Here is a 55,375-nt window from a genome sequence, read left to right on the forward strand (position 1 = left end):
TGGAGGCGACTGACGTCGAGCAGGTTGGTGACGAGGGACGCGAGCGTGCGCAGGCTGTCGTCCGCGGTCTCGAGGAGGTCGCGGCGGTCCGCCGTGGTGAGCTCGACGTCGGTCGCGCGCAGTCCGGTGACGGCGGCGGTCGCGGCGGCGAGGGGGCGCCGGAGGTCGTGACTGACCGCCGAGAGCAGCGCGCTCCGCACCCGGTCGGTCGCGGCCAGCGGGCCGACCTCCTGGGCGGTGGCGCGTAGATCGGTGTGCTCGAGCGAGGCGTCGAGCTGCGCTGCGATGACGGCGAGCAGGCGGCGGTCGGAGGCGGCGAGCACCCCGCCGTGCAGTTCGAGCACCGCACGGGTGCCGATCGGGATGCTCGTGAAGTCGCCTCCGCGGGTCGGTTCGCCGTCGACCGCGAGGACCTGCTCACCCGCGACGAGGCGCACCCCGGCGAGCGAGAAGGACTCACGGGTCCGGCTGACGAGTGCCTGCAGGGCACCCTCGCCGCGGAGCACGCTGCCCGCGACCGTCGCGAGCAGCTCGGACTCCGCGGCCGCGCGCCTGGCCGTGCGAGCCCGCCGGGCCGAGAGGTCGACGACCCCGCTCACGATCACCGCGATGACGACGTAGAGCACGAGCGCCACGAGGTGCGCCGGATCGTCGATGGTCACGGTGTAGAGCGGTTGGACGAAGACGAAGTCGAGCGTGACCCCGGACAGGACGGCCGCGAACACCGCCGGCCAGAACCCGCCCACGAGCGCGACGAGCACGACGAGCAGCTGGTACGACAGCACCTCGCTCGTGATCGACTCCTCGGTGCGGGCGAGGTGGAGGAGCCAGGTGACGAGCGGCCCGCCGATGAGCGCGAGCGCGAAGCCCGCGATGTGGCGCCGTGCGCTCAGGGCGCCGCCGAGCTTCGGCAGTCGGAACCGGCCGCCCGCCGCCTCGTGGTTGACGATGTGGACGTCGATGTTGCCCGACTCACGGATGACCGTGTTGCCGATGCCGGGCCCCGTGACCGCGGCGGACAGGCGACTGCGCCGGCTGACGCCGATGACGAGCTGCGTCGCGTTCGCCGCTTTCGCGAAGTCCACGAGCGCACGGGGGACGTCGTCGCCGACGACCTGGTGGAAGGTGCCGCCGAGGGTGTCGACGAGCGCTCGCTGCTGCGCGAGTGCGCCGGGGTTCGCGGTGCGGAGGCCGTCCTGCGTCGTCACATGCACGGCGATGAGCTCACCGCCGGAGGAGCGGGCTGCGATCCGGGCGCCGCGCCGGAGCAGGGTCTCGCCCTCCGGTCCGCCGGTGAGGGCCACGACGACCCGCTCACGCGCCTCCCAGGTGCTGTCGATGCCGTGTTCGGCGCGGTAGTCGCGGAGGGCGGAATCGACCTCGTCGGCCAGCCACAGCAGCGCCAGCTCGCGCAGTGCCGTGAGGTTGCCGAGACGGAAGTAGTTGGACAGGGCGGCGTCGATCCGCTCGGCCGGGTAGACCCGGCCGCCGGCGAGGCGGTCGCGGAGGGCCTGTGGAGCGAGGTCGATGAGTTCGATCTGGTCGGCCGCCCGGAGCACGGCGTCGGGGATCGTCTCCCGCTGCGGCACCCCGGTGATCTGCCGGACGACGTCGTTGAGCGACTCGATGTGCTGGATGTTCACCGTCGAGAGCACGGAGACACCGGCGGCGAGCAGGGCCTCGACGTCCTGCCAGCGCTTGTCGTTCGTGGAGCCGGGGGCGTTCGTGTGGGCCAGTTCGTCGACGAGCGCGAGTCCGGGGCGGCGCGCGAGGACGGCCTCGAGGTCCATCTCGTCGAGCGTCACGCCCCGGTGCTCGACGCCCCGACGCGGCAAGGTCTCGAGCCCCTCCGTCAGGGCGGCGGTCGCGGCCCGGCCGTGGGTCTCGACGACCGCGACGACCACGTCGACGCCCTCCGCGGCGAGACGGTGACCCTCCTCGAGCATCGCGTAGGTCTTACCGACGCCGGGGGCCGCGCCGAGGAGCACCCGGAGTCGTCCGCGCTGCATGGGTTATCCGTTCAGTCGGGCCACGGCGAGGTTGAGCTGCAGGACGTTGACCGTGGACTCCCCAAGGTAGCCGAGGTCGGGACCCTGCGTCAGGCGCTCGACGAGGGCACGGACCTCACCCTCGTCGAGGCCGCGCTCGGCGGCGACGCGGGGAACCTGCAGCAGCGCGTAGGCCGGGCTGATGTGCGGGTCGAGGCCGGACGCGGAGGCCGTCAGCGCGTCGGCGGGGATGCTCGACGGATCGACGTCCTCGAAGGCGGCGATGGCAGCGCGGCGCTCCTCGATCGATGCGACGAGGTCGGTGTTCTCCGGCCCGAGGTTGCTGCCGCTCGACGCGCCACCGTCGTAGCCGTCGCCGGCCGCCGACGGACGCGACTGGAACCACTGCGGCAGCGGTTCGCCGTCGGCGTCGGTGAACGACTGCCCGATGAGCGCCGAGCCGACCGTCTCGCCACCCTCGGTGACGGCGGATCCGTTCGCCTGCCAGGACATCGTCGCCTGCCCGATGCCGGTGACGATGAGGGGGTAGCCGACGCCGAGGACGACGGTGAGGGCGAGCATGGCCCTGATGGCGACCCAGTACTGGGCGATGCCGCTGCGGGAGGCACTCATGATGATCTGTCTGCTTTCGTGTGCTGGGTGGGGCTAGAAGCCGGGGATCAGGGTGACGACGAGGTCGATGAGCTTGATGCCGATGAACGGCGCGATCACGCCACCGAGCCCGTAGATCAACAGGTTCCGGCTGAGGACCTTCGAGGCGCTGAGCGGTCGGTACTTCACGCCGCGGAGGGCCAGCGGGATCAGGATCACGATGATGATCGCGTTGAAGATGATCGCCGAGAGGATCGCCGACGCGGGGGAGTGCAGCTGCATGATGTTGAGCAGAGCGAGCCCCGGGAACACCCCGGCGAACATGGCCGGGATGATCGCGAAGTACTTGGCGACGTCGTTCGCGATCGAGAACGTCGTGAGCGCACCTCGCGTGATGAGCAGCTGCTTGCCGATCCGGACGATGTCGATGAGCTTCGTCGGGTCGGAGTCGAGGTCGACCATGTTGCCGGCCTCCTTCGCAGCGGAGGTGCCCGTGTTCATCGCGACACCGACGTCGGCCTGCGCGAGCGCCGGAGCGTCGTTCGTCCCGTCACCGGTCATCGCGACGAGGTTGCCGCCCTCCTGCTCCTTGCGGATGAGCTCGAGCTTCTGCTCGGGCGTCGCCTCGGCCAGGAAGTCGTCGACTCCGGCCTCGGCGGCGATCGCCTTGGCGGTGAGCGGGTTGTCACCCGTGATCATGACCGTGCGGATGCCCATGGCGCGCAGCTCGGCGAACCGCTCCGCGATGCCGGCCTTCACGACGTCCTTCAGGCGGACGACGCCGAGCACCCGCGCGGTGCCGGTGGTGTCGGTCTGTGCGACGACGAGCGGGGTGCCGCCGCCGGCGGACACCGCCTCGACGTGCTCCTGGAGCTCGGCGCGGGTCGCCTCGGCGAGGGATCCGAACGACTCCACCCAGGCCAGTACGGCTGAGCCGGCACCCTTGCGGATCTGTGCGCCGTCCGGCTGGTCGAGGCCGCTCATGCGGGTCTGCGCGGTGAACGGGACGATCTCGCCAGCGCCGGACCCGTCCAGGTGGATGCCACGCTCGGCCGCGAGGTCGACGATCGACTTGCCCTCGGGCGTCGGGTCGCTGAGCGAGGACCGGGCTGCGGCCTGCGCGAGCTCTTCCGGCGTGACACCGCGGAGGGCGATGAACTCGACCGCCTGGCGGTTGCCGTAGGTGATGGTGCCGGTCTTGTCGAGCAGCAGGGTCGTGACGTCGCCGGCGGCCTCGACCGCCCGGCCGGACATCGCGAGCACGTTGCGCTGCACGAGTCGGTCCATACCGGCGATGCCGATGGCCGAGAGCAGGGCGCCGATGGTCGTCGGGATGAGGCAGACGAGCAGGGCGATGAGGACCGGGACGCTGACGGGAGCCGCCGCATAGGAGGCGATCGGGTTGAGCGTGAGCGCGACGACCACGAACACGATCGACAGGCTCGCGAGCAGGATGTTGAGCGCGATCTCGTTCGGCGTCTTCTGCCGCGCCGCGCCCTCGACGAGGCCGATCATGCGGTCGACGAAGGTCTCGCCGGGCTTCGAGGTGATGCGGACGACGATGCGGTCGGACAGCACGCGGGTGCCGCCCGTGACGGCGCTGCGGTCGCCGCCGGACTCGCGGACGACCGGGGCCGACTCGCCCGTGATCGCCGATTCGTCGACCGAGGCGATGCCCCAGACGATGTCGCCGTCGCCCGGGACGAGCTCGCCGGCGGTCACCACGACGACGTCGCCGAGGGTGAGATCCGCCGAGGAGACCTGGCCGATGGCGGCGTGCTCCGCGGACGGATCAGCCGAGGCGTCGTAGGCCGTGACCTGGTTCGCCATGGTCGAGGTGCGCGTCTTGCGGAGGCTGTCGGCCTGCGCCTTGCCGCGGCCTTCGGCCACGGACTCCGCGAGGTTGGCGAAGACGACCGTGAGCCACAGCCAGATCGCGATGCCCCAGGTGAACGACGCCGGCACGGCCGAGCCGCCGGACTCCTGCGCCCCACCGAGGAACGGTTCGGCGATCGCGAGGACGGTGGTCAGCGCCGCGCCGACCTCGACGATGAACATGACCGGGTTCTTGACCATGAGCCGCGGGTCGAGTTTGCGGAAGGCGCCCGGGGTCGCGGCGAGCAGCTGTGCCGGACCGAAGGCGGCCTTCGCGGGCTCGTGGTGGTGGTCCTGCTCCTGCTCGGGTTCCGCCGGGGCGGGAAGCGTGTGCGTGGTGGACATGGTTATGACAGCCCTTCCGCCAGGGGGCCTGGCGCGAGTACGGGGAAGGAGGTGGGTGCGGTGATGATCACGGCGTGTGCGTCGTGGACGTGGCTCATGAGAGCCCTTCCGCCAGGGGACCCAGCGCGAGTACGGGGAAGTACGTGAGTGCGGTGATGATCACGGCGACACCGGTGAGGAGGCCGACGAACTGCGGCCGGTTGGTCGGGAGCGTTCCGGCGGTCGACGGCACCCGGTCCTGTGCAGCCAGCGAACCGGCGAGCGCGAGGACGAGCACGATCGGGACGAAGCGGCCGAGCAGCATCGCGACGCCGAGCGCCGTGTTGAACCACGGGGTGTTCGCCGTGAGACCGGCGAACGCGGAACCGTTGTTGTTCGACGCGGAGGTGAAGGCGTAGAGGACCTCGGACAGGCCGTGGAGGCCCGGGTTCCAGATCGACGTCGTCTCCACATCCGAACGGACGCCGGGGATCGCGAAGCTCAGTGCGGTGCCGGCGAGCACGAGCGTCGGCGTCACGAGGATGTACAGGCTCGCGAGCTTGATCTCCCGTGGGCCGATCTTCTTGCCGAGGTACTCCGGGGTCCGGCCGACGAGCAGCCCACCGATGAACACGGCGATGACGGCGAGCACGAGCATGCCGTACAGGCCTGAGCCGACGCCGCCGGGGGCGATCTCGCCGAGCATCATGTTGATCATCGGCATCATGCCGCCGAGGGCCGTGTAGGAGTCGTGCATCGAGTTGACGGCACCCGTCGAGGTGAGCGTCGAGGTCGAGCCGAACAGCGTCGAGGCGAAGACGCCGAAACGCTGCTCCTTGCCCTCCATCGCGCCGCCGGCGGCCATCGGTGCCGCTCCGAGGCCGCGGGCTTCGAGCGCCGTGAGGATCGAGAACGAGGCGAGGAAGATGACGCCCATGACCGCGAGGATCGTGTAGCCCTGCTTGTGGTCGCCGACCATGCGGCCGAAGGTGCGCGGCAGGGAGAACGGGATCGCGAGCATGAGGATGTTCTGGACGAGGCTCGTCCACGCGGTCGGGTTCTCGAACGGGTGCGCGGAGTTCGCGTTGAAGAACCCGCCGCCGTTCGTGCCGAGGAGCTTGATGGCCTCCTGGGAGGCGACCGGTCCGCCGGGGATGGTCTGCGTCGCGCCCGTGATGGTCGTGACGTCGGTGAAGCCGTTGAGGTTCTGGATGGTCCCGCCCGCGATCAGCACGACCGCCATGACGACGGAGAGCGGCAGCAGCACGCGGAGGGTGCCACGGGTGAGGTCGACCCAGAAGTTGCCGATGGTGCCGCTGCGGCGACTCGCGAACCCGCGGACGAGGGCGATCGCGACGGCGATGCCGACGGCGGCGGAGACGAAGTTCTGCACCGCGAGGCCCGTGAGCTGCACGGTGTAGCCCATCGTGACCTCGGGGGAGTACGACTGCCAGTTGGTGTTCGTGACGAAGGACACGGCCGTGTTGAACGACAGGCCCTCGGGGACGGCCGGGAGGCCGAGCGCGAAGGGCAGGACGGCCTGGGCGCGCTGGAGGGCGTAGACGAGGAGGACGCCGACGAGCGAGAAGGCGAGCACCCCGCGGAGGTAGGCCTGCCAGGTCTGCTCGGAGCGGGCGTCGACACCGATCACGCGGTAGAAGCCGCGCTCGACGGCGAAGTCCTTGCCGGAGGTGTACACCCGGGCGAGGTACTCACCGAGTGGACGGTAGAGCAGCACGAGGACCAGGACGAGGGTCGAGACCTGCAGGATCGCGAAGAGGGTCTGCATCAGAACCTCTCGGGTTTCACGAGCGCGTACACGAGGTACACGACGGCGGCGACGGCCAGGACGGCGGCGAGGAGTTCGAAGACGATCACAGTCTCTCCACTCCCCGGGCGACGAGGCCGACCAGAGCGAACACGGCGATGACGCCGAGCACGTAGACGAGGTCGAGCAAGAGGACTCCAGTGGGTGCGTGGTGCGGGTGCGTGGTGCGGTGTCCCGTTCGGGACAGCTCAGAGCCAACACCCGTCAGTGACCTCCGACGGCGGTCCTCACGGTTTCCATACGCCTTCCGCGCGGATCCTCACGACCTCCCTACGGTGTGCTCCTCCTCCAGGCCGCCGTCCTGCCCTCCTGCTCAGCTCCCGAGGGTGTGGGCGTGATCCGGCACGTACCGGTACCGTTCGCGCGCGGGTCGGTCGTACCCGTCGGCGCCCGGCCGCGCGGGGATGTCGATCGGCTCGGGGGCGCGCTGCTCGTAGGGGATCTGAGAGAGCAGGTGCGAGATCGCGTTCAACCGGGACGCCCGCTTGTCGTCGCTCTCGATCGTCCACCAGGGTGCGTCCGCGTGGTCCGTGGCCTCGAACATCTCGTCCTTGGCGCGCGAGTAGTCCTCCCAGCGGGTGATCGACTGGAGGTCCGTGTCGGACAGCTTCCAGCGGCGCATCGGGTCGTCGAGGCGCGAGCGGAACCGTTGCTCCTGGACCTCGTCGGAGACCGAGAACCAGTACTTGACGAGGATGATGCCGTCCTCGACGAGCATCCGCTCGAACACGGGAGTCTGGCGGAGGAACCGCCGGTACTGCTCCGGAGTGCAGTAGTCCATCACCCGCTCGACGCCGGCACGGTTGTACCAGGAGCGGTCGAACAGCACGATCTCACCCGCGGTCGGCAGGTGCTGGATGTACCGCTGGAAATACCATTGGCCGCGCTCCTGCTCACCGGGGGTCGGCAGGGCGGCGACCCGCGCCGAACGCGGGTTCAGATACTGGACGATGCGCTTGATCGCGCCGCCCTTACCCGCGGCGTCGCGGCCCTCGAAGACCACGACGACTCGCGCGCCGGTCTCGATCACCCAGCGCTGCATCGCGACCAGTTCGATCTGCAGCCGTTCCAGCTCCGCTTCGTAGCGGTCCTTCCGGATGCGTTTGGGCGACTTGTTCCGGTTCGGAGCCTTCGACATGCTGTGTGTTCCCGCCCGTCCCCGCGAGGACTGGTTCGACGCCTGACCGGCGCGGTGGTGCAGTGCTCGGTGCCCGCCCCGGCGGGGCAGCACTCGCGCCCAGCCTGCGCCTGCCGACCGATTCCCGTGGGGTGTGTCATCCGGGTGCCGACAGGCGTATAGTCACGCGCGCGCTGTCCTAGGCTTGGACGTCGAGGGCGTCGAGGGGATCTGGATCAGTGGAACTGCGGTGGCTGACGGCGCCCGAACACGAGGTCGCCGCGGCGATGGCGGACGAGCGTCGCTCTGGCCGGTCCAAATGGGCGCCCACCGGGCGGAGAGTGCTCTTCCACCTCTACTTCAGCCTCGTCCTCTGGTACCTCGCGATCGCCCTCGTCTCGGTCGGGGTCAGCGTCGACGAGTACCACGACGGTCGCGTCGAGATCGATGACGTCGTCGGGTTGCTCGTCGCCGTGCTCGTCCTCGCGGGTCTCCTCGTCGGGGCCTGGTTCCTGTACCGCTGGTCGCGACGTCCGCCATCCCCGAAGGCACGCCTCGCCGAGTGGCGGACCCACCTGACCGCGGTGGCGAACGGCTTCGAGGAGGAGCCGAAAGGACGGGCGATGTTCTCCTCGCTCATCACCACGACGGGGAAGTACAACAACGCCTTCATCACCACGCCGGGGCCGCAGCTGTCGTCCCACCCGCGGTTCGTCGGCGACCGGGTCGAGTTCGGCAACCTCGTCGACGACGCGAAGCGGTCGCGGGACTGGCACTACCTGACCGTGAAGCTACCGGCCCCGCTCCCGCACCTCCTGCTCGACGCGACGACGAACGACACCGTCCGCAGCGACCTGCCGCCGGGCCTCGACCGGGGTCTGCGTATCTCCCTCGAGGGCGACTTCGACCGGTGGTTCCGCGTCTACGCACCGTCCGGCTACGGAACGGACGCGCGATACGTGCTGACCCCCGACGTGATGTCGTCGCTCGTCAGCACCGCGGCGTACTACAACGTGGAGATGGTCGATGATCGGGTCGTCTTCTTCAGTAAGCCGGCCGCCGACTTCTCGTACGCCGCCCCCTGGGTCGCCGTCGACGCGATCCTCAGCGACCTCGTCCCGCGTCTCATCACGAGGGCTGAGCGGTACCGCGACGAACGGGTGGCGGGACAGGACGCGGAGAGCGTCCTCGAGGCGGCACGGGACGCCATGGAGGCTGAGCAGGTCTGGACCCGGAAGGAGACGGTCGTCGGCGAGGAGGGCCGTCGTCTCACGGTGCGGGCGCGCTTCCATGCGATCTGGGTGGCCGTCGGCGCGGTCAGCTGGCTCGTCACCCGCACGCTGCTGTACTTCATCCCGGGCGCCTTCGCCTTCGCGGGGTTGATGTCCGTGATCGACGGGCGCTAGCCGCAACCGAGTCGCCCGAATCTGCTCGGATTCACTCCGAAACCGGACAGATCCGGGCGACTCAGCTTGCAGGTCGCGGAACATCCGGTGACGCATTCGCGTTCACGACGGTGTGACCACCACCCTGACCGCTCCCGCAGGGCCCGCGACCGACACCTTCGATCGCGCGCTCGCGAGCTTGGAGTGGACGATCCACGGCACCGACCGCGACCGCCTCGCCGCGAACGTTCCGCTGCGGCGGCCGCACGCGGCGTCCGGCTTCGTCTACCTCTCCAGCGGCCGCGTCCGCCTCACGGCCACCGACGGCACCCGCGACCTCGACGCCGGCGACCTCGTCTTCTTCCCCCGCGCCCACGCCACGACGGTGGTCGCGCTCGAGGACGCGGAGCTCCTCGACGTCGCGTTCACCCCGCCGGGTCAACGCCAGCAGGTGGCGGAGACGCTGCCCGAGCACCTGTACGTCGGAGATTTCGCCGGCCAGGAGCCCTCGATGGTGGCGCTCCTGGAAGGTATGGGCTGCCCGCAGGCGGCCGGTCGTCCGCGGCCGGGCGACAGCGTCATCTGCAGCCGCATCGCGACCACGATCGTGTCGGCCGCGCTGCGCACCTGGAACGAGGCCGGCTGCGCACCGGAGCGCTGGCTGCAGCGCATCGGCGACCCGCACATCGGTGCGGTCCTCGACGCCCTGCACGCCGAACCTGGGCGACCGTGGACCTTCGAGACGCTCGCCCGCATCGCCATGATGTCGCGGTCGGCGTTCGCAGAGCGGTTCCGCGAGGTCGTCGGGCACACACCGCGCGCCTACCTCACGACCGTGCGCATGGAGACGGCCAAGGGGCTCATCCTCACGGGCGACGCGTCCGTGGCCGAGCTCGCCGGTGCCCTCGGCTACGCGTCGGAAGACGGGTTCGCGCGCGCCTTCCAGCGGTACACGGGCCTGACGCCCGCCCGTTGGCGTGCCGAGGCGGCGCTCGCCGCGTAGGCGGTCGGCCGGGCGGCCTTCGGCGTCACCGCGCGGTGCGCGCCGACCCGAAGACGATGCCACCGATGATCGCGGAGATCGCCGCGACCGTGAGCGCCGGGACGATGCCGACCGCGTCGACGAGCAGTCCACCCGCTCCGGCACCGACGGTGATCGCGAGCTGGAACCCCGCGACGACGAGTCCGCCACCGGACTCCATGCGGTCCGGGACGAGGCGACCCATCCACGTGCTCAGGGTCGTGAGCCAGGCGCCGAAGCCCATGCCCCAGGTGGTGATCGCGATGGTCACGATCCAAGGCTGCCCCGGGAGCAGGGTCACGAGTGCGATCGAGACGCCGATGAAGGCCGGGACGACGAAGCGCAGAGCCGCGAGGTGGCGGTCGACGAGGAGTCCGATCACGAAGTTGCCGACCACGCCGCCGAGACCGAACGCCGCGAGGAGGACGGCCACACCGGCCGCGTCGAGGTCCGGCACCCGCTCGATCGCGAGCCGGATGTAGGTGAAGGCGATGAAGTGGCCGAGGACGGTCAGGATGTGCCCCGTGAGGCCGACGCGGATGCCGGGGACCCGGAGCGTGTCGACGAGCGACCGCAGACCGCCGCTGGACGGCGCCGGGGCGACGGGCGGCAGGACGAGTCGCAAGGCGACCGCCACCACCGCGGTGATGACCGCGACACCGGCGAAGATGAGGCGCCAGTCCATGACCGAACCGAGGTAGGTGCCCACCGGGACACCGGCGACCGTCGCGACGGTGGTGCCGGTGTTCACGAGCATGATCGCCCGACCGAGGTGGTGCGGAGCGGACAACCGGGCGGCGATCGCGATCGACATCGCCCAGAAGGCGCCGAGGGCTGCGCCGAGTAGGAGGCGGGCGATGAGCAGCATGACGAAGTCGCCGGAGATCGCGACGAGCGCGCTCGACACCGCGGCGGCCGCTGCGAGCAGGACGAGCAGGAGGCGGCGGTCGAGCCGCGGGACGAGGATGCCGATCGTCGGTGCGGTGAGGAAGCCGATGAACGCCGTCGCGGTGACGGCCTGGCCTGCCTGGCCCTCGGTGATCCCGAGCGAGGCTGCCATCGACGGCAGCAGGCTCGGCGGCAGGAACTCGGCGAGCACGAGCACGAAGCTCGTCGCCATCATCACGGCGACGGCGGCCCATGCGGTCCGCGTGCGAGGGGCGGCGGGCGCGGCTGTGTGCGTCGTGGGGACCGAGCCCGTTCGTGGAGCATCGAGCTTCTCGTCTGTCGTCATGCTCTCAGCTTGCCGGAGCCGTGACCTCCCCATCCGACGCCCAGTCCGCCCGACCCGACCATCTGTCCATCCCTGCACCCGTCCCGACGTCGCTGAGTCGCCCATTCCTGCACGAAAGTCGCGGATATTCGTGCAGGTTCGGGCAAATCAGCGCCTACGCCGGGCCGCGAGAGCCGACAGGGCGGCGGCGGCCACCATGGCCAGGATCCCTGCGGCGGCCCACGATCCGCTGACGGTCACTGCTTGCGTTCCGGTGGTGTCCAGGAACCCGTGGAAGGTTGCGATGAACGGGACGACGATCGTCGTCGTCTGACTGAAGGCCAGTGCCGCGAGCAACATGCCGATGATGGCAGTCACTCCAATCGAGATGCCGAGCGCGCACGCCACCATGAACGCCAGGTGAACCCAGCCCGTCGACCTCGTGGGGCGTGCATCCATGGTGGTTTTCACGGCGATCCTCCGCCCTCCTGAAATTCCAGATGTCCAGGCTAGCTCGCCTTCGGTGCATATGGCTCAGTCGCCACGATTCGTCTACGAATCGACGGTGATTCGAGCGCTTCCTGGCAGATCGGTGAACTCCGCCTCAACAAGTTGCACTCAGTGCATCGGTGCACGTAGTGTACCCACGTGTCCACCACCGCCCCCGCCGAGGATCGACGCGCCGCCCTCCGCGCGCGCCACCATCGCGCGATCCTCGACGCCGCCCGCGTCATGATCGCGGAGCAGGGCATCGCGGGGTTCAACGTCGACGTCATCGCCGAGCGCGCCGACGTCTCGCGCCGCACGGTGTTCAACCACTTCTCCTCGATCGACGACCTCGTCACCACCTCCTGCACGGAGGAGCTGGCCGTCGTGATCGAGAGCTTCCGGTCCGCCGTCAACGCACGACCGGCAGGCCCCGGGTCGCGCGTGTCGATGTTCGAGGACGTCGCCGCAGCGCTTCGCACGACCGACATCCCCCGCGTCATCGCCTTCCTCTGGAACGCGCTCGGCGGCTTCGCACACGACGACTCGCGCCCGCAGCAGCTCTTCCAGGCCACCTTCTCCCGCACCACCCAGGAGCTCGCCCACGAACTGGCCGAGCGCAACACCGACGTCGACGAACTCGAGGCCGGCTTCCTGGTGTCCTCCCTCATGCACGGTGTCGAAGTGCTCGCCCACCACTGGATCGCGAGTACCGGCGCCACCACGGACGATGAAGCCCGTGCCCTCTGGACCGACCTGCTGGAACGGCTCATCGCGAGCGTCCGCACCGGCTACGCGTCCACGCACTGACCCGCTTCCCGTTCCGTCCCCGCACACGACACCAGCACCACCTCCCGAAGAATCGAGACTCCCTTGGCTGAACTGCTGTATCGCCTCGGACGCTTCTCCGCGCGTCGCGCGTGGGCCGTCCTCATCTCCTGGATCGTGATCCTCGGCATCTCGGTCGGCGCGTTCCTCGCCTTCGGTGGCACCCTCTCGAGCGCCGTCACCATCCCGGGCACGCCGACCGCGAAGGTCACCGACCAGCTCGAGGAGTCGTTCCCGAGCGCGTCCGGCGGCACCGGGGCGATGGTGTTCCACACGAAGGACGGCGACGCCTTCACCGACAGCCAGAAGACCGCGATCGGCGAGCTGCTCGACGAGACGGCCGACCTGAAGGGCGTCGACACCACGGTCAACCCCTTCGAGACGCAGGAGACGATCGCCGACCAGGCGAAGCAGATCTCCGACGGCAAGACGCAGATCGACGACGGCCGCACCCAGCTGACCGACGGCCAGACGCAGCTCGACGCCGGACAGCAGCAGCTGACCGACGCGCAGACCCAGCTGAGCGCCGCGCTCGCGCAGGCGCAGCAGGCCGCCGGCGGCACGCTCCCGGCCGCCGCACAGGCCCAGTTCGACGCCCAGCAGACCGCCATCACGCAGCAGCAGACGGCGCTCGACGCCCAGCAGGCCACCATCACCGAGAACCTCGCGAAGCTCGACGAGCAGAGCACGAAGCTCGAGCTCTCCTCCCAGCTCCTCGACCTCTCCTCGGGCATCCGCACCGTCTCGACCGACGACACCACAGCGGTCGCGAACGTCGTCTTCGACAAGCGTCAGCAGGAGGTCACGCCGGAGACGAAGCAGTCGGTCATCGACCAGGTGAAGGAGGACGTCCCGTCGGGCGTCGAGGTCGAGTTCTCGAACGAGCTCGCGCAGAGCCTGCCGCAGCTGTTCGGCGTGGGTGAGGCGATCGGCCTCATCATCGCGGCGATCACGCTGCTCGTCATGCTCGGCACGGTCATCGCCGCATCGCTCCCGCTCGTCTCCGCGATCGTCGGCGTCGGTGTCGGCGTCACCGCGTCGCTCTCGCTCTCGGGCGTCGTCGACATGCTCTCGATCACGCCGGTGCTCGGCGTCATGCTCGGGCTCGCGGTCGGCATCGACTACTCGCTGTTCATCCTCAACCGACACCGCAAGCAGCTGCTCGCGGGCGTCGAGCTGCACGAGTCCATCGGACTCGCGAACGGCACCTCGGGCAACGCCGTCGTCTTCGCAGGATCGACCGTCCTCGTCGCGCTGCTGGCGCTCAACGTCACGGGCATCCCCTTCCTCGGCCTGATGGGCACCGTCGGCGCGATCTGCGTCGCCGTCGCGATCCTGCTCGCGGTCACCTTGACGCCCGCCCTGCTGTCGCTGCTCGGCCTCCGCATCCTCAGCCGGAAGGCACGCGGCACCATCGGCACGCCGCGTCCGGACGCCGTCCCGACCAAGCCCATGGGCACGCTGCGCGCCGTCGGCACGCTCGTCGCCGGACTCGTCGTGCTCGGCGTCGTCGCGATCCCCGCGCTCGACATGCGCCTCGGCCTGCCGGACGGCAGCTCGGAAGCCGTCGACTCGACGCAGTACCAGTCCTACACACTCATCGAGGACAAGTTCGGTGCCGGCGTCAACGGGCCGCTGCTCGTCGTCGCCACGCTGCCCGACGCCGCCACCGACGAGGAGGTCCTCGACGAGCAGGTGCGGATCGGCCAGGAGATCGCCGACCAGGACGACGTGAAGGCCGTCGCACCGGTGGGCGCATCGGACGACAACTCCGTGCTCGCCTTCCAGGTGATCCCGAAGGAGGGCCCGAACGCGGTCTCCACGGAGCAGCTCGTCCGCGACCTGCGCGACCTCTCGCCGCTGTCGGGTGACGTCGAGCTCGGCGTGGCCGGCAGTGCGAGCGGCAACATCGACGTCTCGAAGCAGCTGTCCGACGCCCTCCCGCTCTACCTGGCGCTCGTGGTCGGTCTGTCGCTGATCATCATGATCCTCGTGTTCCGCTCGATCCTCGTGCCGCTCACGGCGACGCTCGGCTTCATGCTGTCGCTCGCGGCGACCTTCGGTGGCATCACGGCGATCTTCCAGTGGGGCTGGCTCGGACCGGTGTTCGGCGTGCACGACCCGGGACCCATCCTGAGCTTCCTGCCGACGATCCTGATCGGCATCCTCTTCGGGCTCGCGATGGACTACCAGCTGTTCCTCGTGTCCGGCATGCGTGAGGCGTTCGCCCACGGTGCCCCGGCGCGCTTGGCGGTCCAGCGCGGGCTGCACGCCGGCCGCACGGTCGTCGTGGCGGCGGCGATCATCATGATCTCCGTCTTCGGCGGGTTCATCTTCTCCCACTCGGCGATGATCCGGTCGATCGGGTTCGGTCTCGCGTTCGGTGTGCTCGTCGACGCGTTCGTCGTCCGTATGCTCCTCATCCCGGCGGTCATGCATCTGCTCGGGAAGAGCGCCTGGTGGATCCCGAAGTGGCTCGACCGCATCCTCCCGAACGTCGACGTCGAGGGTGCCGCGCTCGAGCGCAGCCACCCGCATGACACGGGTTCGGTCGCGACCGCCCCGTCGAGCGGCGAGCCGCGGAACGCGGTCGACGGTGCGGAGACGGCGGCCCTCGGAGCCGGCGTGACCGCGGGGACGGCAGCGCACGTCGCCACGCCGTCGAGTGAGCTGACGCGCCGGGAGGCGGCAGCCGCCGCCGAGCGGACGCACCCGGCGCACGTGCTCACGACCGACCCCGACCCGGCCGACCGGCAGGTCTCCCGGGTGGAGCCCGGGCTCGACGTCATCGTGCACCCGGCGACCGCCGGTGTGCAGCGCGTGGCCGTCGGTGCCTACGTCATCGCGGTCGACGCCGACAACGGCACCGCGGTCGTCGAGCCGCCCGTCGGTGGCGTCGTGGTCGTCCGCGCGCCGAGGTAGTGCGGGCGGCCGGTGGTCGCCTCTCCGCTACGGCTGCAGGCGGTCCACGATCCAGCCGCCGTCGGCCGCGAGGTAGCGGAGGCGCCGGTGCATGCGGTCGCGGCTGGCGTGCCAGAACTCGACCATGTCGGGGACGAGCCGGAATCCGACCCAGGTGGCCGGGCGGGGGACGTCGTCGCCCTCGCGCTCGAGCAGCTCGTCGGCCCGCGCGATGAGGGCGTCGAGGGTCTCCTCCGGGCCGTCGCGGAACGGCGTCGACTGGTGGGCGACCGCCGTCGCCGCTCGTGACTTGGGCGAGCGGTCGGCGAACAGCGCGTCGGACTCCTCGTCGCTCAGCTGCTCGACGCGGCCCTCGAAGCGGAGCTGCTGCATCGTCTCGCGCCAGTACACCTGAAGGGCGGCGCTCGGGTTCTCGGCGAGCTGCCCGCCCTTCCGGCTCTCGGTCGAGGAGCCGAAGATCAGGCCGCGATCGTCGAGGGTCTTCACATCGACGGTGCGCGCGCTCACGACGCCCACCGAGGTGCCGGTCGCGAGGGTCATCGACCGGGGTTCGCTGACGTCCCGCTCGATCGCTGCGGCGAGCCACTGCTGAGCGAGCAGCATGGGCTCGGCGGGCGGGGTCTCGAACTCGGGCAGCTGCAGGGTGTCGTCTCCGGAGAGGGGTTCGGCGCTCATGTCGCGAGCCTACCCGCGTTGCCCTCGGTACCGACGACTGGGGCGTCGGCACAGTCTCCTCCGGAACCGTGGTGTCCGGGCACATGGTGCCCGGACAGGCCGCGGGCTAGCCTCGAACCGCCCGCCAGGGCGCACCTCCGAGAGAGTGAGTACCGCATGCCGTACACCGACACCGACGACGTCTCGATCTACTACGAGGTGGAGGGCGACCCCGCCCACCCGGTGATCGTGCTCATCGCCGGCGGTGGCGCGCAGCTGCTGACCTGGCGCGATCCGTTCCGGAGAATGCTCGTGGACGAGGGCTTCCGGGTCGTGCGGTTCGACAACCGCGACGTCGGCTTCTCGCAGCGGTTCGGCGGCGAGACCGACCTCGACGGCGGGTACTCGCTCGGCGACATGGGCGACGACGTCCTGCGGGTGCTCGACCATCTCGGGGTCGAGCAGGCGCACCTCGTCGGGCACTCGATGGGCGGCATGATGGCGCAGATGGTCGCGCTCGACCACCCGGAGCGCGTGCTGAGCCTCGGCCTGCTGTCCACGATCCCCGGCCAGGACCCGCGCTACATCCTGCACGGTGAGCGGCCCGAGCTGCTCGTCGAGCCGGTGCGGTACACCCGCGAGGAGTCCGTCGCCGCGATGGCGGAGCTCGCCGCACCCGTGCCCGGCGCGCGCTACCAGCCGGACACCGCCTGGGAGGTGTGGGCGACAGGTGAGGCCTACGATCGTGGCTACGCGCCAGAGGGCTTCAGCCGGCAGTGGGCGGCGCTCCTGCGTGCGCCGGAGCGGCTCGAACGACTGCGCGACGTGGCCGTGCCGACCCTCGTGCTCCACGGTCGCGAGGACAACGTCCTGCACTGGTCCTCCGCCGTGGACATCGCTCAGGCGATGCCGGCGGCCGAGCTCCACGTCCTCCCCGGCATGGGGCATCTCATCCCCGCCGAGCTCTGGCCGACGCTCGCCGCCGGCATCGTCCGGGTGGCGAGGAGCGCGGCGTCGCAGGGCTGAGATGAGGCGATTCGTCGCACTGGACGCCCGAGAACGACGATTCGCCTCACCTCACGGCATGCCGATGAGGCGCACCCGGCAGGCGAGTTCCGCGGCGAAGCGGACGTCGGGGTCGGCGAGGTCGAGTTCGAGCGACTGCTCGATGCGCCGGATGCGGTAGTTCACCGCGTTCGGATGCAGGTTCAGTTCCGCCCCGGCACGCGCCAGCGAGTTCCGATGGCTGAGGTACGCGAGGAGCGTCCGCACCGAGATCGTGGCCCGCTCCGGTCCGAGGGCGTCGAGTGGCGAGAGGATGTCGTCGAGGAGCGTCCGGCTGAGCGGTGAAGCGTAGAAGTCGAGGAGCACCCGCCGCAGCCCGGTGACGTCCGTCGCCTCCATGGTGCCGAAGCGACCACCCGCGATGGCGGCCTCCGCAGCGACCCGCGCCTCGGTCGCCGACTGCCGGAGCCCCGCCGCCCCGCTCTGCGGCGTCCCGAGCCCGACGGTGAACGTCCACTCCGGCCCTGCGATCGTCGCGGCGTGCGCGACGATCCGCTCCATCACGTCGCGCAGGCGCCGCTGGTGGTCGGGTGCGCCGAGCTCCTCCGATGCGATGACGACGATCTCGTCGCGCCGCATCGCGAGGTGCCACTGCTCCTCGCGCTGGTCGACGAGTTGCAGCGCGAAGAGCTCGACGGACGGTGCGAGGACGGTGGGCGCCCTGCGGTCGGGATCGCTCGCGTGCTTCGGGGTCAGCCACGCCACCGCGTGCGACAGCTGCAACGGCAGCCCGGCGCGGACCGCGTCCATCGCGAAGCCGTCGATGCGGGACGACTCGGCGAAGATCAGCTCGATGATGAGCTCCGCCCGCGAGCGCACCGAACCGAACCGGCCGTGCAGCTCCCGTTGCAGGGCGCGCGAGAGGACGGAGGCGATGACCGGGAGGGCGATCGCTGCCGCCGGGTCGTCGCGCTCGGCGTGGACCCGGCCGATCGGGATCTCACCGATGCACACCGCGTCGGGTTCGAGCCAGCTGGCACTCGCATCCTCGACGAGCGTGACCGGCACCCCGAGCGTCGTGCTGGCGACCTCGAGGATCGCCTCCCGCACGCCGACACCCGACGCCTGTTCGGCTTCGGCCGCGGACGCGCTGATCACCCGCTGGATCGCGAACTCGGCGCGCGACATCGCCTCCTCGGCCCCGCCGCGGATGGTGCGGTCCATGAGCACGGCGAGGTCGGAGGCGATGCCCTCGCTCATGATCACCGGCAGACCACCGCGGTCCGCGAGAGCCCGGGAGGTCTCGGCGACCGGGAACGCACCGACGAACACGAGGCCGGCGCAGCCCGCGGCGATGGCCCGGCGGATGGCGATGTCGACCTGGTACGGCCTCGGGACGGCACCGTCGGGGGTTGTCACGATGGCGATGGAGTGCTCGGTCGCGTCGTTCAACTCATCGAGCGCGAGGATCTCGACGCCGGTGACCGGCACGCCCGCGGGGGCACCGGCGACGCAACGGGCGCCGAGATGCTCGGCTTGGAGGATGACGTCCGCAACGGTGACTTGGGCCATGAGCACATTCTGCCCCGATTGTGTGGGCTACGGGAACATTGTCGTGATTCCCCACCCTGCCTACGCTCGGTACATGTCAACGAACCACCCCGCTGCACGCTCCGCAGCGTCGGCCACGCCGATCACCAGCATCACCTTGGCCGACGTGCCGGCGCTCGCCGCAGGATGCGCCATCTTCGGCACCGGAGGCGGCGGCGCGGTGCAGACCCCGCAGCTCGGCGTCGAGATCGCCCTGGAGCGGTTCGGTCCGGTCCCCGTCAAACAGGTCGCCGACCTCGACGCGGACGACGTGGTCGTCGCCATGTCCGGCATCGGTGCCCCTTCGGTGGGCTTCGAGATGCTCGGCGCGAGCGGCCAGGCCGAGATCATCGTCGAGGAGATCGAGCGACTCACGGGCAAGCGCATCACCACGATCATGGCGACGGAGATCGGCGGCAGCAACGGCGTCGGGCCCGTCGGCTGGGCCGCGAGCCTCGGCCTCAGCATCCTCGACGCCGACGGCATGGGGCGCGCATTCCCGGAGGCGCCGATGACCGCGATGAACGTCGCGAACCTCCCGCCCGGGTACGCGGTCCTCAGCGATGTGATCGGCAACGTCTCGATCCTGCGGCCGGTCAGCCTCGCCTGGCTCGAGCGCCACGCCCGCGCCCTCACCGTGGCCAGCGGAGCGATCTCGATCGGCGCCAACTACGTCATGGACCGCGACACCGTCCGCGGCGCGGTCATCGAGGGCAGCGTCAGTCGCGCCGTGCAGGTCGGGCGACGGCTCCTCACCGCCACCGACCCCGTCGGCGCACTCACGGACGAACTCGGCGCATCCCTCATCACCGGCGGCAAGGTCGTCGACATCGAGCGCCGCACCGAGGGCGGGTTCACCCGCGGCTCCGTCACGGTCGAGGGGATCGGCGAGCACCGCGGTCGCCTCACCCGCGTGGAGATCCAGAACGAGAACCTCGTCGTGATGGAGGACGGAGCGGTCATCGTCAGCGTCCCCGACCTCGTCACGATCGTCGACTCCGAGACGGGCGACGCGATCTCCACCGAGATGCTGCGCTTCGGACAACGGGTGAGCGTCCTCGCCTGGGCGTGCGACCCACTGTGGCGCACCGAGCGCGGCCTCGAACTCGCCGGCCCGCGCGCGTTCGGCTACGACCTCGACTACGAGCCGTTCGGCGTGAGCGCCGACGAGACCATTGGAGCGACCCGATGAGCGCCGGCACCAACACCGTCACCGACACCTCGGGTGAACTCGCGATCGGCATCGACGTCGGCGGGACCAACACCGACGCCGTCGCGCTCTCGGGCACGGGCGAGGTCGTCTCGTGGACGAAGCAGCCCACCACCCGCGACGTCACCGGCGGCATCCGGGCGGCGCTCGCCGAGGTCCTCGACCAGCTCGGTGACGAGCGCGGCCTCGTCACCCGCGTCATGCTCGGCACCACCCACGCGACGAACGCGATCGTCAACCGACGCGACCTCGGACGCGTCGTCGTCATCCGGCTCGGCTCGCCCGCCGCCACCTCGCTCCCGCCGCTCGCCGGCTGGCCGCGGGAGCTGCGCGACGTCGTCCTCGCGGGGAGCATCCTCGCCGGCGGCGGCCACCTCGTCGACGGCTACCCGATCGCCCCGCTCGACCGCGACCTCATCCGTCGGGAGCTCGACGCCCTGGCCGGCACCTTCGACGCCGTCGCCGTCTGCGGGATCTTCAGCCCCTCGTTCCCCGAACAGGAGCTCGAGGTCGAGGCGCTCGTCCAGGACCACGTCGGGGTCGACATCCCGGTGTCGCTGAGCCACGAGATCGGCGCGCTCGGCCTGTTGGAGCGCGAGAACGCGACCGTCCTGAACGCGTCCCTCTATGCCGTCGCCCGCGACGTCACGAACGCGCTCACGACCGTCGTCGCCGAGGAGCGACTCGACGCGACCACCTATTTCGCCCAGAACGACGGCACGCTCATGGCCGTCGAGTACGCGGCGCGCTACCCGGTGCTCACGATCGGCTCCGGGCCGGCGAACTCCATCCGCGGTGCCGCGTTCCTCTCCGGTGCCGACAACGCGATCATCATCGACGTCGGCGGCACGACGAGCGACCTCGGCGTACTCGTCGACCGGTTCCCCCGCGAGTCGACCCTGCCCCGCGAGGTCGGTGGCGTCCGGACGAACTTCCGCATGCCCGACATCCTGAGCGTCGGCCTCGGCGGCGGCACGATCGTCGACACCGCGACCGGTGTCCCGCGGCACGACTCGGTCGGCTACCGGCTCACCGAGGAGGCGCTGCTGTTCGGCGGCACCACCCCGACCCTCACCGACGCGGCCTCGCTCCAGTTCGGCATCGCCGACCGCGAGCTGCCGCCCCTCGACCGCGCGACCCGCCAAGCACTCGAGCACGCGCTCGGCGTCGCCCACGAACGCATCGAGTCCGCCGTCGAGCGCATGTCGCTCGGCCGCACCGGCCTCCCGCTCGTCGTCGTCGGCGGCGGAGGATTCCTCGTCCCGGACGCCGTCCTCGGCGCGAGCGAGGTCCTGCGCCCGGCGCGCGGCAACGTCGCCAACGCCGTGGGCGCGGCCATCGCGCTCGCCGGTGGGCGCTCAGATCAGCTCTGCGACTTCGCCGACCGCGCAGCCGCCATCGAGGAGGCAGGACGCTCCGCGATCGAGAAGGCGATCCAGGCCGGCGCAGACCCGCGCTCGGTCGAGATCGTCGACGTGCTCGAGACCCCCGTCTCGTACGCCACCCGTCCCACCCTGAAGGTCTCCGTGAAGGCGGCGGGTCCGCTCGCCCGCATCGGAACGGCGACCCGACAGCGCATCTGACCCACCCCAGCACCAGCACAGCTCTCCACCAGCACCAGCACGGCACCTCACCCCATCTGATCCGGCCACCCGCGCACCACGGCCACCCGAGTACGAAGGATCCAGCATGAACAGCAAGCGGAAAGCCGCGGCGGCCCTCGCCACCGCGGCCCTCACCGCGGTGGCCCTCACCGCGTGCACCTCCTCGCAATCCTCCGATCCCTCCGGCGAGTACGTCTCCGGCGGCACCTTCGTCACCGCGATGAGCGGCGACCCCGGCAGCCTCGTCCCCATGACGGGCATCAGCCTCGAGGCCCGCGAGATCATCAGCTTCCACTACGAGTCGCTCGTGTACGTCAACGCCGACGGCGAGCTCCTGCCCTGGCTGGCCGAGAGCTGGGAGGAGGACGCGAGCTCCACCTCCATCACCTACACGCTCAAGGACGGCATCACCTGCGCGGACGGCACCCCGTTCACCGCGGAGACCGCCGCGGCGAACATCACCTACAACGCCGACCCGGCCAACGCGACCTTCTACTACGGCGCGCAGGTCTCCGAGCGGATGACCGCGACCGCCGACGGCAACCAGCTCACCGTCACGAGCTCGACGCCCGACCCGTTCATCCTCGCCAACACCGGCACCGTCGAGATGGTCTGCCAGGCCGGCCTCGACGACCCCGACTCCCTCGTCGAGACGATGAACGGCACCGGCCTCTTCACCCTCGACAAGGCGACCCCGGGTTCCAGCTACACCTTCACGAAGCGCGACGACTACACCTGGGGTCCCGAGGACGTCACGAGCGACACCAAGGGCCTGCCGGACACCTTCGAGGTCCGCGTCGTCACCGACCCCGGGACCGCCGCGAACCTGCTGCTCTCCGGTGACGTGAACGCCGCGAGCATCGGCGGCGCCGACCAGGACCGCGTCGAGGCGGCCGGTCTCGGCAGCGAGGGCGTGCGAAACCCGATCGGCGAGATGCTCTTCAACGAGCGTCCCGAGCGTCCCACCTCCGACCCGCTCGTCCGTGAGGCCCTCGTCACCGCGATCGACCGCGAGCAGGTCGGCGAGGTCGTCACCGACGGCACCGCCGAGGAATCGAAGTCGCTCGTCGTGAAGAGCCCCTACCTCTGCGTCGCCGACGGCCCGCAGTGGACGCTCCCCGAGACGGACGTCGAGAAGTCCGGCGAGCTGCTCGATGAGGCGGGCTGGAAGCTCGGTTCGGATGGCAAGCGGTCGAAGGACGGTGAGCCGCTGACGATCAAGTTCATCTACGACGCGGCCACCCCGAGCCACGCGGCAGCGGCCGAGCTCGTGCAGCAGACCTGGGACGAGCTGGGCGTCACGACGGAGCTCTCGGGCAACGACGCGAACGCCTGGTCCGAGCAGCTGTTCTCGACCTTCGACTGGGACACCGGCTTCGTGCAGATCGCTCCGGGCGGACCGGTCATCGTGAACACCTTCTTCGGTGGCGAGACCCCGGACAAGGGCGGCAACAACTTCATGTTCGTCGACAACCCGGAGTACGACGCGCTCGCCGAGCAGGCCAAGACGGCCAGCCCCGAGGAGACCTGCGACCTCTGGCAGCAGGCCGAGGCGAAGCTCATCGAGCGGACGGACGTGTTCCCGATCGCCGACGCGCAGGACTTCATGTACCTGAACGGCGCCGAGGTCGAGCGGCCGAACTTCATCCGCCCGACGAGCATCCGGATGGTCGGCTGATCATGGCGATCCCCTCGACCGTGACCACCGGGCAGGCCACCGACCCGGCCACGGGCCCCGGCGGCCCGGCGGTCGCGCGTCGAGGGGGTCGTGGCGTCCTCGGCGGACTCTCCCCGCGGACGTCCTTCATCCTCCGACGACTCGGCCGGGTGCTCGTCTCCCTCGCCATCGTCATCGTCGCGACGTTCCTGATCGTGCAGCTCGTGCCGGGCGACCCGGTGCGGGCTGCGCTCGGGAACAGTGCGACGCCGGAACTCGTCGAGCGGACGCGCGCCGACCTCGGCTTGAACGTGCCGGTGCCGGAGCAGTTCGTCAACTACGTCAGCGGACTGTTCCGCGGCGACTTCGGCACGGCGATCGGGTCGCAGCGGCCGGTCGCCGACACGATCGCGCAGCGCTTCCCGGTGACGCTCACCCTCGCGGTCGCGTCCTTCCTCCTCGCGGCGATCGGCGCCTTCCCCATCGGCGTCGCGACCGCGGTGTCCTCGCGCACCGGCCGCCGCCGACTCGCCGACCTCGGCGTCTCGGGTCTGCTCGGCGTGCTGATCGCCATCCCGAGCCTCCTGCTCGCCGTCGGTCTCATCGCCGTGTTCAGCATCGGGCTCAAGGTGCTCCCGGCCGCCGGCTGGGGAGGCTTCGACCAGGCGATCCTGCCGGTGGTGGCCCTCGCGGTCGGCCCGATGGCCTACCTGGCCCGCATCGTGCACGTGGAGATGCTGGCCGTCCTCGAGATGCCGTACATGACCACGGCACGGAGCAAGCGCCTCCCGACACACCTCGTCTACCTCCGGCACGCGCTGCCGAACATGGTGACGTCCACGCTCACGATCGGCGGCATCATCCTCACGGGTATGGTCGCCGGCACCGTGCTCATCGAGACGGTCTTCGCCATCCCCGGTCTCGGGACGAGCATCGTCTCGTCGATCACCTCGAAGGACTACCCGATGATCCAAGGCATCGTGCTCGTGTACGCGATCCTCGTCCTCGGTCTCAACCTCCTCATCGACATCGCGCTCGCGACGATCGATCCGCGCTCCTCGATCACGGAGGGCTGAGCTCATGAGCATCCGTCCGACCACCTCCAGTCCCACACCCTCACGCCGATCGCCGGTGCTCGACCGCCTCCGCACCCCGCGCGGCCTCACCGGCGCGATCGGCGCGCTCCTGATCATCGTGGTCGCGGTCGTCGGCCCGACCGTCTGGGGGTCCGCCGCCGACACGACGTCCGTGGCCGACCGCCTCGCCGGTGCGAGCCTGGCCCACCCCTTCGGCACCGACGAGCTCGGCCGGGACGTCTTCGCCCGGGTCATGGTCGCTACGCGGGTGTCCGTGCTCCTGACCCTCGGCGCCACGGCGATCTCGGTCGTCGGCGGCGTCGTGCTCGGGGCCGTCGCGACGGTCCTGCCTCGACCGCTCCGCCGACTCGTCACCGCCCTCATCGACATCCTGCTGTCGTTCCCGTGGCTCCTCATGGCGCTGTTCTTCTCGGTGATCTGGGGCGCGAGCGCCACCGGCGCGATGCTCGCCGTCGGGTTCGCCGGCGTGCCGACCTTCGCCCGCCTCACCTACACGCTCGCGTCGTCGCTCATCGGTCGCGACTACGTGAAGGCCGCGCGGATCGCGGGTGTCGGGCAGGCGGAGGTGCTCGTCCGGCACGTCATGCCGAACATGCTCCCGCCGATGCTCGTGAACGCAGCGGTCTCCGCCTCCGGCACGCTGCTCGCTTTCGCCGGCCTGTCCTTCCTCGGTCTCGGGGTCCAGGCGCCCGAGTACGACTGGGGGCGTCTCCTCGGCCTCGGGATCGCCCGCATCTACGGCAACCCGATGGCGGCGATCGGTCCCGGTATCGCGCTCGTCGTGTGCGGCGTCATCTTCACGCAGCTCGGCGAGCTCTGGAACGAGTCCTCGAAGCGGCTGCTCGGCCTGCCTGCGCCGGCGCGACGTCGCACCGCGGCTCCCGCGACCGCCTCGGCTGCGGCTGCGACCCCGGCCGACCAGGAGCCCGTCGTGCAGGTGCGCGACCTCCGCGTCGCCTTCCCGGACCGTGACGGCCGACTCGTCGAGCGCGTCCACGGCATCAGCCTCACGATCATGCCCGGAGAGGTCGTCGGTGTCGTCGGCGAGTCCGGATCGGGCAAGTCGGTGAGCGCGATGGCGATCGCCGCCCTCCTCGGGCCGGACTCCTCGGTACAGGCCTCGGAGCTGAGCTTCCGCGGGATCGACATGACCGCTCCGCTCACGAAGGCCGAGCGCAGCCGCCTCGGTCTCGAGCTGGCCATGGTCTTCCAGGACCCGCTCACCTCGCTCAACCCCTCGCTCACGATCGGGAAGCAGCTCCGCGAGACCGTCGAGGTCCACGAGGGGCTGTCGACGGCCGAGTCCACGAAGCGTGCCGAGGCCGCACTCGAGTCGGTGCGGATCCCGCTTCCGGCCAAGCGCCTGAAGCAGTTCCCGCACGAGCTGTCCGGCGGCATGCGCCAGCGGGCCATGATCGGCATGGGACTCATGGGCCGCCCGAAGCTGCTCATCGCCGACGAGCCCACGACGGCGCTCGACGTGACGGTGCAGCGTCAGGTCCTCCGGGTCCTCCACGAGGCGCAGGAGCAGACGGGCGCTGCGATCCTGCTCATCTCGCACGACATCGCCCTCGTCAGCGGGTTCTGCGACCGCATCCTCGTCATGAAGGACGGCCGCATCGTCGAATCGCTCGATGCCGACCGCCTCCACGAGGCGCGGCATCCGTACACCCGTGGGCTCATCGCCTGCGTCCCCGACATGACCTCCGACCGCACCATGCCGCTCCCGGTCATCGGTGCGATCGACGAGATCGACGAGGAGGACCCCCTGGTCCCTGCCCTTCGACAAGCTCAGGATCCGGTTGTCGAAGGGCCCATCACCATCGAAGGACAGCGCGCATGACCGGTCTCGAGTTCTCCGGCCTCACGGTCCGCTACGGCCACGGCGTGTCCGCGCACACCGCGGTCGACGGCTTCGACCTCACGGTCCGACCGGGCACGTCCCACGGGCTCGTGGGGGAGTCGGGCTCGGGCAAGTCGACGGTCGCCGCGGCCGCCGTCGGCCTCGTCATCCCGAGCGCCGGCGGCATCCGACTGAACGGCGCCGACATCGTGGGGCGCTCGTCCGCTGCCCGTCGTGCGCGTCGACGCGTGCAGCTCGTCTTCCAGGACCCGTACTCCGCGCTCGACCCGCGCATGCCGATCGGACTGTCGATCGCCGAGGGGTCCCGGGCGACGGGGCGCTCCTGGAGTCGCTCGGAGCAGCGGTCCCGGGTGGGTGAGCTGCTCGAGCGCGTGCACATCGACCCGGACCGGGCGAATGACCTGCCGTCGGCGTTCTCGGGTGGTCAGCGGCAGCGCATCACGATCGCCCGGGCGCTCGCGGCCGAACCGGAGGTCCTCATCGCCGACGAGATCACCTCGGCGCTCGACGTGTCGGTGCAGGGCGTCGTCCTCAACCTGCTGCGCGAGCTGCAGCGCGAGCTCGAACTCACGGTGCTGTTCATCTCCCACAACCTCGCCGTCGTGAACTACATGTGCGACGCGGTGAGCGTCATGCAGGCCGGCCGGGTCGTCGAGGCGGGCCCCACGGCCACCGTCCTCGCTGCTCCCGAGGACGCCTACACCCGAGAACTCCTGGCCTCCGTGCCCGTGATGGGCCGTCGCATGACCTGGGACGAGGAGTAGCGGAGGGATTCCTGCTCCCGGTCACTGAGTGCACGTCTCCCGGTCACTGAGTGCACCTCTCCCGGTCACTGAGCTTGTCGAAGTGCACCCGGGTGACGTCGCCCTTCGACGGGCGGTTCCTGAGCGTGTCGAAGGGCGGGGCCGGGGCTCGCGTCAGTCCCGCTGCTTGCGCGGCAGGGTCTCCGGAAGGAACGCGATCCCGACGATGCCGATCGCGCTGAGCACCAGCAGGTACGCCGCCACCAACCACGGTGCCCCACCGCTCGCGGCGACGAGCGCGGTCGCGACGAGCGGGACCGTCCCGCCGACGAGGGCGGCCGGGATCTCGCGGGAGAGCGCGATGCCGCTCCAGCGCATCGAGGTCGGGAAGATCTCGGCGAGCAGCGCCCCCGAGGTGCCGATGGTGGCACCCTGGATGACGGCGAGGCCGAGGATCAGGCCCAGCGCGACGAGGGTCGACTGCTCCGTGTTGTAGAGCAGGAACATCGGGAACGCGTAGACCACACCGAAGATCGCGGCGCCCATGAGGACGGGCTTGCGACCGATGCGGTCGGCGAGGCGACCGAACAGCAGCGCCGTCGGGATGGTCAGGACCTCGGCGACGATGAGGCCGATGAGCGCCTCCGTCGGGTGCACACTCAGCGTGCCCGTGACGTACGACAGCGAGAACACCTGCACGACGTAGACCCATGGCAGGGCGAACGTGAACAGCGCCATGCCGCAGATGATCACGCGCCAGTGCGAGCGGATCGCGCCGGCCAGCGGAGCGGAGGTGACGGCACCGCGCTCCTCGGCGCTCTCGAACGCCTTCGTCTCCTTCACGCGCAGGCGGAAGTACAGGGCGAAGGCCACGATGACGACGCTCGCGAGGAACGGGATCCGCCAACCCCAGCTCTGGAACTGTTCGATCGGCAGCGTGCTCACCACGGCGAAGACGGTGGTCGCGAGCGCCATGCCCACGTACACGGAGGCACCGGGGAACGAGGCGGCGAACGCGCGGTGCTTCACGTCGGCGGACTCGCTCGCCATCGTGATCGCGCCCGCGAACTCGGCGCCCGAGCCCATGCCCTGGAAGATCCGCAGCACGATGAGCAGGATCGGTGCCCAGATGCCGATGGTCTCGGCGGTGGGGAGCAACCCGATGATCGTGGTCGCGACGCCCATGAAGAGGAGCGTGATGAGCAGCGTCGGTTTGCGCCCGAGCTTGTCGCCATAATGGGCGAAGATCAGGCCGCCGATCGGGCGGGCACCGAAGCCGACCGCGAAGCCGGCGAACGCGCCGAGCAGGCCGGCGAGGTCACCGGCGCCGGGGAAGAACAGCGGCGCGAACACGAGTGCGGAGGCCAGCCCGTAGAGGGTGAAGTCGTACCACTCGATGACGGTGCCGACCGAGCTGGCGAGGATGGCGCGGCGACGCTGCACCCGGGAGTCGAGGCCGTCGCGATCGATGTCGCTCTGGCCGACGGTGGTGGTGTCGGATCCGCGTGGGTCGCTCTCGCGCGCGCTCTGGATGGCCATGGCACTCCTTCGTGTTGGGCGCACCCGGACGGCCGGGACGCCTGACGAGGCTACCGGCCGTCTGGAGGCCCGGCCCATGTGCGGTCGGCACACTCCGGAGCCGATCCGGTGCGTCGGGAGCACACGGGTGGGGCGCCCGAGGGCCGCCCCACCCCGTGCTCGCTACAGCGCCTTCGACTCGCGGAGGATCCCGGCGAGCGTCTCCATCTGCTTCGCCTGAGACGTGTAGTCGAGGGCGGCGGTGTTCCAGGAGTGGATCTGGCCGGCGACGAGCGCCGGGTGCGAGGCGAAGGTCGCCTGCGCCTCGAGGTCGCTCTGCTGGAAGCCCTCGACGTTGACGAGCAGGACGTCACCGGTCATCGCCTGGCCGGCGTTCTCCCAGCTGTAGATGTCCCAGTAGTAGTAGCCGTCCGGGTTCGCGTTCGTGTACTTCACGCCGAGTTCGCTGTACAGCTCCGTCTCCGGCTCGTCCTGCGGCTTGACGACGTAGATGCCGCTCGCGTCCGCGTACATCTGCGTGACCTCGAGGTCGGTCTCCTTCGCTGCGGCGGTCAGGTCCGCTGCTGCGGCGTCGTACTTCTCCTTCGCCGCGGCGATGGTGTCCTCGTCGGCTCCGAGCGCCTCGGACAGCTTGTTGAGCGAGGCGATGACGTCGGCACCCTTGCCGCCGACCTTGATGGCGACGACCGGAGCGATCTTCTCCAGCTGCTCCTGCTGCTCGACGTCGGCGACACCGTAGTACGGGCCCTTGAGGTCGAGCGTGCCGTCGCGATCGGTCGGGTAGATCCCGGTCACGATGAGGTCGGGTGCCGCCTCGGCGAGTGCCTCGAGGTCGATCTCGCCGTAGCTGTTGCCGACGATGGTCGTGTCGCCGAGGTCGTAGTCCGTGAAGCGCTTGTCGGTGGCGACGTCGACGCGACCGAAGACCGCGACGGGGTCGATGCCGTTGCCGTGCAGGCCGAGCGCGTAGTCGGCGAAGCTCGCGATGCGCTTGGGCTGCTCGTCGAGCTTGACCGTGGTGCCGGTGTCGTCGGTGTAGCTCCAGGCGCCGCTGCTGTCGGCGTCGGAGGCGGCGGTGGGGGAGCAGCCGGCGAGGCCGACCAGGGCGAGCGCGGGCACGAGCACGAGTGCGGCGCGGCGGAGGCGTGAAGAGATCGTCATGATACTTAGGGTAGCCGAACCTAAGTCACGAAACGATATCGGAATGCCCGATCGCCCGGATCACTCCGCGTCGAGGGCGATCGCGTCGTCGGGGTCGACCGGCACGATGAGTGGCGAACCGCTGCTCGGGTCGGGGATGACGATCGCGTCGAGGTCGAACGCCTCCCGGAGCACGGCCGGGGTGAGGACCTCCCAGGGGGTGCCGTCGGCGATGACCCGGCCGCCGCCGACGACGACGAGGCGGTCGGAGTAGCGACCGGCGAGCGTGAGGTCGTGCAGGACCATGACGACCGTCGCGCCACGTTCGCGGTTGATCGACCGCACGAGTCGGAGGACGTCGAGTTGGTGGCTGAGGTCGAGGAAGGTCGTCGGCTCGTCGAGCAGGATCGTGGGGGCCCGCTGCGCGAGGACCAGGGCGATCCAGGCGCGCTGCAGCTGCCCGCCCGACAGGGAGGCCGTGTCGCGGTCGGCGAGGGTCTCGAGACCGGTGGCGGCGAGCGCCTCGTCGACGGCGATCGTGTCGGCGGGCGTCCACGGCTTGAGGAGGCTCTGGTGCGGGTGGCGCCCTCGCGAGACGAGGTCGCGGACGCTCGTCGCCGACGGCGTCAGGGGCTTCTGCGGCAGGATCGCCAGGCGGCGCGCGACCTCGCGGGTCGGGATCGACCGCACGCCGCGACCGTCGAGCTCGACCGTGCCGGCGGTCGGGGTGAGCAGGCGACCGAACGCCTTGAGCAGTGTCGACTTGCCGCAGCCGTTGGCGCCGATGAGGGTCGTGACCTCGCCCGTCTCGATGCGGAGGTCGAGCCCCTCGAACACCACCGTCTGGTCGTAGGCCAGGGAGACGCCCCGAGCCTCGAGGGCGGGCGTCGGGCGCCCTTGCACGGGCGATGCGGTCGTGGCGGGGTCGGTCATGCGGAGGTCTCCCGTTCCTTGCGGCGCGTCAGCAACCAGATGAGATAGGGCGCGCCGACGATCGCGGTGATGATGCCCACCGGGATCTCGCCCGGCAGGACACCACGGACGAGTGCGTCGCCGCCCGTGACGATGACGGCGCCGAGCAGCGCGGAGGCGAGCAGCGGCGGGCGACCGGTGCGGGCCAGGCGGCGGGCGATCTGCGGCGCGACGAAGGCGACGAACTCGATCGGCCCCGCCGCGGACACGGCCGCTGCGACGAGCAGGACCGCGCACGCGATGACGACGATCCGATGCCGCTGGACCGCGACGCCGAGGCCGGTCGACAACTCGTCGCCGAGCTGGCTGATGTCGAGGCTGCTCGTCTGCAGGACCGCGATCGGCGTCAGGATCACCAGCGCGACGAGCACCGGCCACACGCTCGACCAGGAGATGCCCGAGAGGCTGCCGACGAGCCACTGTGCCGCCGCTGCCGCCTCGGTGATCTGCGCCCGGGCGATGAGGTAGCTCGTGATGCCACCGAGGGTCGCGGTGGCACCGATGCCGATGAGGATGAGTCGGAAGCTGTCGACGCCGCCGCGCCAGGACAGCGCGTAGACGGCGGCGGAGGTGACGAGGGCGCCGATCGCGGCCATGGCGGGCAAGCCCAGGCTGAGGGCGCCGGCCCCGACCGAGTAGCTGCCGCCGACCAGGACGATCGCGGCCACGGCCCCGAGCGCGGCACCCGAGGTGACACCGAGGATGTCCGGAGTGGCGAGCGGGTTGCGTGCGAAGGTCTGGGTCAGTGCCCCGGCGAGTCCGAGGGATGCACCGACGAGGAGGCCGCCGACGACCCGGGGGAGGCGGAGCTCGAACACGATGAGTTCCTGGCCGCCGGTCCCACCACCGAGCAGGGTGGTGATCACGTCGGGGATCGTCAGGGACGACGAACCGGCGATGATCCCGAGCAGGGCGAACGCCAGCGCGACGACGAGACAGGCGATCGTGACGCCGACGACCCGCCCTCGCCACAGGCGGCCGAAGAGGCGGCTGCCCTCCCGCACGGCGCTCACAGCTCCGCCATCCGTCCGCGGCGCACGATGGCGATGAACGCGACGCCGCCCACGACGGTGAGGACGACGCCCACGGGCACCTCGGCGGTGCCACCGATGAGTCGACCGATCACGTCGCACGCGAGCAGCACGCTCCCACCGACGAGTCCCGAGGCGGGGAGGAGCCAGCCGTGATGCCCGCCCACGAGGGTGCGCGCGATGTGCGGGGCGGTGAGTCCGACGAAGGCGATCGGGCCGGTCAGGGCCACGGCGGCGGCCGTGAGCAGGGTGATCGCGGCGAGCCCCACGAGTCGTGCGCGGATGAGGTTCTCGCCGAGGCCGTTCGCCAGCTCGGTCCCGAGCGCCAGGGCGTTCAGCGAGCGGATGTTGGCGACCGCGAACACGAGGCCGAGCCCGGCGAAGACCAGGGCCGCGTCGACGCCCGTGAGCGATCGGCCGGACAGTGAACCGACCACCCAGATGCGATAGGCGGCGAGCGTCGTCTCGTCGGACAGGACGAGGTACGAGGTCAGGGCGACGAGCAGGGCCGAGACGGCGGTGCCGGCGATCGCGAGCGGGACAGGACTCGACAGTCCGCGGCCGAGCGCGGCGACGGAGAACACGATGACGCTGGCGACGGTGGCGCCGAGCAGGGCGAGCCAGAGGGTCGTGATCACCGAGCTCGTGCCGAGCACGTAGACCCCGACGACGACCGCGAGGCTCGCGCCGGCGGAGACACCGAACAGGCCGGGGTCGGCGAGCGGGTTGCGGGTCTGCCCCTGCATGACGGCACCGGCGATGCCGAGACAGACGCCGACGAGGACGCCGAGCACCGTGCGCGGCACCCGCGACCCCCAGACGACGGCGCCGGTGTCCTGGGCGGGGTCGAACAGGGCGGTGAGGACGGCCACGGGACTGATGAGGTTGCTGCCGAGCATCAGGCTCGCGAGGGCGATGACGAGGAGCGCCACGGCCAGCGTGCCGACGGCGAGCGCGCGTCTCGATCGGAGGAGGGTCGCGCTGCGCATGGAGTTAGCCTAGCCTCACCTATCCCGGTCGCGATGCACGTCCGTCATCCGGGGCGAAGGAGGGGTGATCCATGGAACGGCGCGGGAGGTGTGCGGTTCACCCATGGGTGAGGCCTCCACCGCCCGATACCGTTGACCGGTACGGAGTACAGCGATCAGGAGGACACGAATGACCGAGCAGCCGTCGACCGGAGCCGACACCGAAGCGGTCCTCGCCGCCACGGAACGACTCGCCGTCCCGCCCGGCTCGCTCGAGGGCGTCGTGGTCCTCGACCTCTCCCGTGTCCTCGCCGGCCCCTACGCGGCGTCGATGCTCGCCGACCTCGGCGCGACCGTCATCAAGATCGAGAACCCGAACGACCCCGACGTCTCCCGGGGCTTCCCGCCCTACCTGCGCGATGGCGACGAGGAGTTCAGCGGCTACTACGGCCAGTACAACCGCGGCAAGTTCGGTCTGGCGCTCGACCTCGCGAGCGACGCCGGCAAGGAGGTGCTGCGCGACCTCGTCGCGAGCGCCGACATCCTCGTCGAGAACTTCCGCCCAGGGACCATGGCCAAGCTCGGCCTGCCCTACGAGGCGCTCGCCGCCATCAACCCGAAGCTCGTGTACACCGCGATCTCCGGCTACGGACAGACGGGTTCGCGCAGCCGCCGCCCGGCGTTCGACAACACGGCGCAGGCCGCCGGCGGACTCTGGTCCATGAACGGCTACGCGGACCAGCCGCCCGTGCGCGTCGGCGTCACCATCGGCGACCTCTCCGCGACGATGTTCGGCGTCATCGGCACCCTCGCCGCGCTGCGGCACGCCGAGCGCACCGGCGTGGGCCAGCTCGTCGACGTCGCCCAGGTCGACAGCATCATCGCGATGACCGAGACCGCCGTCGTCGACTACACCGTCGACGGGACCGTCGCCTCGCCGTCCGGCAACGAACACGCCTGGGTGCGGCCCTACGAGCTGTTCCCCTGCGCCGACGGTCAGGTGTTCTTCGGCGCGTACACCGACAAGCTCTGGAAGGCGAGCTGCGAGCTGTTCGGCACGCCCGAGGCGATCGCCGACCCCGAGATCGACACCATGCGCAAACGCTTCGACGAGGAGGTCTACGCCCGTCGCGTCAAGCCGCTCGTCGTCTCCTGGTTCGCGGACCGCACCCGCGCCGAGCTCGAGGAACTGGCCGGCGACGTCGTCCCGCTCACCGCCGTGAAGACCATCGGCGAGGTCGTCGACGACCCCGGGACGGCCGAACGCGACATGGTCGTCGAGACCGACTACGGCTCCTTCGGCACCCTCCGCTCCTTCGGCCAGCCGATCAAACTGAGCGCGACGCCCGCGACCACCGACCGCCCCGCGAACCACATGGGCGAGCACGCGGACGACGTGCTGACGGCGCTCGCCGGGTACGACGCCGACCGTATCGCCGCGCTGCGGTCCGACGGGGTGATCTGAGTGGGACTCGTGGACCGGACGGAGCAGCCTGCCGAGCGCTTCGCCGCGCTGCGCTCCGACGGGGTGATCTGAGTGGGAGTCGTGGACCGGACGGAGCACCTCGATCTCCGTCCCGCCTCCTGGTACCGCAGCACCTTCGCGACCGCGGCACCGGAACCGGTCCTCGGCGAGGAGCTCCCCGCCGGCTGGGAGGGCGTCCACTTCCCGTTCGAGACGCCGTTCGCGCAGCTCCGCGAGGACGGCTCACCCGCGGAGGACGGTGTGCTGCCGGTCATCGACCTGCCGCGTCGCATGTACGCGGGGGAGGACACCGAGTTCTTGGCGCCGCTCCGCTACGGCGACGTGGTGACGCAGCGCACGAGCCTCGGCTCGCTCGTCGAGAAGCAGGGGCGGGCCGGCCGCCTGGTCTTCGCCGACCTCGTGCGGGAGTACCTCGTCGACGGCGAGGTCGCCGTCCGCAGCACCTGGCACGACGTGTTCCTCGAGGCGCAGCCCGCGGTGCCCTCCCCGCGGACGGCGGCGCCCGAGGTGGCCGCCGAGGACGTCGATCCCGATGTCGGAGCCGACTGGACCGTGACCCGGTCGCTCGACTCCCGCCAGCTGTTCCGTTTCTCGGCCGTGACGGGCAACACGCACCGCATCCATTACGACCGACAGTGGGCGCGTGAGGTCGAGGGGCTCGACGACCTCCTCGTGCACGGTCCGCTCACCCGCATCCTGGTGCTCGACGCCCTCACGGCGAACGCCGGTGGTCGTCGGCTCGCGTCGGTCCGCTTCCGCGCGGAGGCACCGGTGCTCGTCGACACGGCGTTCCGCATCGCGGGGACGGACGGCCCGGAGGGCACCTCGGTCGTCGTGCGTGCCGCCGACGGCACGGTCCTGGCCTCCACCGACGCCGCCTGGCGCCCCTGAGTCGCCCGGCACCGAGCCTGTCGCAGTGTCGCCCCGGCTACGCGTCGATCACGAGCGTCGGCGTCAGCGACCTCGACACACACGGGTACATGATCATCGACGCGTCGTCGGTCGTCAGGGAGTCGCGATGCTCCGGCGTCCCGTCCACCACCTGCACGGCGCAGGAGCCGCAGACGCCCCGCATGCACGACCCGGCGACACCGACCCGCGCGGCCTGCATCGCCTGCAGCATCGTCTGCCCGGCGGGAACCTCGACGGTCCGCTCCGACCTCGCGCACTCGACGGTGAACGCCGTGTTCGGCAGGTAGGAGCGGGGCTTGGGCTCGAACCGCTCGAGGTGCAACCGGCAGTCCGCGGGCAACGTCTCGGCCAGGTTCGTGAGGGTGTCCGTGAACCCGCGCGGCCCGCAGGCGGACACGTCGGTGCCCGGCTCGAGGCCCGCGAGGAGGCCGGCCAGGTCGAGTCGACCGCTCTGTGCGCTGACATGGATCCGCACGTGGTCGCCCAGGGCTTCGAGCTCCGGCGCGAACGCGACGTCCTCCCGGGTGCGCACCGCGTAGACGAGGGTCCAGTCGGCGTCGCCCGCGGCCAACCGCCGCGCCATCGAGAGCAGCGGTGTGATCCCGATGCCGGCTGCGAGCAGCAGGTGCCGCTTCGCGTCCGAGAGCGGGAACAGGTTCCGTGGCGGCCGGATGAACACCTTCCGACCGACCTTCAGGAAGTTGTGGATGTAGTGCGACGCACCCCGCGAGTGCTCCTCTCGCAGGACGGCTATCCGATACCGGAACTCGTCCGCCGGATCACCGCAGAGGGAGTACTGCCGTTCGTGGCGGGTGATGAGCTGCAGGTCGATGTGCGCTCCGGGGTCCCAGGGCGGGAGGCGGCGGCCCTCCGGATCGGCGAGCACGACGCTCACGATCGTCGGCGTCTCGCGCACGATCTCCTGGACGATGAGTGGGGTCATGCCCGCGCGGTTGCGCATCAGAAATCCCTCGTGTCGATGGCATCGCCGATCTGGAGAGCCGGACCGGTCATGCCCGCGCGATTGCGCATCAGGAAACCCTGCTGCTTCCAGCCATCAGTGCAGGCCCGTTGCTTCCGGCCATCAGTACAGGCTCTGGTTCCCGACGGCGACCGCCTCGTCGATGGCGTCGCCGACCTCGGTGCTCAGCCCGGACATGCTCGCCCAGATCCGGCCCGCGCTCGGCACCTCGGCCGCGAGCTCCTGCATCTCGGCGTCCCACAGCCCGCCGCGGAGGAGTGCCCGCCCGCAGTGCAGGTAGACCTCCTCGGTACGCACGACGATCGCGAGCTGTGGCGTCACGTGGTCCTGCTCGAGCATCGCCATGAGCGCCGGGTCGTCGGTGACGGTGGCCGTGCCGTTGATCCGGAGGGTCTCGCTCATGCCGGGGACGAAGCACAGCATGCCGATGTGGCCGTTCTGGACGATGTTCTGCAGTGAGTCGGCCAGGCGGTTGCCGAGGCGCTCCGGGATCACCAGGGTGCGGGTGTCGAGCGCCCGGACGAACCCCGGGTAGTCCCCGCGCGGCGAATTGTCGCACCGGCCGTCGGCGTCGGACGTCGCGATGGTGCAGAACGGCGAGTGGGCGAGGAAGGCGAGGCAGTTCTCGTCGAGCTCGTCCATGATCTTGGCCGTCGCCGCGGGATCCGGTTCGCCGAGGGAGCGACGGATGGTGTCGACGTCGATCGACGCGAACGCGCTGGCCTGCATGGCGGACCCCTTCTCTGTCCCTCTGACCCTACGGTCGTCCCATGCACGCCTCAATGGGCTGTCGGCACACGGTTCGCGGGTGTCCTGTGCCACCGACCCAGCCGCAGCCATCATCCCGCCCCGGCTCATCGGCCGAAGGAGCGGCGGAACATCGCCTTCGCGCGCGCCGCGGTGTCGGCTCGATGTGAATCGGGGATGCGGGTGAGGGTCGCTCCCACCATCGAGATCGCCATGAGGATGTCGTCGGGCTCGACGTGGTCGGCGATGCGGTGTGCAGCCAGTTCCTTCGCATGCAGGGCGTGCGCGAGGCGGTCGAGGCGCGTGCCGAGCGCGATCACGCGGGGGTCGTCGCCCTCGCCGAGGATCGCCTCGACGAAGGGCGAGGTGACGAGGGCCTGGTCGATCACGACGTCGAGCAGGCTGTCGAGGGTCGCATCGGATCGCCCGGTGTGCTCCTCCAGCTCGCCGACGTTCTCGTCGAGCACCGCGAGGGCGAGGGAGAGTCGGTCGGGGAAGTGCCGGTACAGGCTGCCCTGTCCGACACCCGCCCGCTTCGCGACCGCGCTGAGGGGAGCGCTGAAGCCGTCAGCGGCGAACACCTGACGCGCCGCGGCGACGAGCGCTCGGCGGTTCTCGGGTCCCGCGCTCGGGCCTCGGTTCGGCTTCGGGGGCGTGGACGACATCCCGGTAGCGTAACGCCGCACGGTCGCTCCGGAGCACCCGACTGGGAGCCCGCCGTGAGGGCTGGTGGCCATGACCTGGACGGCGTAACGTATACCGGACAATGATGTCCGGTATGGATCGAGGCCCATACGGTCCCGCCGCTCATCGCCCTCCCGAGAACGAAGGAACCCCCATGAGCGCCCTCACCGCCAACACCCCGATCGCCGCGTGGCTCGCCGACCCCACCGGTGGACCGCTCATCCGCGGCCTCCTCACGCAGCTGGGCACCGAGGAATCGCAGCTCGCCCCGATCTCAGGCCTCCCGCTCCAGCAGCTCGTCGCCCTGAGTCAGGGCAAGCTGCCCCAGTCGCTCATCGACGACCTCGTGCTCGCCGCGAACGACGGCGTCGCACCCGTCGACGACATGCCCCAGGGGTGGCAGGAGCGCATCACCGTCGGTCGGTTCGCCGGGAAGACCGTGATCGTCACCGGGGCCGCCTCCGGCATCGGCCGTGCCACGGCATCCCGCGTCGCGCGTGAGGGCGGTCGGGTCGTGGCCGTGGACCTCTTCGAGGACAAGCTCGCCGACCTCGCCTCGAGCCTGCCGGACGCCGACCTCGTCACGGTCGCCGGCGACATCACGAAGCAGGACGACATCGACGCGATCGTGGCTGCAGCGGGGGAGCGGATCGACGCGCTCGCCAACGTCGCCGGTATCAACGACGACTTCTCCCCGCTCCACGAGACCTCCGACGCGACCTGGGAGCGGGTGATGGGCGTGAACGTCACCGGTGCTTTCAAGCTGACCCGCGCCGTCCTGCCGTCGATGGTCGCGGCCGGATCCGGCTCGGTCGTCAACATCGCGTCCGAGGCCGGGCTGCGCGGCAACGCCTCGGGGAACGCCTACACGACCTCGAAGCACGCGGTCGTCGGCATGACTAAGAGCGCCGCCTTCATGTACGGACCGCACGGCGTCCGGGTCAACGCCGTCGCTCCGGGCGGTGTCGCCACGGGGATCCCCTTCCCGCCGAACGTCTCCGAAGCGGGTTCGGCGCGGCTCGGACCGTTCCAGGCGGCGATCCCGACGATCGCGACCGCGGAGCAGCTCGCCGCGTCCATCACCTTCCTGCTGAGCGACGACGGTGTGAACGTCAACGGCGTCATCCTGCCGTCCGACGGCGGATGGTCGGTGCAGTAGTAGCCGTTGCACAGAAGTTCAGCAATCGGTAAGAACCGCGATTCTTAACGGTCGTTCAGGGCGGGATGAACGCATTTCTGCTGCGAATCTTGAATCACACGGGCCCGCTCTGCGTCGCCCGTCCCCTGCGAACGCTCTGAACGAGTACGGCCGGAACGATCGTTCGCACTGCGGTGACACCGCTCACAGGGCCCCACCGATCTTGGCGGAAGGTGGGGCCCTGCGCCGTGTCCGGCCTGCGATGGGCGGCGCGCGGACTCAGCGCGGGATCGGAGCGGCGAAGCGCCACGGCTGGGAGCGGATCGTCGCGACCGCCCGGGTGATCGCGCCCAGGGCGACGACGTCCGCGCCGAGTCGCGAGGCCCGCACGATCGGCGTCGGCGCGTAGGTCCCCTCGTCGAGCCAGGTCTGAGCCGCGGCGATGACGGGGGAGGCGACGCGGGCCACGCCGCCGGCGACGACGACCTCGTCCACGTCGAGCAGGCTGCCGAACAGGACGCACACCCGCCCGAGGCGTTCCCCGAGACGTTCGACGAGTCTGCCGGCGTAGGCGTCGCCCGAGGCGGCGGCGTCGATGACGCGGCCGACGTCGAGGGCGTCGATCGGTGTCCGTGCGAGGGGAGACGACGCCGGCACCGCACCGGATCGCTGATCCTCCTCCAGCCACGACCGTGCCGCACCGTCCAGGCCCTCCGGTGAACCGACGCCCTCGACCATGCCGAGCACGCGGAGTTCGCCCGCGCCGCCCGCCCCGCCGTGCAGCAGCACACCGTCGACGATGAGTCCCGCCCCGAAACTCGCCTCGGCCAGGAGGACGGCGATGGACTCGCGTGCCACCTCCCCGAGGGCGCGCTCCGCCGTGGCCGCGAGGTTGGCGTCGTTCTCGAGCACGACCTCGCCCCAGGGGCCGAGGCGGCTCGCGAAGTCGGGGTTCATCCGGGCCCAGTAGTCGTGATCGCCGCGCGGGGAGCGGCCGTGCGCGTCCACCGGTGCCGGGACACCGACGGCGGTCACGAGCACCTGCCCCGGCGTCGCGCCGGCCTGCGCGGTCGCCTCCTCGACGACGGTCCGTGCGGTCGCGAGGCGGAGGTCTGGGTCCTCGTCCCCACCCGCGATGGGGCGTTCGGCCCGGCCGACGACCTCACCACGGAGTGTCGCGACGAGTGCTGCGACCCGATGCTGCCCCACGTCGAGTCCGACCACGAACGCGGTGTCCGCGGCGAGTTCGTAGCGCCTGGCGGGTCGTCCCCGCCGGTAGTCCCCGGCGGCCCGGGCGTCGTCGAGCTCCCGGATCCAGCCGCGGTCGGCGAGTGCGTCGCAGGCGTTCAGCACGGTCGCGCGGGTCAGGCCGGTCCCGTCCATGACGTCACTCGCCGTGAATGCACCGTGGTCGAAGGCGTAAGCGGCGACGAGTTCGACGCTCGCCCTGCCCGTCTCGGTCCCCGGTTCCGCCATGGGGTGACTGTAGCAGGGTTGCATTACTAGATATGGCCGCTATATTTAGTGGCGAAGGTCGACCACCGCCGGTCACGACAGTGCTCGGCTCCGCACCCCGAAAGGAACCGTCCGAGCATGAGCACCAGTACCGCCCCGACCACAACAGACGCTTCGGACCTCCGGGTCGGCGTCATCGGCCTCGGCTTCGCCGGGACCACGCACCTGGACGCCTTCACCGCGCTCCCCGGTGCCACCGTCGTCGCCCTGTCAGGCCAGGAACCGGCGCGACTCGCCGAGCTGGCCGAGAGCCGCGGAGTCCCCGAGACCTACGCCGACTGGGAGGACCTCGTCGCCCGCGACGACCTCGACATCGTGTCGATCGGTGTGCCGAACGCCCTGCACCACCCGATCGCCGTGGCCGCGCTCCGCAGCGGCAAGCACGTCTTCTGCGAGAAGCCGCTCGCCACGACCGCCGACCTCGCCGCCGAGATGGTGGAGGCCGCGACCGCCGCCGACCGCGTCCTCGAGGTCGCCTACAACCACCGCCGCCGTGCCGACGTCGCCTACCTCGCGCGGTACCTCGCCGAGGAGCCGATCGGCCGCGTCTACCACTCGCGTGCCTCCTGGCTGCGTCGCCAGGGTGTGCCCGGTATCGACTCCTGGTTCACGAACAAGGCCGCGGCCGGCGGCGGGCCGCTCATCGACCTCGGGTCCCACGTCCTCGACATCGCGCTCTCGCTCCTCGGTGAGCCGCGCGTGACGCACGTGTCGGCCGTCGCGTACAACGAGCTGGGCCGCGCCGGCCGCGGTGGCTCCTCCGGCGGTGGTCCGGTGTCGAGCCGGTCCTCCCACGCCTTCGACGTCGAGGACTTCGCGTCCGCCCTCCTGCGGTTCGAAGACGGCGGCAGCCTGCACCTCGAGGCGTCGTGGGCCTCCTACTCGAAGGCGCACGAGGACATCTCGGTCGAACTGCTCGGCTCGGAGGGTGGCGTCCGTCTCCACGTCGACAACTACAACACCGAAGGAACGGTCACGATCTACCGTGACGTCGCCGGTGCGCCGACGATCGAACGACCCGCCGTGCAGGTCCCGGCCGGTCACCACCAGTCGGTCATCGCGGAGTTCCTCGACACCATCCGCGCGGGCGAGACCGCCGGCGGCGAACTCCGCTTCGCCGGTCACCACGGCGAGTACGCACTGCACCGCAGCCGCGTCATCGACGCCGCCTACGCCTCGGCCGCCGCCGGGCACGAACTGGAGGTCCCCGCATGAGCACCACGACACCGATCCGCATCCGGGTCTGGAACGAGTTCGTCCACGAGTCCCGCGGTGACGCCGTGGTGCTGGGGCACTACCCCGACGGCATCCATGCCGTGATCGCGGCGGGCCTCGAGGAGTCGCTCGGGGACGCCGTGTCCGTCTCGACCGCGACCCTCCAGGATCCCGAGCACGGTCTCACCGAGGAGATCCTCGCGAACACCGACGTCCTCTTCTGGTGGGGGCACATCGCCCACGACCAGGTCTCCGACGAGGTCGTCGAGCGGGTCGTCCGACACGTCCACGCCGGCATGGGCATCGTCGTGCTGCACTCCGGTCACTACTCGCGGGTCTTCCAACGCCTCATGGGGACGAGCTGCGCGCTCAAGTGGCGCAACGACGGCGAGCGCGAACTCGTCTGGACGGTGCTCCCGGACCACCCGATCGCACAGGGTGTCCCGCACCCGATCATCATCGACCGCCAGGAGATGTACGGGGAGCACTTCGACATCCCGCGTCCCGACGAGGAGGTGTTCCTCTCCACCTTCGCCGGCGGCGAGGTCTTCCGGTCCGGTGTCGCCTACCACCGCGGGCGCGGGCGGGTGTTCTACTTCTCACCCGGTGACCAGGAGTACCCGGTCTACCACCACCCCGACATCCGCCGCGTACTGGCCAACGCTGCCGAGTGGGCCCGCCCGACGATCGAGCGCACGCCGCCGACCGCGGACCAGCACCCACGGGACTGGTTCCTGCGCTAGGGCTGGATGGGTGGGCGCGGCCGGAGGAGAATGGCCGCCACACGCAAGGGAGGGCGACATGCCTGACACGGAGAATCCGTCACTGAAGGACCCCGAGCTCTACGAGAAGCTCCGCGACGAGGGCGCCTCGAAAGGGAAAGCCGCACGCATCTCGAACGCGGCGGCCAAGCAGGGACGCTCGACGATCGGCGAGAAGGGCGGCGAGTCCGGGTCGTACGACGACTGGACCGTCGCGCGGCTCCGCGAGCGTGCGAAGGAGATCGGCCTCTCCGGCTACTCGGACAAGCGGAAGAGCGAACTGATCGCGATGCTCCGCGACAGCTGAACAGGCGGCTCGGCCGCCGGAGTCACTACTTCGCTGACCCGGCGGTCGCGTCGTCGCCGGTCGTCGCGTGGACGACGACCTCGCCGGTGTTCGCCTCGTGCATGAACCCTTCGAGCAATGCGCGGTCCATCTCGCCGACCTCGTCGGAGTCGAAGGAGAACTGCAGGGCGATCGCCGGGTGCAGCCAGAGCGTCGTGCGTCCGTCGGTGGTGGAGTCCTGTCGCACGGTGAGCGCGAACGACTCGTTCCGTCGCAGCTTCATGAGTGCGATCGTCTTGACGTGGGCGAGCGTGCGGTCGTCGAGCCGCACGCGTGCATCCCCGGTGCCGTAGACCAGTTGTCCCATTGGGAACCTCGACTTCCAACCCCTGAGATGGTCGTCGACGTGGACAGCCGACACGGCGCGCATCTCGACGGGGTCCGGGTCGGTGAAGCGCTCTCTCAGGATACGAGACATTCTTGGCGCGCGCCCGATTATCCACGATGCGGTGCTCGATCGACGATGCGCACGCGCATTGTCCGCTGCCCGGGCCATCCGCGCAATGGCCCGGGCGCCCTCATCTCTGCGCGCTAGCGTGGCACACCTGAGAAAGGGGCTGACGATGGGATTCCTCCGCCTCGGTGCGCTCCGATCACAGGTCGACGATCAGACGCTCGCCCAATTGGAACGCGTGATCCTCACTCGGATGCTCGGCGAGCGCTCGTTCCGGCTGCAACTCCATCGCGGGCGCTTCCAATCATCGGAACCGGTCACGGTCTCGCCCGAGCAGCCGATCGTCTTCGCGTTCGACGCCGAGTTCGAGCCGCCGATCGACGAACGCATGGCCGCCGAGATGCTCGAGGAGATCGAGATCACCGGCGGACTGCACGTCGTGGTCGCCTGACCAGCGCCACCACCCGATACCAGCATCACCCAGACCACCACCACAGGAAGCAGGAGCGACATGAGCGACTTCACCGGAGCAGACGCATTGGGTACCGACCCGGACATGGTGGTCGGCACGCCGCCCACCGAGATCCCGGACGAGCCGACGGACGAGGACACGGCGGACGAGCCGGACGTGCTCGAGCAGCCGGATGCGGCACCCCTGCACGACGCCGACGGCCGCTGAGCCCGTCAGACACGGAAGCGCCGCCGACCCTCGGGTCGGCGGCGCTTCGTCGTGCAGCAGGCGGGGTTCAGGCTCGGTCCGTCTGCTCGGTGTCCTCGGGGTCTGCGCCCGGGCGCACCGCAGCGTCGTCGCGGATGTCGATGCGGGTGACGCCGTCGCCCTGATCGGTGACGTCGATGCGGGGCGCGGCGTCCTCCTCGGTGGCGTTCGGGGCCGTCGTCAGCTGGTCGTGTCGGTTCTCGTCGTGCGTGTGCGGAGTCTGGGCGCTGTCGGTCATGCCGAGACGATAGCGCACGGACCCGGCGTCCGGGCGCGGCCTCAGGGCTTGTGGAGCCTCAGACGCGCGGACCCGGTTCCGGGACGAGCACCAGGCCGTGGTTCGAGTCGGCGCTGACGGCGAGTGCGTCGAGCCATGCGCGGTTGAGTTCGACGGGGACGCTGCCCGCGTACTTGAATCGCAGCGACATCGCGGGGTGCAGCCAGATCGTCGTCCGGCCGTCGCCGGCCCGCGGGTCGTCCTTCCACCCGAAGTAGAACCCCTCACCGCGACGCAGTTTGGCGCCGATGACCTGCTGCAGGTGTGCGAGCACCCGGTCGTCGAACGTCACCGACACCTCGGCGTCGTAGATCATCTTGCCCATGGGTCCTCCTGCTCCGCTCTCGGCTTCCTACGGTAGGCCCGGCCCCGACGAACCGCCACGATGCCCGAGGGGGTTGCGAACCGCCGCATGATCTCCGACCTGTCCGGCCGGTGGAGTCGGTCGGTGGACCTGACACGACGGAGCGGCACCGGCGCGATGCCGGTGCCGCTCAGCCGTGGTGCGCGATCGCTCAGACGCCGATCGGCAGCGCCTCCGCGATCGAGGTGCGGTGCAGGACGTCCCAGCGGCTGGTGTAGCTGCGGTCGGGGAGCGAGCGGAGCGCCTCCACGAGGTGGGTCGGGAGCAGGTCGCGGCGGGCCTCACGCGTCAGGTCGCTGGGGCGGCAGGGGTACTCCATGCCGCGTAGGAATTCGTCGAGCTCGGTGAACACGAGCATCTCCTCTCTGGGCGCGTCGTGGCACCCGATGTCAGGCGGGACGGCTGCGTCGACCGGTCGTCGGACCGCCGTGCCCTCCTTCGAGTGTCGTCGCCGTTCGACCGTTCGGCGCGCTCTTGCCTTTCCGCCGTCGAGCTGCTACCCGTTCGGGTACGCTGCATCCTCAGAGCTCGAGGCGACGCTCCACGATGTCGCGGGCGACGTCCGCCAACGGACGACGGCGACTCCGCGCGTACTTGCGGATCATCTCGAAGGCCGCTTCCACCGAGATCGCAGCGGTGTAGGCGACGACGCCCTTCGCCTGCTCGATGACGACCCTCGACTGCAGCGCGGACTCCAACTGACCGCGGGTCACGTCGCTCTCACGAAGGGTGCGCTCGTGCAGGATGCCGATGGTCGCCACGTCGGCCATCGCCTGCGCGGCCCGTGACTCGAACCGGTCGAAGGCCTCCGAAGCCGTGCGGAACAGGTTCAGGGTGCCGATGGTGGTCCGGCGGAGTCGCAGCGGGAAGGCATGAGCCGACCGGAACCCCGCGGTCGCCGCGACCTCGGCGAACCTCGGCCAGTCGCTCGCGACCGCGGCGATCTCGGGGATCGACACCGGCGTCGCCGCACGGAAGCTGTCGATGCACGGGCCTTCGTCGGCACTCAGCTGGATGAGTTCCACGAGCCTCCCGGACTCGCTGGTCGACGCGATCAGCTCGAGGTCGCCGTGCGGATCCGCCAAGAGGATGCCCGAGGCCTGGACGTCGAGGAGGTCGACGCTGGCATCGACCAGGATCTGCAGCAGGTCGACCACGTCGTAGTCGTCCACCAGCGTGTCGGCGAGCGTCGCGAACACGTCGAGCAGGGCGGTCGAGTGACGGAGCTCGGAACCGGTCCCGTCGTCGCCGCGCGCGTTCATCGCTCGTCTTCGATCGTCTCGTCGCGCAGCACGTAGCCGGTGCGACGTTCGAGGATGTCCTCCGCGACCTCCGACATCGAGCGGTTCTGGGCGAAGGCCTGAGCCTGGATCAGCAGGTGGGCGTCGTCGGGGGAGAGCCCGAGCTGCGCGATCACGAATCCGGTCGCCTGGTGGATCCGGCGTCGGGCGTGGGGTTTGAGCTGCGCCGTGTCGGGGAGACTCGCGAGTTCGAGGGTGCGGCGGAGGACGTACCGGCTGAGCGGGCGGGTGAGGGACATCATGGCCCCGACCGCCTGCGTGTCCAGCGTGCGCTCCTCGGTGTCGTACAGCTCGACCGCGCCCACCTGGAGCGGCCCGACGCGGAGCGGGAAGGCGAAGATGGAGCCGACCGCGTGGTCGCGGATCGCGTCGGTGAACGACGGCCAGGAGTCGTAGCCGTTCCGCTTGACGGCCTCCTCGAGCACCGGGCGACCGCTGCCGACGGCGTCCCAGCAGGGGCCCTCCGAGAGGTCGAACTGGAGTTCGTCGATCAGCGCGATCTGCTCGTCACTCGCGGCGATCGTCTCGGGGCTCAGGGTGTCGCCGAGCGTCGCGATCGAGACACCGCTGAGCGGCATGAGCCGCAGGATCGGCTCCACCAGCTGGTCGTCCTCGTCGACCCGGTCGAGTGCGCTGTACACGATGGCGAAGGTGTCGCTCATGTCCGCATTCCTTCCGGGGTCGAGGGAGGTCTCCGCTCATCGTACGGCCATCCCGCCGCAATCGCCGGGTGGTGATCCGTCCTGCCTGGGAAAGCAAGGGGCCGCCCCGGCGGCGTGGATTCGCCTAACGTGGCGTCATGCCTCTGACGACGACAACCCCACCGCGCCCCTCCGCCCAGCGGTCCGCAACAGCCGATCGGTCGGCGCGATGAGCCGCGGGGTCGCCGTCGTCACCGGCGGAACCGCAGGGCTCGGTCGTGCGACCGTCCGCGAACTCGCCGCCCGTGGCTGGGACGTCGCGATCCTGGCGCGTGGCGAGGACGGACTCGAGGCGACCATCGCCGAGGTCGAGCAGGCCGGACGTCGCGGGCTAGCCGTGCCGACGGACGTGGCCGACCGGGAGGCCGTCGAGCAGGCGGCGGACCGGGTCGAGGCGGAACTCGGACCGATCGAGCTGTGGGTGAACTGCGCCATGGTCGGTGTGTTCGGAGACTTCCTCACGACCGAACCGGCGGACTTCGAGCGCGCCGTCGCCGTCAACTTCTTCGGCTTCGTCAACGGCACCAGGGCCGCCCTCTCGCGCATGGTCCCGCGCGACCGTGGGCACGTGATCCAGGTCGGTTCCGCCCTCGCCCACCGCGGCATCCCGCTGCAGGCCGCCTACTGCGGGTCGAAGTTCGGTGCCCGCGGGTTCACGGAGTCGGTCACCGCCGAGCTCCTCCACGACGGCAGCAACGTCAAACTCTCGACGGTGGACATGCCGGCGCTCAACACCATCCAGTTCAGCTGGGTGAAGTCGCAGCTGCCCGAGCACCCGCAGCCGGTGCCCCCGATCTACCAGCCCGAGGTGGGCGCGACCGCCATCGCGGACGTCGCCGACCGCCCGCGGCGACGCACCTGGGTGGGCGAGTCCACCGTCGGCACGATCCTCGGCGACCGCTTCGCCGGCGGCTTCCTCGACTGGTTCCTCGCCAGGACCGGATACTCCGGGCAGCTTGCGCCGGACAAGCACGACCCGCGCCTGCCGGACAACGTCTACACGCCGGCCCCCGGTGACCACGGCGCCCGCGGCGTGTTCAGCGACAAGGCCCACTCGTGGAGCCCGCAGACCTGGGCGATCCGCCACCGTCGCGGGGTGTACGCGGCGGCCGCCGGCACCCTCGCAGCGGGCGTCGCCCTCGTGGCCGGCGCGGCGAAGCGGCGCTGAGCGCGATGGTGCGGCGCGAGCAGTTCGACGCGGTGGTCGTCGGCGCGGGGCCCAATGGGCTCGCCGCCGCGGTGACCCTCGCACGAGCCGGCCTGCACGTGCAGGTGGTGGAGCGAGGCGACACGATCGGCGGTGGTGCCAGGACCGCCGAGCTGACGCTGCCCGGCTTCCACCACGACATCTGCTCCGCCGTCCACCCGATGGCGCTCGCCTCGGGCTTCTTCCGGTCCTTCGGCCTCGAGCGCCGCATCGACCTGGTCGTGCCGGAGATCTCCTACGCCCACCCACTCGACGGTGGCCGGGCCGGGATCGCCTACCGCGACATCGACCGCACCGCCGACGCCCTCGGACGGGACGGCGGGGCCTGGCGCTCGCTCATGGGACCGCTCGCCGCCGACGCCGACCGCGTCTCGCAGTTCACCGGCGGCAAGCTCCTGCAGGTGCCGCGCCACCCGGTCACGGTCGCGCGCTTCGGCCTCCGCGCGCTCGAGCAGGGCAGCCCGGCCTGGAACCTCCGGTTTCGTGAGGAGACCGCTCCGGCGATGCTCAGCGGTGTCGCCGCCCACTCCATCCGGCCGATGCCGAGCCTGTCCACCTCGGCCGCCGCCCTGTCGCTCGGCGCGTATGCGCACGCCCGCGGTTGGCCCATCCCCGTCGGCGGCAGCCAGGCGATCGTCGACGCGCTCGCGGACGACCTGCTGGCCCACGGCGGTGAGATCGTCACCGGAACCGAGGTGCGCTCCATCGACGAACTGCCGTCCGCGCGTGCCGTCCTGTTCGACACGACCCCGAAGGCGCTCGCCGAGATCGCGGGCAGTCGTCTGCCCGACGCGTACCTCCGTCGTCTCTCCCGATTCCGGTACGGCGACGGCGTGGCCAAGGTCGACTTCGCACTCTCAGGTCCCGTCCCGTGGACGAACCCGGAACTGGCGCGGGCCGGCACGCTCCACCTCGGCGGCACCCGCCCGGAGATCGCCGCCGCCGAGCGCGACGTCGCCCGCGGGCGGCACAGCGAGTCGCCCTACGTCCTCGTCTCGCAGCCCGACGTCGGCGATCCTGGTCGCGCTCCCGGTGGCGCCCAGGTCCTCTGGGCCTACACGCATGTGCCGAGCGGGTCCGGTCTCGACCAGACCGAGGCGATCACCCGGCAGATCGAGCGCTTCGCCCCCGGGTTCCGCGACGTGATCCTGACGTCGGCGTCGATGACCGCCCGCGACATGGCGCGGTACAACCCGAACTACGTCCTCGGCGACATCGCCGCCGGCGCTGCGACCTTCGCCCAGCTCGTCGCGCGTCCCGTGCTCTCGAACGACCCGTGGCGGACGCCGACGCCGGGGATCTTCCTGTGCTCCTCGTCGACCCCACCCGGCCCGGGCGTCCACGGTCTCGCCGGCTGGCACGCCGCCCGCAGCGCCCTCCGCTCGGTGTTCGGTCGCGACCGCATGCCGTCGCTCGCGCCAGACCGAACCGCGCGCCCCTCCTGACCTCCGTCCCCGCTTCCAGCGAAAGGAACACCACCGTGTCCCACACCACCAAGGTCTTCGACTGCCCGCCCGACCGCGTCTTCGCCGTCCTCGCCGACGGTTGGCTCTTTCCGGCGTGGGTGGTCGGTGCGTCCCGCATGCGTGACGTCGGTGACCGGTGGCCGCATGTGGGCGGGAAGCTGCACCACTCCTTCGGTGTCTGGCCGGCGGTGCTGGACGACGAGACCACCGTGCTCCAGTGGGATGCTCCGCACCGGTTCGTCATCCAGCCGAAGGGGTGGCCGCTCGGTGAGGCCCGTGTCGCCATCGAGGTGGAACCGCACGAGCGCGGGTGCGTCGTCCACCTGCACGAGCACGCCGTGACGGGCCCTGGTGCGCTGATCCCGGTCTGGCTCCTCGACATCGGGCTGCACATCCGCAACATCGAGACGCTGCGCCGACTCGCCCACCTCGCCGAGGGCGGTGCCGGCGGCACCCACCTCGTGGAGGCGGCCGAACCGACGGCAGAAGACCGCGAGGACGCCGAGTTCCCGAAGCGGTCGTTGTTCGCGCGGGTGGCGTCGGTCCTCGTCGTCGCCGTGCCGGTGGTCGCGGTGGCGCGCAAGCTCGCCCGTCACTGACGTCGATCCGACGCCGACGCACAACCGCGCCGGGATAGCAAGCACGGGGCGGGGTTTCACCGCTGCCGTACCGTTGCGCGGATGACCTCGACCGACACCACCAGGGCTGATCCTCCGTCCACGCTCAAACGCGACATCTCCGGCAAGATGCTCTACCTGTTCATCCTCGGAGACGTCCTGGGTGCGGGTATCTACGCCCTCATCGGCCAGATCGCCGGGGAGGTCGGCGGGGTCACCTGGGTCCCGATGATCGTCGCGTTGCTGCTGGCGTTGCTCACCGCGGCCTCCTACGCGGAGCTCGTCACGAAGTACCCGAAGGCGGGTGGTTCGGCCGTGTTCGCCGAGCGCGCCTACAAGCGGCCGATCGTCTCCTTCCTCGTCGGATACTGCATGCTCGCCGCGGGTGTCGTGAGTGCGTCCGGGTTGGCGCTGGCCTTCGCCGGTGACTACCTCGCGACCTTCGTCGACCTGCCGCCGGTCCTCGGCGCCGTGCTGTTCCTCCTGGTGATCGCGCTCATCAACGCCCGCGGCATCAAGGAGTCCGTCCGGGCGAACCTGGTCATGACGATGATCGAGACCACCGGCCTCGTCCTCGTCGTGGTGGCGGTCGCGATGATGCTCGGCGGAGGCCGGGGCGACCTCGGTCGTGCCACGCAGTTCGCTGAGGGTGGCAGCCCCGTCATCGCCGTCTTCGGTGCGGCACTGCTCGCCTACTACTCCTTCGTCGGGTTCGAGACGAGTGCGAACGTCATCGAAGAGGTCAAGGACCCGTCGCGGGTCTATCCGAAGGCGCTGTTCGGCGCCCTTGCGACCGCCGGCGTGCTGTACGTCCTCGTCGGCACCGCGGCCTCGATCGCCGTGCCCTCCGACGAACTCGGCGAATCGACCGGTCCGCTCCTGACCGTGATCCAGGCGACCGGCGTCGGCATCCCCGCGTGGTTGTTCAGCATCATCGCGCTCGTGGCGGTCGCGAACGGTGCGCTGCTCACGATGATCATGTCGAGCCGGCTCGCCTACGGCATGGGCTCGCAGGGTCTGCTGCCGAGCGTCTTCACGAAGGTGCTCCCGAAGCGCGGTACGCCGTGGGTCGCGATCATCGTGACCACGGGTGTCGCGATGGTCCTCACAGCCACCGGCAGTATCGCGACGCTCGCCGAGACGGTCGTCCTGCTCCTGCTCATCGTCTTCCTCAGCACGAACATCGCGGTGCTCGTCCTGCGGCGCGAGCGCGTCGAGCACGCCCACTTCCGTGCGTGGACGGTCCTGCCGGTCCTCGCGGTCCTGTCATGCCTCGTCCTCCTCACGCAGCAGAGCGCCGAGGTCTGGTTGTGTGGCGGCATCATCGTCGCGGTCGGCGTCGTGCTCTACGCGATCACGCGTGTGGTCCGACGGCGGAAGGCGCCGGAAGCGGTGTGAGGAGCAGCTGACGGCGGTACCATCCCTCCATGCGGTCTGGACGAGGTGTGTCGGGTGACGGGGTCAGCTGATGCCTGACGGGAGGGGCTCAGCCGACGCATCGCCCGGGGACGGTCGCGACGAGACGCTGAACGAACGATCGGACCGCAACTGGTCGGAGCTGCTGCAGGAGTTCCGTGTCCTGCAGACGGGCACGCAGATCCTCGCGGGATTCCTGCTGACGCTGCCGTTCCAGCCGCGGTTCACCGAGCTCAGTGGATTCGACCACGTGCTGTACCTCGTCCTCGTGGTCCTGGCCGTGACGGTGACGCTCCTCGCGCTCGCACCGGTCATCATGCACCGGCTCGTCTTCGGACGACTCGAGAAACCACAGCTGGTGCGGCTGTCCAGCAGGATCCTCATGGTGTGTCTCGGGGCGGCGTCGCTGCTGTTCGCGGGGATCGTCCTGTTCGTCTTCGACTTCGTCGCATCACCTGCGGTCGGGCTGTGGGCGGGCGGTGCCGTGGTCGTCGTCATCGGGCTGGTGTGGATCGTCGGCCCGCGCCTGATCCGGGGTGCGCGCGACCGCGTGTCCTGAGGTGATCGACGTGCCCGCGGTGAGCCCCGAGAATGGGACGATGCCCGACACCTGCACCTTCTGCCGCATCCTGCGTGACGAGCCCGACGACATCACCTGGGTGGAGCGCGAGGACGAGGCGGTCGCCTTCCGGCCGTTGCCCGAGTCGGAGCTCGCCCCCGGCCACACCCTTGTGGTGCCGCGAGCGCACAGCGTCGGGCTGCTGGACGCCGACCCGCGGGCCCTGCAGGCGACGACGGCCCTCGCCCAGCGGGTGGGACGCGCGATGCGGGCGGCGCTCGGGGCGACCGGCGTCGTCGTGCTGAGCGCGTCCGGTGTCGACGCCGGGCAGAGCGTTCCCCACCTCCATCTCCACGTCGTCCCGTGCTGGGATGACGACGGGGTCACGTTCTGGCCCGAGGGCCGCTCGGAGCACCGGGTCGACGGCGACCCACATGCGCTCCTGGCGGAGATGTTCGAGTAGCCGGAGATCGCCGCGCCTTGAGTTGACCTCAAGACCGATTGAGGTTCTACGGTTGAAGCATGACCATTCCCACCACGCCGTCCGCTGATCCCGATGCCCTCGCCCGCGCCGCGACCGTCGACGGGTTCAAGACGGCGTTCCGTGACCACCCGGCCGGCGTCGCACTGATCAGTGCCTCGACCGATCAGGGAGACGTCGGGCTGACGGCGTCATCGGTCGCATCGGTGGCCGTCGACCCGCCGATGCTGTCCTTCTCGGTCACGCGAGCGACGGGGTCCGCGGGCGGACTGCTCAGTGCGGGAACGGTCGTCGTCCACCTCCTGGCGGACCACCACCTGGAGGTCGCGAAGGCGTTCGCCAAGACGGGGGAGCCGCGCTTCACGCCGGAACAGCACTGGGAGCGACTCGCGACCGGCGAGCCCTACCTGCCGAGCGCCCGGGCGGCACTGCGCTGCCGGATCGTGCAGACGGTCCCGGCCGGCAGCTCGATGCTCGTCATCGCCGAGGTGCTGGAGGTCATCCCGCCCGGCACGGACGCGCCGGCGCTCGTCTACCAGAACCGCAACTTCCACCGCCTGGAGTCCGACCCGCTCGGCTGATCAGGCGAGGAGCGCGATCGGGCCGATGTCGGCGATCGCCTCGATGACCCGCTCGGGGTGCTCGGCGATCCGGTTGAGGACGTAGAGCCACCACTCGGGTCCGTAGACGAGGTACTCGCGCGTCGTGAACCCGCGGCGGCGGAGGTCGTCGAGGAGTTCGGTGCCGAGTCCCTGGAGCATCTCGAACTCCACGTGCGGCTGACGGAGATCGTCGCCGAGCGCACCCTCGAGTGCGGCGACGAGGTTCGCGTCATGGGTGGCGACGTTGACACGGTGACCCGACCCCACGAGTCGCGTGACCATGCTGATGTAGGCGGCGGTCATCGGTGCGGAGTCACGGGGGTGAGCGACCTCGGTCGATTCGAGGAAGGCACCCTTGACGACGCGGATCGGCCCGGACCGATCCAGCACGCGGTCGAGGTCCGCGGGGGTGCGGTGCAGTCTCGCCTGCAGGGTGACGCCGGTCTCCGGGAAGGCGTCGGCGATCTGCTCGTAGATCGACAACACGAGGTCCGTGCGGTCGGAACCCTCGGCGGAGATCATGAGCGAGGTGTCGGCATCCCGTGCCGCCTGCGCGAGCGCCAGGCCGTTGCGCAGGCCGAGCTCGGGGGAGACGACTGAACCGATGTGGGAGAGGTCGAGCGAGATCGTCGCGGTCTGGTCGGACTCCCTGATCCGACGGGCGAGGTCGATGAACTCCGCGGTCTGTTCGTCTGCGACACGTGCGTCGCGGACGGACTCGCCGACGAGCTCGGTGCTCCAGCGGTGCCCACGGTCGGTGTTCGCTTCGAGGAGCCGCAATGCGGAAGCCGCGTCCTCGCCGGCGATGTATCGCAGGGCGGCCCGCTTGGCGACGGCGGCAGCCTCAGGGTGGGCGAGGACTCGCGCTTTGAGGTCCTCGTCGAGAGCCCAGGCCCGCAGGGTGTCGGCGGCGCGCGACAGCGTCTCGTCGTTCATCAGCATGCTTCGACCCTATCCAGTCCTGGGTGACGGTCCGGACGGCACCGAGGTCTGGGCTGCGTCGCCCGTGCGCGCTACGCTCGCTCCCGTGGCGAGCTTCGAGGAGAAACCGATCCTGGACCTCACGCTCGATGAGTGGGAGGCCTACCTCGCCGGTGCGCCGAGCGACGCGGGCGTGCGGTTGAAGCTGCGGAAGAAGACCTCGAAGGCGTCGGGGATCACCTGGTCGGAGGCACTGGACGTCGCCCTCTGCTACGGATGGATCGACGGACAGAGCAAACGGTTCGACGACGACTACACGCTGCAGGCGTTCACGCCGCGGCGGAAGAACAGCCCGTGGTCGCAGATCAACCGGGAGCACGTCGCCCGCCTCATCGAGGAGGGGCGGATGCGTCCCGGCGGGCTCGCGGAGATCGAACGCGCCAAGGCCGACGGGCGGTGGGACGTGGCGTACCGGCAGAAGGACGCCGTCGCACCGGATGATCTGCAGGCGGCGCTCGATGCGAACCCCGAGGCGGCGGCGTACTTCGCGACGCTCGGCCGCACCGACCGATTCCGCGTCTTCTTCCGCCTGAGCAACATCAAGACGCCCGCGATCAGGGCCGCGCGCATCGCCGACGTGGTCGAGAAGGCCGCCCGGGGCGAGCAGCACTACCGCTGATCGTGAGTGGATCGACGCGGATGCGGGTTTCACCGGGGACCGTCTGGCCGGTCGTCCACGAAGAACGTCGGCGGCTCGTCGCGGACCTGTCGGTGCTGGACGACGAGCAGTGGGCGACGCCGTCGCTGTGCACCGGATGGGATGTGCATGACGTCGTGGCCCATCTCGTCGACTCGGCGAAGACGACGCGGCTGGGATTCGTCCGACGACTCATCGCCGCGCGATTCGACTTCGACCTCGACAACGCACGCGGGGTCGAGCGGGAGCGGCGGAACGATCCGCAGGAGACGCTCCGCGCCCTGGCGGACGCCACCGAGCTGACATGCACCCCGCCGGCGAACCTCGCGACCAGGCTCGTCGAGGCCATCGTGCACGGCGAGGACGTCCGTCGACCGCTCGGCATCAGCGCGGACTACCCGACCGCGGCGGTCCTGGAGGCGTTGGAGTACCAGCTCCGGACCGGTGTCTCGATGGGCGGCGGCAAGGAACGCGCCCAGGGCGTCCGGCTCGTCGCCGAGGACGCCGGCACGAGCTGGGGTGAAGGCGACGAGGTCCAGGGATCGGCGCTCGACCTGCTGCTCGCGGTGTCAGGGCGACCGACCGGGCTGGCGTTGCCCGGGAGGTGAGGAAGAAGCTGGAAGTCTCCCGCATGCACCTTCCCCGTTGACCGACGTGCCTGGGCTCGGCTGCCCTTCGACAGGCTCAAGGACCGGGTTCATCCGGGTGAGCCTCTTCCGCTGACCGAGGTTGCGCGCCACGGCTGCCCCTCGACAGGCTCAGGGACCGAAATGGTTCAGGCGCACCTCTCCCGGTCACTGAGCTTGTCGAAGTGCCCACGAGGAACCCTCCGACGCGTCGACAGGCTCAGAACGGTGCAGGATCGGGTTCGGTCCGATACTGCTTCCCGTCGGGTGTCGTCCACTCAAGCACGCCGCCGGGTCCGTGGTCGAGGTTCCATCCGGGCAGATGCTTCATCCGGTGATGATGTCGACACAGGCAGGCGAGATTGCCGACATCCGTTGCTCCGCCGTCCTCCCAGGCGACCGAGTGGTCGAGGTCGCAGGCCCGTGCTCGCCTGCCGCAGCCCGGTGCCCGGCAGGTGCCGTCTCGCAGGCGTACCGCGCGTTGGAGGTCGGCGGGAACGCGGTACTGGTTGCGTCCGACGGAGAGCATCGCACCCGTCTCTGGCTGGACGAGGATCCGGGTGAAGCTT

The 55,375-nt window shown here is 70.5% G+C and carries 55 protein-coding genes (2 of these 55 only partly in view); 28 read left to right on the top strand and 27 right to left on the bottom strand.

Annotated features, from left to right (window positions below; genetic code table 11):
• The 6 genes from BIU99_RS13640 to ppk2 form a co-directional block, all read right to left on the bottom strand.
• Positions 1-2,009 carry the 5' portion of a DUF4118 domain-containing protein gene (locus BIU99_RS13640; RefSeq protein WP_071261702.1) on the bottom strand. It extends 487 nt beyond the left edge of the window, so the window shows 2,009 of its 2,496 coding nt (coding positions 1-2,009); its start codon is at positions 2,007-2,009; its stop codon lies beyond the left edge, outside the window.
• 3 nt (positions 2,010-2,012) lie between these two features.
• Positions 2,013-2,621 carry a potassium-transporting ATPase subunit KdpC gene (gene kdpC, locus BIU99_RS13645; RefSeq protein ID WP_071261704.1) on the bottom strand — a complete coding sequence of 203 codons (609 nt, stop codon included), beginning with the start codon at positions 2,619-2,621 and terminating at the stop codon, positions 2,013-2,015.
• Between the two features lie 33 nt (positions 2,622-2,654).
• Entirely contained in the window at positions 2,655-4,820 is a 2,166-nt protein-coding gene (gene kdpB, locus BIU99_RS13650; RefSeq protein ID WP_071261705.1) for a potassium-transporting ATPase subunit KdpB, read from the bottom strand.
• 94 nt (positions 4,821-4,914) lie between these two features.
• Positions 4,915-6,588 (bottom strand): potassium-transporting ATPase subunit KdpA, encoded by a 1,674-nt coding sequence (kdpA, locus tag BIU99_RS13655; RefSeq protein ID WP_071261707.1) that lies wholly within the window; start codon positions 6,586-6,588, stop codon positions 4,915-4,917.
• Positions 6,588-6,677, bottom strand: a complete 90-nt coding sequence (kdpF, locus tag BIU99_RS13660) for a K(+)-transporting ATPase subunit F (RefSeq protein WP_056009336.1) — start codon at positions 6,675-6,677, stop codon at positions 6,588-6,590. Before kdpF ends, kdpA begins: the two co-directional genes overlap by 1 nt.
• Positions 6,678-6,940: 263 nt before the next feature.
• Positions 6,941-7,765 carry a polyphosphate kinase 2 gene (gene ppk2 / locus BIU99_RS13665; protein ID WP_071261709.1) on the bottom strand — a complete coding sequence of 275 codons (825 nt, stop codon included), beginning with the start codon at positions 7,763-7,765 and terminating at the stop codon, positions 6,941-6,943.
• Between the two features lie 218 nt (positions 7,766-7,983).
• Between ppk2 and BIU99_RS13670 the strand changes: the two genes are divergently transcribed.
• Both BIU99_RS13670 and BIU99_RS20170 read left to right on the top strand, forming a co-directional pair.
• Entirely contained in the window at positions 7,984-9,150 is a 1,167-nt protein-coding gene (locus tag BIU99_RS13670) for a hypothetical protein (protein ID WP_071261711.1), read from the top strand.
• Positions 9,151-9,262: 112 nt separating this feature from the next.
• Positions 9,263-10,132, top strand: coding sequence for an AraC family transcriptional regulator (locus BIU99_RS20170; protein ID WP_217635003.1), 870 nt, complete (start codon positions 9,263-9,265; stop codon positions 10,130-10,132).
• Positions 10,133-10,157: 25 nt separating this feature from the next.
• On the opposite strand, the gene BIU99_RS13680 is transcribed toward BIU99_RS20170, so the two are convergent.
• Positions 10,158-11,384 carry an MFS transporter gene (locus BIU99_RS13680; RefSeq protein ID WP_071261713.1) on the bottom strand — a complete coding sequence of 409 codons (1,227 nt, stop codon included), beginning with the start codon at positions 11,382-11,384 and terminating at the stop codon, positions 10,158-10,160.
• Positions 11,385-11,531: 147 nt separating this feature from the next.
• On the bottom strand, positions 11,532-11,834 hold the full coding sequence (locus BIU99_RS13685; RefSeq protein ID WP_139205458.1) for a hypothetical protein: 303 nt from the start codon (positions 11,832-11,834) through the stop codon (positions 11,532-11,534).
• 177 nt (positions 11,835-12,011) lie between these two features.
• Here BIU99_RS13685 and BIU99_RS13690 point away from each other — a divergent pair, with 177 nt between their 5' ends.
• Positions 12,012-12,659 (top strand): TetR/AcrR family transcriptional regulator, encoded by a 648-nt coding sequence (locus tag BIU99_RS13690; RefSeq protein WP_071261716.1) that lies wholly within the window; start codon positions 12,012-12,014, stop codon positions 12,657-12,659.
• A gap of 63 nt (positions 12,660-12,722) precedes the next feature.
• Positions 12,723-15,599: an MMPL family transporter gene (locus BIU99_RS13695; RefSeq protein WP_139205459.1), complete on the top strand. Its 2,877-nt coding sequence runs from the start codon at positions 12,723-12,725 to the stop codon at positions 15,597-15,599.
• 27 nt (positions 15,600-15,626) lie between these two features.
• Here the strand turns inward: BIU99_RS13695 and BIU99_RS13700 are convergent, their stop codons facing one another.
• On the bottom strand, positions 15,627-16,274 hold the full coding sequence (locus BIU99_RS13700) for a pyridoxal 5'-phosphate synthase (RefSeq protein WP_071261718.1): 648 nt from the start codon (positions 16,272-16,274) through the stop codon (positions 15,627-15,629).
• Positions 16,275-16,430: 156 nt separating this feature from the next.
• Between BIU99_RS13700 and BIU99_RS13705 the strand changes: the two genes are divergently transcribed.
• Positions 16,431-17,279 (top strand): alpha/beta fold hydrolase, encoded by an 849-nt coding sequence (locus BIU99_RS13705; protein ID WP_071261720.1) that lies wholly within the window; start codon positions 16,431-16,433, stop codon positions 17,277-17,279.
• A 51-nt stretch (positions 17,280-17,330) separates the two neighbouring features.
• Here the strand turns inward: BIU99_RS13705 and BIU99_RS13710 are convergent, their stop codons facing one another.
• A complete protein-coding gene (locus BIU99_RS13710) occupies positions 17,331-18,830 on the bottom strand; it encodes a CdaR family transcriptional regulator (RefSeq protein ID WP_064296015.1) in 1,500 nt (499 codons plus the stop codon).
• 73 nt (positions 18,831-18,903) lie between these two features.
• Here BIU99_RS13710 and BIU99_RS13715 point away from each other — a divergent pair, with 73 nt between their 5' ends.
• The 6 genes from BIU99_RS13715 to BIU99_RS13740 all read left to right on the top strand — a co-directional run bounded on the left by BIU99_RS13715 (position 18,904) and on the right by BIU99_RS13740 (position 27,044).
• On the top strand, positions 18,904-20,040 hold the full coding sequence (locus tag BIU99_RS13715) for a DUF917 domain-containing protein (RefSeq protein WP_064296014.1): 1,137 nt from the start codon (positions 18,904-18,906) through the stop codon (positions 20,038-20,040).
• A complete protein-coding gene (locus BIU99_RS13720) occupies positions 20,037-21,641 on the top strand; it encodes a hydantoinase/oxoprolinase N-terminal domain-containing protein (protein ID WP_071261722.1) in 1,605 nt (534 codons plus the stop codon). Before BIU99_RS13715 ends, BIU99_RS13720 begins: the two co-directional genes overlap by 4 nt.
• Positions 21,642-21,747: 106 nt before the next feature.
• Complete coding sequence (locus BIU99_RS13725; RefSeq protein WP_071261723.1) at positions 21,748-23,340, top strand: ABC transporter substrate-binding protein; 1,593 nt, start codon at positions 21,748-21,750, stop codon at positions 23,338-23,340.
• Between the two features lie 2 nt (positions 23,341-23,342).
• A complete protein-coding gene (locus BIU99_RS13730; RefSeq protein WP_079001089.1) occupies positions 23,343-24,395 on the top strand; it encodes an ABC transporter permease in 1,053 nt (350 codons plus the stop codon).
• A 4-nt stretch (positions 24,396-24,399) separates the two neighbouring features.
• Positions 24,400-26,259, top strand: coding sequence for a dipeptide/oligopeptide/nickel ABC transporter permease/ATP-binding protein (locus BIU99_RS13735; protein ID WP_071261724.1), 1,860 nt, complete (start codon positions 24,400-24,402; stop codon positions 26,257-26,259).
• Positions 26,256-27,044 (top strand): ABC transporter ATP-binding protein, encoded by a 789-nt coding sequence (locus BIU99_RS13740; protein ID WP_071261725.1) that lies wholly within the window; start codon positions 26,256-26,258, stop codon positions 27,042-27,044. The genes BIU99_RS13735 and BIU99_RS13740 overlap by 4 nt, the downstream gene beginning before the upstream one ends.
• Before the next feature lie 153 nt (positions 27,045-27,197).
• Here BIU99_RS13740 and BIU99_RS13745 read toward each other — a convergent pair whose 3' ends face one another.
• The 5 genes from BIU99_RS13745 to BIU99_RS13765 all read right to left on the bottom strand — a co-directional run bounded on the left by BIU99_RS13745 (position 27,198) and on the right by BIU99_RS13765 (position 32,694).
• Positions 27,198-28,562 (bottom strand): MFS transporter, encoded by a 1,365-nt coding sequence (locus tag BIU99_RS13745; RefSeq protein ID WP_083397363.1) that lies wholly within the window; start codon positions 28,560-28,562, stop codon positions 27,198-27,200.
• Positions 28,563-28,724: 162 nt separating this feature from the next.
• Positions 28,725-29,723 (bottom strand): ABC transporter substrate-binding protein, encoded by a 999-nt coding sequence (locus BIU99_RS13750; RefSeq protein ID WP_071261726.1) that lies wholly within the window; start codon positions 29,721-29,723, stop codon positions 28,725-28,727.
• 60 nt (positions 29,724-29,783) lie between these two features.
• Positions 29,784-30,635, bottom strand: a complete 852-nt coding sequence (locus BIU99_RS13755) for an ABC transporter ATP-binding protein (RefSeq protein ID WP_071261727.1) — start codon at positions 30,633-30,635, stop codon at positions 29,784-29,786.
• Positions 30,632-31,687, bottom strand: a complete 1,056-nt coding sequence (locus BIU99_RS13760; RefSeq protein WP_071261728.1) for an iron chelate uptake ABC transporter family permease subunit — start codon at positions 31,685-31,687, stop codon at positions 30,632-30,634. Before BIU99_RS13760 ends, BIU99_RS13755 begins: the two co-directional genes overlap by 4 nt.
• Positions 31,684-32,694 carry an iron ABC transporter permease gene (locus BIU99_RS13765; protein WP_064297045.1) on the bottom strand — a complete coding sequence of 337 codons (1,011 nt, stop codon included), beginning with the start codon at positions 32,692-32,694 and terminating at the stop codon, positions 31,684-31,686. Before BIU99_RS13765 ends, BIU99_RS13760 begins: the two co-directional genes overlap by 4 nt.
• 169 nt (positions 32,695-32,863) lie before the next feature.
• On the opposite strand from BIU99_RS13765, the gene BIU99_RS13770 reads away from it, so the two are divergent.
• Both BIU99_RS13770 and BIU99_RS13775 read left to right on the top strand, forming a co-directional pair.
• Positions 32,864-34,138, top strand: coding sequence for a CaiB/BaiF CoA-transferase family protein (locus tag BIU99_RS13770; protein ID WP_071261729.1), 1,275 nt, complete (start codon positions 32,864-32,866; stop codon positions 34,136-34,138).
• Between the two features lie 81 nt (positions 34,139-34,219).
• Positions 34,220-35,050 carry a MaoC family dehydratase N-terminal domain-containing protein gene (locus BIU99_RS13775; RefSeq protein WP_217635004.1) on the top strand — a complete coding sequence of 277 codons (831 nt, stop codon included), beginning with the start codon at positions 34,220-34,222 and terminating at the stop codon, positions 35,048-35,050.
• Between the two features lie 37 nt (positions 35,051-35,087).
• Here BIU99_RS13775 and BIU99_RS13780 read toward each other — a convergent pair whose 3' ends face one another.
• The 3 genes from BIU99_RS13780 to BIU99_RS13790 form a co-directional block, all read right to left on the bottom strand.
• Positions 35,088-36,032: a PDR/VanB family oxidoreductase gene (locus BIU99_RS13780; protein ID WP_071261733.1), complete on the bottom strand. Its 945-nt coding sequence runs from the start codon at positions 36,030-36,032 to the stop codon at positions 35,088-35,090.
• Positions 36,033-36,155: 123 nt separating this feature from the next.
• Positions 36,156-36,782: an MSMEG_1061 family FMN-dependent PPOX-type flavoprotein gene (locus BIU99_RS13785; protein WP_071261734.1), complete on the bottom strand. Its 627-nt coding sequence runs from the start codon at positions 36,780-36,782 to the stop codon at positions 36,156-36,158.
• 125 nt (positions 36,783-36,907) lie between these two features.
• Positions 36,908-37,465, bottom strand: coding sequence for a TetR/AcrR family transcriptional regulator (locus BIU99_RS13790; RefSeq protein ID WP_071261735.1), 558 nt, complete (start codon positions 37,463-37,465; stop codon positions 36,908-36,910).
• Positions 37,466-37,638: 173 nt separating this feature from the next.
• Between BIU99_RS13790 and BIU99_RS13795 the strand changes: the two genes are divergently transcribed.
• Positions 37,639-38,643 (top strand): SDR family NAD(P)-dependent oxidoreductase, encoded by a 1,005-nt coding sequence (locus tag BIU99_RS13795; protein WP_071261736.1) that lies wholly within the window; start codon positions 37,639-37,641, stop codon positions 38,641-38,643.
• Between the two features lie 258 nt (positions 38,644-38,901).
• Here the strand turns inward: BIU99_RS13795 and BIU99_RS13800 are convergent, their stop codons facing one another.
• Complete coding sequence (locus tag BIU99_RS13800) at positions 38,902-40,098, bottom strand: ROK family transcriptional regulator (RefSeq protein ID WP_175484406.1); 1,197 nt, start codon at positions 40,096-40,098, stop codon at positions 38,902-38,904.
• Between the two features lie 117 nt (positions 40,099-40,215).
• On the opposite strand from BIU99_RS13800, the gene BIU99_RS13805 reads away from it, so the two are divergent.
• Genes BIU99_RS13805 through BIU99_RS13815 form a run of 3 tightly spaced genes read left to right on the top strand, consistent with a single transcriptional unit; the run spans position 40,216 to position 42,420 of the window.
• The gene (locus tag BIU99_RS13805; RefSeq protein WP_071261738.1) at positions 40,216-41,352 is read left to right on the top strand and encodes a Gfo/Idh/MocA family protein; all 1,137 of its coding nucleotides are present in this window, start codon (positions 40,216-40,218) and stop codon (positions 41,350-41,352) included.
• Complete coding sequence (locus BIU99_RS13810; protein WP_175484407.1) at positions 41,349-42,095, top strand: ThuA domain-containing protein; 747 nt, start codon at positions 41,349-41,351, stop codon at positions 42,093-42,095. Before BIU99_RS13805 ends, BIU99_RS13810 begins: the two co-directional genes overlap by 4 nt.
• A 58-nt stretch (positions 42,096-42,153) precedes the next feature.
• Positions 42,154-42,420, top strand: a complete 267-nt coding sequence (locus BIU99_RS13815) for a Rho termination factor N-terminal domain-containing protein (RefSeq protein WP_071261739.1) — start codon at positions 42,154-42,156, stop codon at positions 42,418-42,420.
• A gap of 25 nt (positions 42,421-42,445) precedes the next feature.
• Here the strand turns inward: BIU99_RS13815 and BIU99_RS13820 are convergent, their stop codons facing one another.
• Entirely contained in the window at positions 42,446-42,766 is a 321-nt protein-coding gene (locus tag BIU99_RS13820) for a hypothetical protein (RefSeq protein ID WP_064297171.1), read from the bottom strand.
• Between the two features lie 256 nt (positions 42,767-43,022).
• Between BIU99_RS13820 and BIU99_RS13825 the strand changes: the two genes are divergently transcribed.
• Entirely contained in the window at positions 43,023-43,304 is a 282-nt protein-coding gene (locus BIU99_RS13825; RefSeq protein ID WP_064297054.1) for a hypothetical protein, read from the top strand.
• A gap of 60 nt (positions 43,305-43,364) precedes the next feature.
• Positions 43,365-43,532: a hypothetical protein gene (locus BIU99_RS20015; RefSeq protein WP_153303366.1), complete on the top strand. Its 168-nt coding sequence runs from the start codon at positions 43,365-43,367 to the stop codon at positions 43,530-43,532.
• A 67-nt stretch (positions 43,533-43,599) separates the two neighbouring features.
• On the opposite strand, the gene BIU99_RS13830 is transcribed toward BIU99_RS20015, so the two are convergent.
• The 5 genes from BIU99_RS13830 to BIU99_RS13850 all read right to left on the bottom strand — a co-directional run bounded on the left by BIU99_RS13830 (position 43,600) and on the right by BIU99_RS13850 (position 46,175).
• Positions 43,600-43,809 carry a hypothetical protein gene (locus BIU99_RS13830; protein WP_071261740.1) on the bottom strand — a complete coding sequence of 70 codons (210 nt, stop codon included), beginning with the start codon at positions 43,807-43,809 and terminating at the stop codon, positions 43,600-43,602.
• A gap of 58 nt (positions 43,810-43,867) precedes the next feature.
• The gene (locus tag BIU99_RS13835) at positions 43,868-44,173 is read right to left on the bottom strand and encodes a hypothetical protein (RefSeq protein WP_064297056.1); all 306 of its coding nucleotides are present in this window, start codon (positions 44,171-44,173) and stop codon (positions 43,868-43,870) included.
• 190 nt (positions 44,174-44,363) lie between these two features.
• Entirely contained in the window at positions 44,364-44,564 is a 201-nt protein-coding gene (locus BIU99_RS13840) for a DUF2795 domain-containing protein (RefSeq protein ID WP_175484408.1), read from the bottom strand.
• Positions 44,565-44,733: 169 nt separating this feature from the next.
• Positions 44,734-45,474 carry a GAF and ANTAR domain-containing protein gene (locus BIU99_RS13845; protein WP_071261742.1) on the bottom strand — a complete coding sequence of 247 codons (741 nt, stop codon included), beginning with the start codon at positions 45,472-45,474 and terminating at the stop codon, positions 44,734-44,736.
• Positions 45,471-46,175, bottom strand: coding sequence for a GAF and ANTAR domain-containing protein (locus BIU99_RS13850; protein ID WP_083397364.1), 705 nt, complete (start codon positions 46,173-46,175; stop codon positions 45,471-45,473). Before BIU99_RS13850 ends, BIU99_RS13845 begins: the two co-directional genes overlap by 4 nt.
• Positions 46,176-46,383: 208 nt before the next feature.
• Between BIU99_RS13850 and BIU99_RS13855 the strand changes: the two genes are divergently transcribed.
• The 7 genes from BIU99_RS13855 to BIU99_RS13885 all read left to right on the top strand — a co-directional run bounded on the left by BIU99_RS13855 (position 46,384) and on the right by BIU99_RS13885 (position 52,541).
• Entirely contained in the window at positions 46,384-47,382 is a 999-nt protein-coding gene (locus tag BIU99_RS13855; RefSeq protein WP_071261743.1) for an SDR family oxidoreductase, read from the top strand.
• Positions 47,383-47,387: 5 nt separating this feature from the next.
• Positions 47,388-48,866 (top strand): NAD(P)/FAD-dependent oxidoreductase, encoded by a 1,479-nt coding sequence (locus BIU99_RS13860; protein WP_071261744.1) that lies wholly within the window; start codon positions 47,388-47,390, stop codon positions 48,864-48,866.
• A 35-nt stretch (positions 48,867-48,901) separates the two neighbouring features.
• Positions 48,902-49,486 (top strand): SRPBCC family protein, encoded by a 585-nt coding sequence (locus tag BIU99_RS13865; RefSeq protein ID WP_064297061.1) that lies wholly within the window; start codon positions 48,902-48,904, stop codon positions 49,484-49,486.
• Positions 49,487-49,567: 81 nt separating this feature from the next.
• Positions 49,568-50,902 carry an APC family permease gene (locus BIU99_RS13870; protein ID WP_071261745.1) on the top strand — a complete coding sequence of 445 codons (1,335 nt, stop codon included), beginning with the start codon at positions 49,568-49,570 and terminating at the stop codon, positions 50,900-50,902.
• A 70-nt stretch (positions 50,903-50,972) separates the two neighbouring features.
• Positions 50,973-51,479, top strand: coding sequence for a DUF6328 family protein (locus BIU99_RS13875; protein ID WP_071261746.1), 507 nt, complete (start codon positions 50,973-50,975; stop codon positions 51,477-51,479).
• A 40-nt stretch (positions 51,480-51,519) separates the two neighbouring features.
• Positions 51,520-51,942: an HIT family protein gene (locus BIU99_RS13880; RefSeq protein ID WP_071261869.1), complete on the top strand. Its 423-nt coding sequence runs from the start codon at positions 51,520-51,522 to the stop codon at positions 51,940-51,942.
• Between the two features lie 59 nt (positions 51,943-52,001).
• Positions 52,002-52,541 (top strand): flavin reductase family protein, encoded by a 540-nt coding sequence (locus tag BIU99_RS13885; RefSeq protein ID WP_079001123.1) that lies wholly within the window; start codon positions 52,002-52,004, stop codon positions 52,539-52,541.
• Here the strand turns inward: BIU99_RS13885 and BIU99_RS13890 are convergent, their stop codons facing one another.
• Positions 52,542-53,504, bottom strand: coding sequence for a proline dehydrogenase family protein (locus BIU99_RS13890; RefSeq protein ID WP_217635005.1), 963 nt, complete (start codon positions 53,502-53,504; stop codon positions 52,542-52,544).
• An 85-nt stretch (positions 53,505-53,589) separates the two neighbouring features.
• Here BIU99_RS13890 and BIU99_RS13895 point away from each other — a divergent pair, with 85 nt between their 5' ends.
• A complete protein-coding gene (locus tag BIU99_RS13895) occupies positions 53,590-54,162 on the top strand; it encodes a YdeI family protein (RefSeq protein ID WP_083397376.1) in 573 nt (190 codons plus the stop codon).
• Positions 54,163-54,182: 20 nt separating this feature from the next.
• The gene (locus BIU99_RS13900) at positions 54,183-54,788 is read left to right on the top strand and encodes a maleylpyruvate isomerase family mycothiol-dependent enzyme (protein WP_071261748.1); all 606 of its coding nucleotides are present in this window, start codon (positions 54,183-54,185) and stop codon (positions 54,786-54,788) included.
• A 238-nt stretch (positions 54,789-55,026) separates the two neighbouring features.
• Here the strand turns inward: BIU99_RS13900 and BIU99_RS13905 are convergent, their stop codons facing one another.
• Positions 55,027-55,375, bottom strand: partial view of an HNH endonuclease signature motif containing protein gene (locus tag BIU99_RS13905; protein ID WP_071261749.1) — the 3' end only. 923 nt of this gene lie beyond the right edge of the window; only the last 349 of its 1,272 coding nucleotides appear in the window; the start codon falls outside the window, past its right edge — the gene reads right to left on this strand; it ends in the stop codon at positions 55,027-55,029.

The sequence above is a fragment of the Plantibacter sp. MMLR14_011 genome, assembly GCF_001865025.1.
GTDB classification, from domain to species: domain Bacteria; phylum Actinomycetota; class Actinomycetes; order Actinomycetales; family Microbacteriaceae; genus Plantibacter; species Plantibacter flavus_A.

Bases quoted from the DNA above. Each gene is read 5' to 3' on its own strand.
- kdpC (WP_071261704.1), bottom strand. From the start codon at position 2,621: ATGAGTGCCTCCCGCAGCGGCATCGCCCAGTACTGGGTCGCCATCAGG.
- kdpB (WP_071261705.1), bottom strand. From the start codon at position 4,820: ATGTCCACCACGCACACGCTTCCCGCCCCGGCGGAACCCGAGCAGGAG.
- kdpA (WP_071261707.1), bottom strand. From the start codon at position 6,588: ATGCAGACCCTCTTCGCGATCCTGCAGGTCTCGACCCTCGTCCTGGTC.
- ppk2 (WP_071261709.1), bottom strand. From the start codon at position 7,765: ATGTCGAAGGCTCCGAACCGGAACAAGTCGCCCAAACGCATCCGGAAG.
- BIU99_RS13680 (WP_071261713.1), bottom strand. From the start codon at position 11,384: ATGACGACAGACGAGAAGCTCGATGCTCCACGAACGGGCTCGGTCCCC.
- BIU99_RS13700 (WP_071261718.1), bottom strand. From the start codon at position 16,274: ATGAGCGCCGAACCCCTCTCCGGAGACGACACCCTGCAGCTGCCCGAG.
- BIU99_RS13705 (WP_071261720.1), top strand. From the start codon at position 16,431: ATGCCGTACACCGACACCGACGACGTCTCGATCTACTACGAGGTGGAG.
- BIU99_RS13710 (WP_064296015.1), bottom strand. From the start codon at position 18,830: ATGGCCCAAGTCACCGTTGCGGACGTCATCCTCCAAGCCGAGCATCTC.
- BIU99_RS13715 (WP_064296014.1), top strand. From the start codon at position 18,904: ATGTCAACGAACCACCCCGCTGCACGCTCCGCAGCGTCGGCCACGCCG.
- BIU99_RS13720 (WP_071261722.1), top strand. From the start codon at position 20,037: ATGAGCGCCGGCACCAACACCGTCACCGACACCTCGGGTGAACTCGCG.
- BIU99_RS13725 (WP_071261723.1), top strand. From the start codon at position 21,748: ATGAACAGCAAGCGGAAAGCCGCGGCGGCCCTCGCCACCGCGGCCCTC.
- BIU99_RS13730 (WP_079001089.1), top strand. From the start codon at position 23,343: ATGGCGATCCCCTCGACCGTGACCACCGGGCAGGCCACCGACCCGGCC.
- BIU99_RS13735 (WP_071261724.1), top strand. From the start codon at position 24,400: ATGAGCATCCGTCCGACCACCTCCAGTCCCACACCCTCACGCCGATCG.
- BIU99_RS13740 (WP_071261725.1), top strand. From the start codon at position 26,256: ATGACCGGTCTCGAGTTCTCCGGCCTCACGGTCCGCTACGGCCACGGC.
- BIU99_RS13745 (WP_083397363.1), bottom strand. From the start codon at position 28,562: ATGGCCATCCAGAGCGCGCGCGAGAGCGACCCACGCGGATCCGACACC.
- BIU99_RS13750 (WP_071261726.1), bottom strand. From the start codon at position 29,723: ATGACGATCTCTTCACGCCTCCGCCGCGCCGCACTCGTGCTCGTGCCC.
- BIU99_RS13755 (WP_071261727.1), bottom strand. From the start codon at position 30,635: ATGACCGACCCCGCCACGACCGCATCGCCCGTGCAAGGGCGCCCGACG.
- BIU99_RS13765 (WP_064297045.1), bottom strand. From the start codon at position 32,694: ATGCGCAGCGCGACCCTCCTCCGATCGAGACGCGCGCTCGCCGTCGGC.
- BIU99_RS13770 (WP_071261729.1), top strand. From the start codon at position 32,864: ATGACCGAGCAGCCGTCGACCGGAGCCGACACCGAAGCGGTCCTCGCC.
- BIU99_RS13780 (WP_071261733.1), bottom strand. From the start codon at position 36,032: ATGCGCAACCGCGCGGGCATGACCCCACTCATCGTCCAGGAGATCGTG.
- BIU99_RS13785 (WP_071261734.1), bottom strand. From the start codon at position 36,782: ATGCAGGCCAGCGCGTTCGCGTCGATCGACGTCGACACCATCCGTCGC.
- BIU99_RS13790 (WP_071261735.1), bottom strand. From the start codon at position 37,465: ATGTCGTCCACGCCCCCGAAGCCGAACCGAGGCCCGAGCGCGGGACCC.
- BIU99_RS13795 (WP_071261736.1), top strand. From the start codon at position 37,639: ATGAGCGCCCTCACCGCCAACACCCCGATCGCCGCGTGGCTCGCCGAC.
- BIU99_RS13800 (WP_175484406.1), bottom strand. From the start codon at position 40,098: ATGGCGGAACCGGGGACCGAGACGGGCAGGGCGAGCGTCGAACTCGTC.
- BIU99_RS13805 (WP_071261738.1), top strand. From the start codon at position 40,216: ATGAGCACCAGTACCGCCCCGACCACAACAGACGCTTCGGACCTCCGG.
- BIU99_RS13810 (WP_175484407.1), top strand. From the start codon at position 41,349: ATGAGCACCACGACACCGATCCGCATCCGGGTCTGGAACGAGTTCGTC.
- BIU99_RS13815 (WP_071261739.1), top strand. From the start codon at position 42,154: ATGCCTGACACGGAGAATCCGTCACTGAAGGACCCCGAGCTCTACGAG.
- BIU99_RS13820 (WP_064297171.1), bottom strand. From the start codon at position 42,766: ATGGGACAACTGGTCTACGGCACCGGGGATGCACGCGTGCGGCTCGAC.
- BIU99_RS13825 (WP_064297054.1), top strand. From the start codon at position 43,023: ATGGGATTCCTCCGCCTCGGTGCGCTCCGATCACAGGTCGACGATCAG.
- BIU99_RS20015 (WP_153303366.1), top strand. From the start codon at position 43,365: ATGAGCGACTTCACCGGAGCAGACGCATTGGGTACCGACCCGGACATG.
- BIU99_RS13830 (WP_071261740.1), bottom strand. From the start codon at position 43,809: ATGACCGACAGCGCCCAGACTCCGCACACGCACGACGAGAACCGACAC.
- BIU99_RS13835 (WP_064297056.1), bottom strand. From the start codon at position 44,173: ATGGGCAAGATGATCTACGACGCCGAGGTGTCGGTGACGTTCGACGAC.
- BIU99_RS13845 (WP_071261742.1), bottom strand. From the start codon at position 45,474: ATGAACGCGCGCGGCGACGACGGGACCGGTTCCGAGCTCCGTCACTCG.
- BIU99_RS13850 (WP_083397364.1), bottom strand. From the start codon at position 46,175: ATGAGCGACACCTTCGCCATCGTGTACAGCGCACTCGACCGGGTCGAC.
- BIU99_RS13855 (WP_071261743.1), top strand. From the start codon at position 46,384: ATGAGCCGCGGGGTCGCCGTCGTCACCGGCGGAACCGCAGGGCTCGGT.
- BIU99_RS13860 (WP_071261744.1), top strand. From the start codon at position 47,388: ATGGTGCGGCGCGAGCAGTTCGACGCGGTGGTCGTCGGCGCGGGGCCC.
- BIU99_RS13870 (WP_071261745.1), top strand. From the start codon at position 49,568: ATGACCTCGACCGACACCACCAGGGCTGATCCTCCGTCCACGCTCAAA.
- BIU99_RS13875 (WP_071261746.1), top strand. From the start codon at position 50,973: ATGCCTGACGGGAGGGGCTCAGCCGACGCATCGCCCGGGGACGGTCGC.
- BIU99_RS13880 (WP_071261869.1), top strand. From the start codon at position 51,520: ATGCCCGACACCTGCACCTTCTGCCGCATCCTGCGTGACGAGCCCGAC.
- BIU99_RS13885 (WP_079001123.1), top strand. From the start codon at position 52,002: ATGACCATTCCCACCACGCCGTCCGCTGATCCCGATGCCCTCGCCCGC.
- BIU99_RS13890 (WP_217635005.1), bottom strand. From the start codon at position 53,504: ATGCTGATGAACGACGAGACGCTGTCGCGCGCCGCCGACACCCTGCGG.
- BIU99_RS13900 (WP_071261748.1), top strand. From the start codon at position 54,183: ATGCGGGTTTCACCGGGGACCGTCTGGCCGGTCGTCCACGAAGAACGT.